The sequence below is a fragment of the Paenibacillus sp. FW101-FHT12H11 genome, from assembly GCF_058790355.1.
Map to the genome: position 1 here is coordinate 519,044 of NZ_JBYTCO010000002.1, position 57,671 is coordinate 576,714.

Annotated in this window: 42 protein-coding genes (2 of these 42 running past the window's edge); 11 read left to right on the forward strand and 31 right to left on the reverse strand. The window is 45.9% G+C overall.

Features of this window, described 5'->3' with window-relative positions; genetic code table 11:
* The 3 genes in view from AC3WTJ_RS08035 to AC3WTJ_RS08045 are tightly spaced (each overlapping or abutting the next) and all read right to left on the reverse strand, a layout consistent with a single transcriptional unit that may run on beyond the window.
* Positions 1–760: the 5' portion of a sensor histidine kinase gene (locus tag AC3WTJ_RS08035; RefSeq protein WP_157324652.1), read on the reverse strand. Its footprint begins 695 nt before the window's first position; 760 of the gene's 1,455 nt are visible here — the first part of the coding sequence; its start codon is at positions 758–760; its stop codon lies off the left edge, out of view.
* A complete protein-coding gene (locus tag AC3WTJ_RS08040) occupies positions 753–1,481 on the reverse strand; it encodes a response regulator transcription factor (protein WP_127451600.1) in 729 nt (242 codons plus the stop codon). Before AC3WTJ_RS08040 ends, AC3WTJ_RS08035 begins: the two co-directional genes overlap by 8 nt.
* Positions 1,478–2,011, reverse strand: coding sequence for a DUF309 domain-containing protein (locus tag AC3WTJ_RS08045; protein ID WP_492521385.1), 534 nt, complete (start codon positions 2,009–2,011; stop codon positions 1,478–1,480). Before AC3WTJ_RS08045 ends, AC3WTJ_RS08040 begins: the two co-directional genes overlap by 4 nt.
* A 181-nt stretch (positions 2,012–2,192) precedes the next feature.
* Here AC3WTJ_RS08045 and AC3WTJ_RS08050 point away from each other — a divergent pair, with 181 nt between their 5' ends.
* Positions 2,193–4,115, forward strand: coding sequence for a glycosyl hydrolase family 18 protein (locus AC3WTJ_RS08050; protein WP_492521386.1), 1,923 nt, complete (start codon positions 2,193–2,195; stop codon positions 4,113–4,115).
* A 189-nt stretch (positions 4,116–4,304) separates the two neighbouring features.
* Here the strand turns inward: AC3WTJ_RS08050 and AC3WTJ_RS08055 are convergent, their stop codons facing one another.
* On the reverse strand, positions 4,305–4,520 hold the full coding sequence (locus tag AC3WTJ_RS08055; RefSeq protein WP_379174481.1) for a double zinc ribbon domain-containing protein: 216 nt from the start codon (positions 4,518–4,520) through the stop codon (positions 4,305–4,307).
* A gap of 160 nt (positions 4,521–4,680) precedes the next feature.
* Between AC3WTJ_RS08055 and AC3WTJ_RS08060 the strand changes: the two genes are divergently transcribed.
* Positions 4,681–4,839 (forward strand): DUF1540 domain-containing protein, encoded by a 159-nt coding sequence (locus AC3WTJ_RS08060; protein WP_492521387.1) that lies wholly within the window; start codon positions 4,681–4,683, stop codon positions 4,837–4,839.
* 92 nt (positions 4,840–4,931) lie between these two features.
* Here the strand turns inward: AC3WTJ_RS08060 and AC3WTJ_RS08065 are convergent, their stop codons facing one another.
* Positions 4,932–7,007 (reverse strand): thioredoxin domain-containing protein, encoded by a 2,076-nt coding sequence (locus AC3WTJ_RS08065; RefSeq protein WP_492521663.1) that lies wholly within the window; start codon positions 7,005–7,007, stop codon positions 4,932–4,934.
* 321 nt (positions 7,008–7,328) lie between these two features.
* Here AC3WTJ_RS08065 and AC3WTJ_RS08070 point away from each other — a divergent pair, with 321 nt between their 5' ends.
* The 3 genes from AC3WTJ_RS08070 (at position 7,329) to AC3WTJ_RS08080 (ending at position 9,545) form a co-directional block, all read left to right on the forward strand.
* A complete protein-coding gene (locus tag AC3WTJ_RS08070; protein WP_492521388.1) occupies positions 7,329–7,787 on the forward strand; it encodes a CBO0543 family protein in 459 nt (152 codons plus the stop codon).
* A gap of 90 nt (positions 7,788–7,877) precedes the next feature.
* Entirely contained in the window at positions 7,878–8,414 is a 537-nt protein-coding gene (locus AC3WTJ_RS08075) for a CBO0543 family protein (RefSeq protein ID WP_492521389.1), read from the forward strand.
* Positions 8,415–8,552: 138 nt separating this feature from the next.
* On the forward strand, positions 8,553–9,545 hold the full coding sequence (locus tag AC3WTJ_RS08080) for a DUF3231 family protein (RefSeq protein ID WP_492521390.1): 993 nt from the start codon (positions 8,553–8,555) through the stop codon (positions 9,543–9,545).
* A gap of 267 nt (positions 9,546–9,812) precedes the next feature.
* On the opposite strand, the gene AC3WTJ_RS08085 is transcribed toward AC3WTJ_RS08080, so the two are convergent.
* The 3 genes from AC3WTJ_RS08085 to AC3WTJ_RS08095 all read right to left on the reverse strand — a co-directional run bounded on the left by AC3WTJ_RS08085 (position 9,813) and on the right by AC3WTJ_RS08095 (position 13,527).
* On the reverse strand, positions 9,813–11,225 hold the full coding sequence (locus tag AC3WTJ_RS08085; protein ID WP_492521391.1) for a YfcC family protein: 1,413 nt from the start codon (positions 11,223–11,225) through the stop codon (positions 9,813–9,815).
* A complete protein-coding gene (locus tag AC3WTJ_RS08090; protein WP_492521392.1) occupies positions 11,218–12,432 on the reverse strand; it encodes a M20 family metallopeptidase in 1,215 nt (404 codons plus the stop codon). Before AC3WTJ_RS08090 ends, AC3WTJ_RS08085 begins: the two co-directional genes overlap by 8 nt.
* Positions 12,433–12,639: 207 nt before the next feature.
* Positions 12,640–13,527 (reverse strand): LysR family transcriptional regulator, encoded by an 888-nt coding sequence (locus tag AC3WTJ_RS08095; RefSeq protein WP_492521393.1) that lies wholly within the window; start codon positions 13,525–13,527, stop codon positions 12,640–12,642.
* A gap of 204 nt (positions 13,528–13,731) precedes the next feature.
* Between AC3WTJ_RS08095 and AC3WTJ_RS08100 the strand changes: the two genes are divergently transcribed.
* A complete protein-coding gene (locus tag AC3WTJ_RS08100) occupies positions 13,732–14,919 on the forward strand; it encodes an MFS transporter (RefSeq protein WP_492521394.1) in 1,188 nt (395 codons plus the stop codon).
* 60 nt (positions 14,920–14,979) lie between these two features.
* Here AC3WTJ_RS08100 and speD read toward each other — a convergent pair whose 3' ends face one another.
* The 17 genes from speD to uidA all read right to left on the reverse strand — a co-directional run bounded on the left by speD (position 14,980) and on the right by uidA (position 45,479).
* Entirely contained in the window at positions 14,980–15,792 is an 813-nt protein-coding gene (speD, locus tag AC3WTJ_RS08105; protein WP_127451576.1) for an adenosylmethionine decarboxylase, read from the reverse strand.
* Positions 15,793–15,915: 123 nt separating this feature from the next.
* Entirely contained in the window at positions 15,916–19,554 is a 3,639-nt protein-coding gene (locus tag AC3WTJ_RS08110) for an immunoglobulin-like domain-containing protein (RefSeq protein ID WP_492521395.1), read from the reverse strand.
* Entirely contained in the window at positions 19,551–22,718 is a 3,168-nt protein-coding gene (locus AC3WTJ_RS08115; protein ID WP_492521396.1) for a GH92 family glycosyl hydrolase, read from the reverse strand. The genes AC3WTJ_RS08110 and AC3WTJ_RS08115 overlap by 4 nt, the downstream gene beginning before the upstream one ends.
* 77 nt (positions 22,719–22,795) lie before the next feature.
* Entirely contained in the window at positions 22,796–28,702 is a 5,907-nt protein-coding gene (locus tag AC3WTJ_RS08120) for a GH92 family glycosyl hydrolase (RefSeq protein WP_492521397.1), read from the reverse strand.
* 237 nt (positions 28,703–28,939) lie between these two features.
* Positions 28,940–30,517, reverse strand: coding sequence for a cohesin domain-containing protein (locus AC3WTJ_RS08125; protein ID WP_492521398.1), 1,578 nt, complete (start codon positions 30,515–30,517; stop codon positions 28,940–28,942).
* Positions 30,518–30,563: 46 nt separating this feature from the next.
* Complete coding sequence (locus tag AC3WTJ_RS08130) at positions 30,564–31,592, reverse strand: S-layer homology domain-containing protein (RefSeq protein WP_492521399.1); 1,029 nt, start codon at positions 31,590–31,592, stop codon at positions 30,564–30,566.
* Positions 31,593–31,619: 27 nt separating this feature from the next.
* Complete coding sequence (locus tag AC3WTJ_RS08135; RefSeq protein ID WP_407872224.1) at positions 31,620–32,441, reverse strand: carbohydrate ABC transporter permease; 822 nt, start codon at positions 32,439–32,441, stop codon at positions 31,620–31,622.
* Between the two features lies 1 nt (position 32,442).
* A complete protein-coding gene (locus AC3WTJ_RS08140) occupies positions 32,443–33,369 on the reverse strand; it encodes a carbohydrate ABC transporter permease (protein WP_157324608.1) in 927 nt (308 codons plus the stop codon).
* 69 nt (positions 33,370–33,438) lie between these two features.
* Positions 33,439–34,797, reverse strand: coding sequence for an ABC transporter substrate-binding protein (locus AC3WTJ_RS08145; RefSeq protein ID WP_492521400.1), 1,359 nt, complete (start codon positions 34,795–34,797; stop codon positions 33,439–33,441).
* Positions 34,798–34,930: 133 nt separating this feature from the next.
* Positions 34,931–35,707 carry a response regulator transcription factor gene (locus AC3WTJ_RS08150; RefSeq protein ID WP_492521401.1) on the reverse strand — a complete coding sequence of 259 codons (777 nt, stop codon included), beginning with the start codon at positions 35,705–35,707 and terminating at the stop codon, positions 34,931–34,933.
* Between the two features lie 16 nt (positions 35,708–35,723).
* Positions 35,724–37,052: an ABC transporter substrate-binding protein gene (locus tag AC3WTJ_RS08155; RefSeq protein WP_407873046.1), complete on the reverse strand. Its 1,329-nt coding sequence runs from the start codon at positions 37,050–37,052 to the stop codon at positions 35,724–35,726.
* Positions 37,053–37,061: 9 nt separating this feature from the next.
* The gene (locus tag AC3WTJ_RS08160; protein WP_492521402.1) at positions 37,062–38,864 is read right to left on the reverse strand and encodes a sensor histidine kinase; all 1,803 of its coding nucleotides are present in this window, start codon (positions 38,862–38,864) and stop codon (positions 37,062–37,064) included.
* Between the two features lie 157 nt (positions 38,865–39,021).
* A complete protein-coding gene (locus tag AC3WTJ_RS08165) occupies positions 39,022–39,888 on the reverse strand; it encodes an AraC family transcriptional regulator (RefSeq protein ID WP_492521403.1) in 867 nt (288 codons plus the stop codon).
* Positions 39,889–40,054: 166 nt separating this feature from the next.
* Positions 40,055–41,254, reverse strand: coding sequence for an MFS transporter (locus tag AC3WTJ_RS08170; protein ID WP_492521404.1), 1,200 nt, complete (start codon positions 41,252–41,254; stop codon positions 40,055–40,057).
* Between the two features lies 1 nt (position 41,255).
* On the reverse strand, positions 41,256–41,738 hold the full coding sequence (locus AC3WTJ_RS08175) for a DUF6530 family protein (protein WP_492521405.1): 483 nt from the start codon (positions 41,736–41,738) through the stop codon (positions 41,256–41,258).
* Positions 41,739–42,219: 481 nt separating this feature from the next.
* Positions 42,220–43,632 (reverse strand): MFS transporter, encoded by a 1,413-nt coding sequence (locus AC3WTJ_RS08180; protein ID WP_492521406.1) that lies wholly within the window; start codon positions 43,630–43,632, stop codon positions 42,220–42,222.
* Positions 43,633–43,679: 47 nt separating this feature from the next.
* Entirely contained in the window at positions 43,680–45,479 is a 1,800-nt protein-coding gene (gene uidA, locus AC3WTJ_RS08185; protein WP_492521407.1) for a beta-glucuronidase, read from the reverse strand.
* 133 nt (positions 45,480–45,612) lie between these two features.
* On the opposite strand from uidA, the gene AC3WTJ_RS08190 reads away from it, so the two are divergent.
* Together AC3WTJ_RS08190 and AC3WTJ_RS08195 are read left to right on the forward strand one after the other, a co-directional pair.
* Entirely contained in the window at positions 45,613–46,833 is a 1,221-nt protein-coding gene (locus tag AC3WTJ_RS08190) for a helix-turn-helix domain-containing protein (RefSeq protein WP_492521408.1), read from the forward strand.
* Positions 46,834–46,932: 99 nt separating this feature from the next.
* Positions 46,933–47,361: a VOC family protein gene (locus AC3WTJ_RS08195; RefSeq protein ID WP_157324590.1), complete on the forward strand. Its 429-nt coding sequence runs from the start codon at positions 46,933–46,935 to the stop codon at positions 47,359–47,361.
* Between the two features lie 58 nt (positions 47,362–47,419).
* Here AC3WTJ_RS08195 and cls read toward each other — a convergent pair whose 3' ends face one another.
* The 6 genes from cls to glgB all read right to left on the reverse strand — a co-directional run bounded on the left by cls (position 47,420) and on the right by glgB (position 55,041).
* Positions 47,420–48,874, reverse strand: a complete 1,455-nt coding sequence (cls, locus tag AC3WTJ_RS08200) for a cardiolipin synthase (protein ID WP_492521409.1) — start codon at positions 48,872–48,874, stop codon at positions 47,420–47,422.
* Positions 48,875–48,985: 111 nt separating this feature from the next.
* Positions 48,986–49,180 (reverse strand): hypothetical protein, encoded by a 195-nt coding sequence (locus AC3WTJ_RS08205; RefSeq protein ID WP_127451541.1) that lies wholly within the window; start codon positions 49,178–49,180, stop codon positions 48,986–48,988.
* Between the two features lie 127 nt (positions 49,181–49,307).
* The gene (glgA, locus tag AC3WTJ_RS08210; protein ID WP_492521410.1) at positions 49,308–50,738 is read right to left on the reverse strand and encodes a glycogen synthase GlgA; all 1,431 of its coding nucleotides are present in this window, start codon (positions 50,736–50,738) and stop codon (positions 49,308–49,310) included.
* 90 nt (positions 50,739–50,828) lie between these two features.
* The gene (glgD, locus tag AC3WTJ_RS08215) at positions 50,829–51,938 is read right to left on the reverse strand and encodes a glucose-1-phosphate adenylyltransferase subunit GlgD (RefSeq protein WP_315949384.1); all 1,110 of its coding nucleotides are present in this window, start codon (positions 51,936–51,938) and stop codon (positions 50,829–50,831) included.
* Between the two features lie 6 nt (positions 51,939–51,944).
* On the reverse strand, positions 51,945–53,093 hold the full coding sequence (locus AC3WTJ_RS08220) for a glucose-1-phosphate adenylyltransferase (RefSeq protein ID WP_492521411.1): 1,149 nt from the start codon (positions 53,091–53,093) through the stop codon (positions 51,945–51,947).
* Positions 53,083–55,041, reverse strand: a complete 1,959-nt coding sequence (gene glgB / locus AC3WTJ_RS08225) for a 1,4-alpha-glucan branching protein GlgB (RefSeq protein ID WP_492521412.1) — start codon at positions 55,039–55,041, stop codon at positions 53,083–53,085. Before glgB ends, AC3WTJ_RS08220 begins: the two co-directional genes overlap by 11 nt.
* A gap of 180 nt (positions 55,042–55,221) precedes the next feature.
* On the opposite strand from glgB, the gene AC3WTJ_RS08230 reads away from it, so the two are divergent.
* The 3 genes in view from AC3WTJ_RS08230 to AC3WTJ_RS08240 are tightly spaced (at most 54 nt apart) and all read left to right on the forward strand, a layout consistent with a single transcriptional unit that may run on beyond the window.
* Positions 55,222–56,343: a peptidylprolyl isomerase gene (locus AC3WTJ_RS08230; protein ID WP_492521413.1), complete on the forward strand. Its 1,122-nt coding sequence runs from the start codon at positions 55,222–55,224 to the stop codon at positions 56,341–56,343.
* A gap of 54 nt (positions 56,344–56,397) precedes the next feature.
* Positions 56,398–57,264, forward strand: a complete 867-nt coding sequence (locus AC3WTJ_RS08235; RefSeq protein ID WP_127451529.1) for a class I SAM-dependent methyltransferase — start codon at positions 56,398–56,400, stop codon at positions 57,262–57,264.
* A gap of 1 nt (position 57,265) precedes the next feature.
* Positions 57,266–57,671, forward strand: the 5' portion of a protein-coding gene (locus AC3WTJ_RS08240) for an RluA family pseudouridine synthase (RefSeq protein ID WP_492521414.1). The gene runs 308 nt beyond the window's last position; 406 of the gene's 714 nt are visible here — the first part of the coding sequence; it begins with the start codon at positions 57,266–57,268; its stop codon lies off the right edge, out of view.

Here is a 57,671-nt window from a genome sequence, read left to right on the forward strand (position 1 = left end):
TCCCTTCCCATTCTTCCAATTGCTCCACCATGAAATTGAAGCTTGCAGCAAGCTGCCCGACCTCATCGTGTGAAGTGACCGGAACACGTGTCGTGAAATCACCATGCGCAAGTTCGAGTGCCGCACGGTTCATCTGCTGAAGGGGGCCGGCGAGTTTTCGTGAAATAATGTAGAGAATGAACCCTACAGCCAAAAGAGAAAACAAGAGCGGAACCAGAATATTTACCCTTACAGCGGAAATAGCTTCACCAATGTCCTCCGCCGGGAAATGCAAAATGAAAACCATTGGCTGATCATTTAATTGATAAGGGGCGTGATATGTAAATACATTAATCGTTCTTCCCTGCGGCGACGTTAAAGTGACCATCCCGTAACCGCTGTGGCCGTGCAAACCGTCGATAAACTGAGTATCCATCTGCTTGGGGATCGTTCTACCTTCACTGTCTGAGGAGCCGTTCAGAATATTCCCTTTATCGTCAACGAGCCATACCTGCCCATTAATGCTTCTCGCTAAAATGCGTACGGTGTATTTCAATTCTCTCGTAGAAATGGTGCCGTCTTGAACAGAGTTCATAAGCCGGGTCACTTCGACAACCCGTTTCTCCAGCAGTTCAACTTTGTCCTTATAAAACAAATCCGTAAAATAATAGTTCCAGAACAAAAACAATCCCGCAAAGAAAAGCACACATGTCGCCAGGAAAGACAAGAAGATTTTCAGATAAAGGCTGTTATATTTGCCCTTTAGCCAAAGCTTAAACATGCTGGACCACCTCAAACGAATAGCCAATTCCCCATAGCGTTTGAATGTTCCACGTATCATGTTGCCCCAGCTTTTTACGCAAATTCTTTACATGAGCGTCAACTGTACGCGTGCCACCGGTAAAATCAAAATTCCACACATAACCAAGCAAATCCTCACGAGTGAAAACACGGCTTGGGTGGCTGGTCAGGAAATGCAGAAGTTCAATCTCCTTCGGCGTGAGATCAATTCGTTTCCCACCTACGGTCACCCGATACTGATCCAAATCAATCACAATATTTCCGATCTCCAGTAATTTACGAGACGAATTCTGCGAAGCTGACACATCTGTCGGCACTTGAACCGTACGTCGCAGTACAGCCTTAATGCGGGCAATAAGCTCGTTAGGATCAAATGGCTTAACTAAGTAATCGTCGACTCCTAAGTTAAATCCTCTTAATTTATCAATGGATTCGCCTTTCGCCGTTAGAAAAATGATCGGTGTCTGATGATATGGAGCATCCATTTTACGAATCATCTCACATAGCTCATAGCCTGAAATATCCGGAAGCATAATGTCGAGTAAAACTAAGCTCGGTCTCTCTTCTACAATTGTGCGAAGAACCTCCTGCCCTCGCGGCAGCAGAATCGGTTCATAATTGGAATGCTCCAGATACAATCTGACCACTTCCGCAATATTCGGCTCATCATCTACGACAAGTACTTTACCTTCCGAGTTCACTTGGCGCCACCCTTTTCCTTACGAATTTGCTTTTGTCTTGCTCTTTCTTCAATGACCTCTGTCCGGTCTCTTCGCGTATGTTTTTGAATGAGTTCGATATCGGCCAATCGGCTTGGTGCATGCCAAATCAACCCTCTTTGCTCGCATTCGGCCTGGCATAACGCAATTAACTCCAAATCTGCGATCGGCAAATTAATATCTTGATACAAATAACCATCCCGCTCGATTTGAGCCCAAGTGTGTCCAATTAACTCTCCAAGCTGCTCAGGATCAAGCCCCAAAGAAGCCACATGCTCAGCCTGCGCATTACGCTCTGCGCTTTGCAGCATTTTAACGGCACCTGTGCGATTCCCGCGCCTGATATGATACATGCCAACCGCTATTTGAATCAACGCGACATACGTTCTGCTGCGTTCGTCCCCTGGATGCTCTTTCCAAAATTCTTCCATAACCTCATGGCATTCAAAATAATCCCGCTCCGCATGAAAATGCAGTAAATATTCAATATAAGCTTCCGGATACAGCTTCATAAATCGTTCCTCCACCTTGTTCTGATCACGAAAATGACTATGTATACCTCATGTTACTCGAAAGTTGTTCTATCGTCCAACATCACCTTGTATTTCGCTTACATTTCTAGCTATTTCCAACGCAACCAATCTATCATTTCGTACGTCTTATTAAATAGATTAAGAGAAAGAGGCGTGATCTATGAAAGTTGGAAAATGGCTGCTGACGAGTACCCTTTTGTTATCCATAACGATACCGCAGGCTGTACAAGCAGCAGGAACCGCAGGCGGCACTACCGATAAAACAACGAAATACCGCGTTTATCAGTATAATCAAGTACTCATGGAATTTGCTACATATAAACAAGCAGAAACTTTTGCCAAAGGTTTTTCCAATAGTTACGTGGAAGAGATTGGCACACGCAAGTGGTTGTGGAACAACTTTCCTCGCTATCAGGTTTATCAAATGGACGCTACACTCCCAGAATGGCAATTCTCTACATTAGATGCTGCTATTGCTGAAGCGAAAAAATGGTCCAATGCCAGCGTACGTGATCTAACATCCACCGGCTGGGTGTGGGACAACTATCCTCATTATCAAGTATATCAAAATGAAGTTACTCTAGACTCTTGGAGATTTCAAACGTTGAATGAGGCCATCGCTGAAGCGAAGAAATGGGGCAGCGCCCATATCATTGATTTAAACAGCCGAGCTTGGGTCTGGGACAACATTTCTAATGAGGATAAAACCTCGCTTCGTGCTGGAGATCCTGTCTATAAGGTCTATCAAGGTACTTTTTCAGCCGATAACTGGGAATTTGCTTCCTTGGAGGATGCGGTAAAAGAAGCCTTGAACTGGGGCAACTCGACCGTCGTTAATAAAAACACGAATAAAACCGTATACAGCAATCTTAAATCCTATAAAGTATACCAAAATGATACCTTTCTTCAGGACTTCACTTCATTAGATCTTGCCATTGACTATGCAAAATTATGGGGACATGCCACCATATTCAAGGATGGCCACAAAATTTGGAACAATTTTGCCGCTTATCAAGTGTTCCAGAACGCCTCACTAATCGGCGAGTATACAAACCTTCCTGATGCGCTGAACTATGGCGTACAGTACAACAACAGCTCCATTCAAACGCTTGAACACCGAATACTATGGGATAATTTCAAGAAATTGCAAGTATGGGGATGGAACGGCCAATCCGGTGGCGATGCGATAAAAGCTCAAGTTTCCAACACAGTTGGACTGGATGTCGATGCACCAAGCTATTTCGAGCTTGCGGACGCTGCAGGTAATCTCAAAGACAGCTCGAATCCCGATACTGTCAAATGGCTGCAAAACAGCGGTTATACCGTTTACCCTCTCGTCAGCAATCAGTTCAATGCCAGCTTAACGACGCAATTCCTTGCCGATAGCAAGGCCCAGGATAAATTCATTAAAACTTTGGTTGATCGTTCCGCGCAGCTTGGTGTTCCTGGCATCAACGTCGACTTCGAAAGCCTTGCAGGGTCAGACCGCAATGCATTCACTGCTTTTATTACCAAATTGACAACTTACGCGCACTCCAACGGCTTGGCAATTTCCATCGATCTACCGCGCGGCAGTGTCAAATGGAATCATCTTTCCGCTTTTGATCATGAGAAGCTCGGCGGCATTGTTGATTACGTCGTTATCATGGCTTATGACCAATTTTATAAGGGAAGTACCTCCGCCGGTTCGGTTGCAGGTCTCCCTTGGACAGACGGCGGGATTCAAGAATTTCTATCCTATGGCATCCCGCGGGACAAAATCATCCTTGGCATCCCTTACTATGTGCGGGAATGGAAACTAGATTCAGCCGGCGCCCTGCAAAGTAATCGGACTGTGCTGATGAAGGATATTCCAGCTTTGCTCGCTTCCAAAACGGTCAAACAGACATGGGATGCGACATACGGCCAGTATCGCGTGGAGTACCAGGAAGACGGCTTTACTTATGTATTCTGGTTAGAAGATGCCGCAACTGTCAAGGCTCGATTGGATGTGGCGAAAAAGTATGACATCGCCGGTGTCGCAGCTTGGCGGCTTGGCTATGATTCTTCGGATTTGTGGACGATGATTTTGCAGAACAAGTAATTTATTTGAAGCAGAAAAGCACTGTCAGGATGCTCCTGGCAGTGCTTTTACGTTTACTTTGGAAATATAGTTCCACTGTACATCCACGGTTAACACCATTTTGGGGTAAGACAGAAACAATTTCGCAAAAATACTAACTGGACTTATTTGGATGGAACTGGAGTCCGCTATTTGGAGGAAAACCGACTTTTACAGTAGATTCCATTCGTTAAATATCGTTGCCGTCCCACAGTCTGAACAGTACTTAGCGTCCGGTTTATTCACCTTCGAACAGCCCTTGTGGAGCAACGTTTTTTCCCGCGTACAGCGGTTTTTGAGTGGGGCTCCGCATTTGATACAATATCTTTCCTCTTTGTCCGCAACATATTTGCATCTAACACATTGCTGAAATTCCTTTTCAGCCATAACTTCACCTTCTTGAAGTAGGTTCTCTACTCCAAGTATATGAAGTCATTCGGACAAATGGTGAATGCTAATCTTATACATTTTTCCATTTTCGTGTCTGACCATGTATAAAAACATGCCTTTTTACCCCAACCTATGAGGTAAAGGAGGTGAATAACCAATGGCAAAAGATGTGCTTTGCGAAGTTAATTCCTGCAAACACTGGGCAAATGGCAATAAATGCAACGCGTCCTCGATTTATGTCGTGAGCCACCACGGCAGCAATCAAGCACGCAATTCCGAAGAAACAGACTGCAAAACGTTTGAACCTAAAGTTTAGTTTAAGAGTTATTTAACTTAAAGAGTGAGGAGGCCCTTTCGGGCCTCTTTTTTTCTTTCTATTGCTATTGTAACCAATAATGATAATTATTATCATCGAAATTGGGAAAGATTTTCGAGGTCTTCGAGATCCTGTGTCGGCGCTTGGCAGGCAAAGTTCTGGCATACATAGGCTGTCGCGCGCCCTCCCAAGGGCAGCTTGTCCTGCACAAGCGGAATCAGCTTGCGCACTTCTTCTCCCGCTGCCCCTGGCGGGTGAAGAATGAGCAGCGCATTCGGCAGAAACTGCCGCTGTACAGTGCGCAGCATGTGCTGCGTCTCCGGCTTCGCCGGGTCGCCGGCGATGACGATTTCGCTAGCTTCGCTGTAAGCGAAATCGAGCGCCGCCAGCATGAGCGCATGGCCCGGCGGGTAAGAAGCGACAGCTCCGGCAAAAGCCAGGAGCTGTTCATCCGCGGCCTGCGACAGCTTCGCGTCGTAGGTCAGCTTAGCCAGCCGCTGCATATTCAGCGCGGCTGCGGCGTTGCCCGACGGCATTGCGCCGTCGTAGATCTCTTTGGGGCGGGTGAGCAGCTGCTCGGCATCGCTGCCGTAGAAGAAGAGCCCGCCCTTCTCTTCGTCTCCGAAGAGACGAAGCATCTCTGCGTTCAGCTGGACCGCTTCACGGAGATAGCGCAGCTCGAACGTGGTCTCGTACAGCTCGATCAGTCCCCAAACGAGGAACGCGTAGTCGTCCACGTAGCCTGGAAAAGCGGCCTCGCCGTCGCGATAGCGGGCGAGCAAGCGCCCATCTTCGCGGCGCAGCTCGCGAAGCAGGAAGTCCGCGGCTTTCGCGGCCGCCTCCGCGTAAGCCGGCTTGTCCAAGGCGCGGGCCGCCTTGGACAGCGCAGCGATCATCAGACCGTTCCACGCGGTCAGAATCTTGTCGTCTTTGCCCGGATGGATGCGCTTCTCGCGGTGCTCGAACAGCTTGGCGCGGGCTTCCTCCATCCGATGCTTCAGCTGATCCAAGGGGATCTGCTTCCGCTTGGCAAAAGAAGCTGGCGTCGTCTGGATCAGATTCGGAATGTTGTGCCCTTCGAAATTACCAGACTCCGTAATGTCAAACAACTCGGAGAAGAGGTCTCCTTCCTCTATGCCAAGCACAAGTTCTACCTCGTCAGGTGTCCATACGTAGAACTTCCCCTCTTCGCCTTCGGAATCCGCATCCTCCGCCGAATAGAATGCGCCACCAACATCCGTCATATCCCTTAATACATAGGTAATGATCTGCTCGGCTACTTCAGCGTACTTGGCTTTGTCAGTAACTTGATAAGCTTCAACATAAGTCATAAGCAAAAGTGCATTGTCATACAACATCTTCTCAAAGTGCGGAACCAGCCACTGGGAATCAACCGAATACCTGGAAAAACCAAATCCTATATGATCGTACATGCCCCCGCGATGCATGGCATCCAGCGTCTTTTCGACCATTTCAAGGGCGTGTTCGTTCCCCGTTTTCTTATAGTACCTGAGCAAAAACGATAAATTGTGCGAGGTTGGAAATTTTGGCGCACTTCCAAATCCCCCGAACTCAGTATCGAACGAGCTCTCATATAAACGGAACGCTTCATGCAGCGTCTCTTCCGTTAATTCACTGCCCGAATGATGCTCCAGCAACCGAGCCGTTGTCTCTTGGATGATTTGTTCCCCGACTTCACGAACGCGCTCGTCGTCTTCCCTCCACTTCCCCGCAAGTTGCGCGAGTATTTCCACCATCCCGGCACGATTGTATTTTCGGTTGCGTGGGAAGTACGTTCCAGCGAAGAAAGGCTTCTTCTCCGGCGTCAGGAACACCGTGAGCGGCCAGCCGCCTTGTCCCGTCATCGCTTGACACACCGCCATGTAGATGTGATCGATGTCTGGGCGTTCTTCACGATCTACTTTGATTGAGATGAAATCTTTATTCAGCATGTCGGCTATGGTCTGGTCTTCGAAGGATTCGTGTGCCATGACGTGGCACCAATGGCAAGTTGAATACCCAATAGATAGGAAAATTGGCTTATTCTCTTGCTTCGCCTTTTCAAAAGCTTCTTCGGACCAAGCGAACCAGTCGACCGGATTGTATGCGTGTTGGAGCAAATAGGGGGATTTTTCGTTAATAAGTGCGTTTGGTTTTCGCTCAGACATTTTACATTCCCTCCTTGGATCTGGATTATTATATGATACTACATCCACATTCACATTCTAAAACAGATACTTTCCCCTCATAATCATACCATTGATGTGGATTATCTAAAAAATGCCTTGAAGGAAGGAAAACTGTTTTTTCCATTTGAAACAGGATAATTATACAACAAAAATTCCAGTTTTTTGGCTGGAATTTCATATATTGATTATTGCACGGTATATATTGAAAACGTGGCACCGGTTTCACGAATTTCTGAAAAAGAATAATTCACGGTTATATGGGAAACTTATATCACTAACAATTTATGTGGGGAGCATTTTATGGAATATATAATACTTTGGTCAGTTACAATCCTATGCTTTGGTTCAATGTTCTACTGGATGCTAAGAAGGCCTCTGAAAGATTGGCTTATTATTTTCTTTATGAAATCAGTTGTTACTACGATTACTGATTGTTTTATAATCTCAGCAGGCCTATTAGAGTATCCGATTCGCTTCTTCCCTAAAGCTTTCCAAACAAGCATTGTTTTTGACTTCCTCGTTTTTCCTACACTCTGTGTTTTTTATAATATAACTACCCAGCACTCGAAATTAAAAAGTATCTTTATACAAGCACTCTTGTATAATATTCCGGTGACATTGCTGGAATTTTGGGCTGAAAAGAATACGAAATTGATTCATTACATACACTGGAACGCCTTTGTATCCTTCATTACCTTAACTGCATCTTTTTTGATTGTTCGTGGAGCTATGGCTATAATCCGTAAAGCTGATGCCTAATCTGCCCGTCTAAGGGGCTTTATTAGGGTATGGCATTTACGATATATAGAAATAATTAGAGATGGGACAATCTTATTATTAGGAGGATAAATGACAAAAGATCAATTACATAATATGCAGGAATCGCATTCACTTTTTGAATATCAGTTATGGCTAAATGAAAGTCTCTTTACTTGGACTTGGTGGTTTTTACTAGGAATGATCATAGTCCCTTGGATAGTTCTCATTAAACTTATTGACCGCAAACGGGCACCAATCATTTGGTTTTTTGGACTAACCGTGCTGATTATTTCAGTTATTACAGACGAATTTGGTGCAGACTTTGGTATCTGGATCTATCCTACAAAATTAATACCGTACTCTGTTTTCGAGTTACCCTTTGATTTTTCGATAGTACCCGTAGCTCAAATGCTGATTTTTCAATATTTTTCAACTTGGAAATCATTCTCTCTAGCTTTATTCTTACAAGCTCTTATTTTTGCCTTTATTGGCGAACCGTTTTCTATCTGGATTGATGCTGTTGCTTATTATGGCTGGAACTACTTTTATTCGTTCATTTTCTATATAGTGACCGGAACTCTCACTAGAGCATTCGTTCTAAGGTGGGTTCCAAATAGAGATGAATAAATTATTAGAAATTGTATACTATAAAGCTAATAATTTTAAGGAGTGCAATCTTTTGAAAGAAACGAATAACACTGAAAATGATGAGCATTAATACTAGCTTTTTACACCATTTAACTCTAGAAAAGAGGACTATGTATTATGAAATTAGTGCTCACAGGAACTGAGATGGGGAAACTTTGGGCAACTTATATTGGAAATACAATGGGAAAGTGCATGCTCGGTTATTATCTAAAGAATATTGATGATCCCGAGATTAAAGTGGCTTTAGAATATGCATTTGGGTTAAGCGATACTATTATCCAAACAATTGAACGTTTCTTTAATCAAGCAGACTTTCCTATACCTGTTGGGTTTACTGATAGTGACGTGAACTTGAAAGCGCCTCGTTTATTTATTGATGAGTTTTATCTTCATTATATGAAATATGCGAGCAAAGCCGGTATGAGTCTCTACTCTATCGCCGTTCCATTAGTTACTAGAAGGGATATTCGGGATTTTTTTATCAAATGCGTTGAAGATACAATGAAATTGCAGTCCGTGATTGCGGTGATTTCAGAATCTAAAAATGAGCTTATGAATTCGCCTGTTATTCAGCCCCCAGAAAAAGTTGATTTTGTACATAGTCAAAAGTTTCTGGGCTCTTTTTTCGGAAAAAGCAGACCCCTACAAGGATTGGAAATTGCGCATATCTTCGGAAATCTGAATAACGATATTACAAGTAAAGCACTTATTATTGGATTTGCTCAAGTAGCAAACGACAACAAGGTAAGAGCGTTTCTAGAACGCGGAAAAGATATTAATCAAAAGCACATTGAATTGTTATCAGAAAAGTTGTCTCAGGATGGACTGCCCTCCCCGACACTCATCGATCATTTGGTGACTTCATCGACAGACTCACCATTTTCTGACAAAATCATGATTTTTCATAAAGTTGACATGTTTAATGTGAAAATAAGGGAGTATGCCAATGGTATCTCGCTTGACGGTAGAAAAGATATTGGTGCTTTATTTTTGAAATGCCAAGCGGAAGTAATGTTATATGTGGAAGATGGTGCAGATCTCTTGATTGAAAATGGTTGGTTAGAAAAACCACCAGAGGCAGTTGACCGTAGTAAATTCATAAATAAATAAGGTCTTAACCAAGAAGCAGCTGCCGCGTGGCAAATTATTCTCAGGTTATTGCGTATTGTTTCCGATAGTTTAAAATGTTCTTGAATATTCATACCTATACCTCGCTCGCTCGTTCATTGATAATAATTCTCATTATACTAGCTGAATGGTCGATTGAAAATAAGCCAACGCAGGAAAAATAAGACATAAGGATAGCAACCGAGTATAGAAAAAAAAGCATGCTCCTCCCCATTTAAATAGGAAGAGCATACTTTGCATCAACGTCACTTACGCATACTTAATTACATTCGCCACGATGATAAAAATGGCACCGATAATCAGCCACATGCACATCAACGGCCAGAAAAACTTTACCCATTTCTGATAAGCAATCCCCGATACAGCCAGACTGCCCATCAAAGCGGACGAGGTAGGAAGAATCATGTTCGTAATGCCATCACCCAGTTGGAAGGCCAACACGGAGGTTTGTCTTGTAACGCCTAATAAATCGGACAATGGTGTCATAATCGGCATCGTTGTAACCGCCATACCTGTACCAGAGGTGATGAATACGTTCATAATATTTTGAAAAGCGTACATACCTAGCACTTGAATTGAACTTGGCAAGTCGCCTACAAGAATGGACAGGCCATTCACGATGCTGTCGATGACATTTCCTTGCTCTAGCACGACCATGATGCCTCTTGCAATACCAATGATGAACGCGCCATAAGTAATGCTGCTTGCACCTTTGACGAATTCGCTGGCGATACGGCTTGGACCATAACCTGCGCTGAAGCCGGACACGATCCCCATAGTCAAGAATAACGCACCGAGCTCCTCCATCCACCAGCCTTTTTTCGAAACACCCCAAATAACGAGACCGAAACCGATGATCACCGCAGCAATTGTAAGATAATGCTTAAGCTGAAGAGTAGGCAGTTTAGAGAAATCGACTTTCTCGCTTGTAACTGACTGCTCTAAATCATAAACAAGCCCTTGCTTTGGATCTTTTCTTACTTTACCTGCATATCGAATCAAATATAGACTTGTCACGGTGATGAGGCAAATCAATAAAATAACGCGCAGCCAAGCCCCTGAGAACATCGGAACTTGCGCAATAGCTTGAGCCAAACCGACATTGAACGGGTTCAATATCCCCGCCGTAAAGCCGCAGGATGCCCCCAAGGATATCATCGCTGTACCCGTCAAAGCATCAAAACCGAGCGCACGGGCAATCGCGATCCCGATGGGGACGAAGACCATGACTTCGGTGGACATTCCCATTGTAAAACCGCCGACCGAGAACAGGGTAATGAAGATGGGTATCACCCACCTGCCTTTATTGGCAAATGTTTTTGCCACCCTGGAGGTTACCGCCTCAATCGTGCCCGTCGACGAAATGATTTGGAAAGCCCCGCCAATAATGAAAATAAAGAAGACGACATCCGCCGAAGAAACTAGTCCGTGGACGATCGCTTTCGGAATTTCAACTAAATTAACCGGACTCGCATCTACTTGATGATACGACCCTGTCACGAGTAAGGATTTTCCAGTCACTTTATCTTTGACACGCTCGAATTTTCCTGCAGGGATTGTATACGTTAATGCCGCTGCAACGAAAACAAGGATAAATAAAATAACAAAGGTATGAGGCATTTTAAACCATTTGCGAGGACTATCTTTTGCTATACTATTCAATGCCCGTTCCCCCCTCTCTCTTCTGCTTCCACGCTGTAAACTCACTGCGAACGTTCTGCATCGCCGACTTGTCCGTACATAAATCATACGCGGTAAGGGCTAACGCTTTGGCCGCTCGATTCAATTCGATCATACCCTCTTCCGAACCCGCCATCTGAGCAAATTCCGGCGTATGCGTAGTGGCATCTCCTAGTCGGATATACGGGTGGATCGTCGCCGTCATCTGGCTGACATTCCCGATATCGGAGGAGCCGACACCTCCCTTTTGCGGCGGCGCGGATACTTCTATGCCCATCTGTTCCAAATTGGATTGAAACAATTGAGCCAAAGCCTTATTGTTGTTCCGCTCCGCATAAATTAACCCTTCCGCAATATCAACGGTAGCTCCAACACCTTCTGCCGAGCTGCGAACGGCCCGATATACTTTTTCTCTGACAATTTCCAGTTCTTCCACCGTCGACGCTCTCAATATAAATACAGCTTCGCACAGCTCCGGTACAACATTCGGCGCATCTCCGCCCTTGGTAATAATGCCGTGAATCCTCACATCCTCTTTCACAAACTGGCGGATGGCGTTGATGGCAACGAAGGCATTAATTAAGGCATCCAGCGCAGAGATTCCTTTCTCTGGAGAGGAAGATGCGTGTGCCTGCTTCCCGTGAAAGGTAAACGTTGCGTCGACACAAGCAAGTGCACCGCGCAGAACCATCGTTTTATTTTGCGGATGGACCATCATCACGGCGTCGATGTCATCGAAGATTCCTTCGTTGCACATGATGATTTTACCGCCGCCTTCTTCTTCGGCAGGCGTACCTAAAACAACGATTTTGCCTGGCAGATCAGGATGTGCTTCCTTCAACGCCAGCGCGGCGCCTACGGATGCAGTCCCAATCAAGTTATGGCCGCAAGCATGGCCAATCACAGGTAGCGCATCATACTCGGCCAGCAGCGCAATCGTCGGCCCTCCCGGTTGACCTTCCCAAGTAGCGCGAAACGAGGTCTCTAAACCCGCAATCCCTTGCTCTACCTCAAATCCCGCTTCAAGTAAGGGTTCAACCAACCACATTTTCGCTTTATGCTCATGGAAGCTGAGTTCCGGATTCGCATGAATTTGCTTAGAAATACGTCTCAGTTGCTCGTCGAGCGAATCTACAGCTTGCTCAATCTGTTGTTTGCTCTTACTGGCATCTAAATTCTCTTGGATCATTGTATAAGCCCCCCTGTCAAAACCTCGTGATGATTGACTATTTGCATGGATAAAGCCAGTGATGAAATGAATAATTATGTAACATAATGAATATTATTTTATCGACTTCAAATCTATAAGTACAATTGATTGTTTTTTGGCCAACCCCTAAAATTTTTTTATAGCGGAGCAAAAAAAATACACTGCCAAATGGCACTGTACATTTTATTAAACATATTGGGATTTCATAAATTCCACAAATCTATCCACAAACGCAAGCTCTAAAGTTGATTCCCGATAAATCATCCATGTGTTTCGTTTGATTGGCTCTCCGTTCTTTCGGATCAGCTCTGTGGTTTTCAATCCATCTTGCGGCGAAACAAAAACACCAGGAACAATCGAGTAGCCCAGCCCCTGCTTTACCATCTCTTTGCAAGTTTCATAGGCGTCTACCCACATTGTAATCGTAGGCGGCGTGTTATACCGCTCATGCCACCAGGCTTGAATCGTTTCACTGAAGGGAGATTTCATGGAGCTCATGGTTTTGATTCTTGGTTCTTTATAGTAGATATGAGGCAAGTTCGGGAGGTTATCTAAATCAATATCATCTTTGGATATCAAATAAATATGCTCGTCGTGTAAAAGACATCGGGCATCATACCACGGGTAGTCACCTCTAATAACACCTACATGGATTTCTTCCTCTTGGAGCAATTCAAGAATCTCCGGGCTTAAAGCGGATGTAACATTAAACTGAACGTCTGGGCAAAACTCTTTGAACCTTTTGAGGATCGGCGGAAGTTTGTATAGACCATAGTAACTGGCAACGCCCAGTCTTAGTGTCCCTTTGACCTCATTACGCAAGCTCATCATGTGATCCTTCATTTTATTCATTTCGATCAGTGTTTTTTTCGCATAGGCAACCAGATATTTTCCTTCCGGGGTAAGTCTTGTCCCCTTAGAGGATTTAACGATGATTGGCACCCCGAAGTCTTTTTCTAACTGCTGAATCCTGTAAGATAGCGCGGGTTGCGTAATGTATAAGCGTTCCGCCGCTTTTGTCAGACTCTGTTCCTCTGCAAGATACTGCAGCATGATGCAATCCTTCTCGTTCAAAGACCACCCTCCTCTGGGATTTTGATGTCCCCGATTAGCTTAGCATATTCTATCGCATAATCACAAAAAGCTGACCCGAAAATCAATTCAATTCACACATATTGCACTTTGCATAAATGCATAATAGGGAGACAGTCTTTGACGATACTCCCATATATTAGACTAAGCTGATAAATCTTGAATGAATCATGGAGATGACCGATCATGCGCTTTGCTTTTCTGATTACCGCCCTTTTTCTCGCTTCACTTAATTTGCGTCCTGTCATAACGTCCGTCTCTCCTTTGCTCGGAACGATTCAGGAAGCGCTTGGCATGAGCGGTTCCAGCGCCAGTCTATTGACCTCCCTGCCTGTGCTCTGCATGGGCTTTTTCGCTCCTGCTGCAGTGAAACTAGGCATTCGGTGGGGGATTGAAAGAGCGATTGCCTATTGTCTATTGCTCATCGGAGTTGCTACTGCGGCGAGATACTTTGTTACCTCTGAATGGTTGATGCTAATTACCGCTTTCCTTGCCGGAATCGGAATTGCCATCATTGGGCCTTTGTTGTCCGGATTTATCAAAGGAAATTTTTCTAACCCTTCAGCGATCGTCGGCGTTTATTCCATGGCGATGGTTCTTGGCGCCGCCCTTGGGTCGGCTTTTTCCGTACCTCTGCAAAATGTCTTTAACCACTCCTGGCAAGCGTCCGTCGCTTCTTGGTCCGTCCTGGCTTTCCTTGCGCTTTGCTTTTGGTGGAGACCGCAACGGAAAAGTCTGAAATCACTTGAATCTGCCGTGCCAGGCACTTTGCCCAAATCAAACAGCAGCAGCTTAAAGCTTCCCTTATCTAATAAACGTTCTTGGTTGCTGACTTGCTTTTTCGGGTTGATGGCTTTCATCTTTTACTCACTTACCGCCTGGCTGGCCCCCATGGTGCAGGCAATGGGCTATGGGAAACAAACGGCAGGCATGATTTTGACCTTATTTACTGCCGTACAAATGCCTGTCAGCCTGGTCATTCCTATTCTCGTCAGCCGTTTTCAAAGCAGAATGCTCTGGCTGATTGGTTGTTCAGCTATGGAGTTAATCGGACTCATTCTGCTCCAGCTCCCCGTGACGCCTTGGCTCACCTGCATCTTCTTGGGAATCGGTGCAGGAGGACTGTTCCCCATGGCTTTAATGCTGCCTATCGATGAAACATCGAATACGGAGGAAGCCAGCGCATTATCGGCAATGACGCAATCCGGCGGTTACATTTTTGCTGCCTTGGGTCCTTTTTTTGTAGGCTTTATCCATGATTATGCAGGCAGTTTTTCTCCTGCTCTTATCGGCATTTCGATACTCGTAGCCATAATGATTTTAATCCAGTTGAAAATCGGCAATAAAAAGCCGAAACTTGTTCAGTCGGACTAGTCAAAAAAAGAACCGCTCATATCGGGATCTTTTCCCAGTGAGCGGTTTTTCGTCTTTCCATCAAGTAAAGACCATATTTTTCCCGTAAAAAATCTCATCCATTTCCCATTTCACGCTCTTCTCAATCTCCAGCTGCTCTTCCTTACTCAGGGAATCCTTGGTGTAACCGAACAAATAATTGTTCAAATCAAATTCTCGCAGCTTACATTTCGTATGAAATATATTTTCCTGATATACGTTCACATCGATCATTTGGTACATGTCTTTGATTTCACTTGGAATATAGTTCTGAATGGAGCTGATTTCATGGTCAATGAACAACTTGTGCCCCGTGATATCGCGTGTGAAACCTCTTACCCGGTAATCCATTGTCATAATGTCCGTATCGAAAGAGCGAATCAAGTAGTTCAGTGCTTTCAGCGGCGATATTTCTCCGCAAGTGGATACGTCAATGTCAGCCCGGAATGTGCTGATCCCTTCGTCCGGGTGATACTCTGGATACGTATGTACAGTGATATGACTGGTATTCAAATGTGCAACAACGGCTTCCGGAAGCGGGCCCGGCGATTCTTCAAACGATTCATTCGGTTCTTTCTCAATCGGACCCTCGGACACCAACATGGTGACACTGGATCCCTGCGGATCGTAATCCTGCTTGGAAATGTTCAACACATGAGCGCCGATAATGTCGGCAACGGACTTCAAGATCGCGGTCAATCGGTCTGCATTGTACTGCTGGTCTATATAAGCAATATAGGCTTCGCGCTCTTCCTTGGTTTTTGTAAAACAAATATCATACATATTAAAACTTAGTGATTTGGTCAAATTATTAAAACCATGCAAGGTAATGCGCTGCTCGGACGTTAATTTCACCTAGGCTCCCCCTTTTCTTGATAAAGCTAAGCTTAGGATGTGATCACCGGGCAGCTTCTATTCCATTTTTAGACATGTAAAAAAGAGATGATGTCACAATGTACACCACCTCTAGCCTACCTTCTAGCCAAGAATCATTTTTGCTGCAATCGCTATGTCACCGATATCAATTACTCCATCATTGTTGAGATCCGCTTTCTTATACAATGCCCAGTTTGGATCATCAGAATTTTTACCATAGTAAGATGCCATCATTGCCAAATCACCGATACTGAAGTGGTTATCTCCGTTCAAGTCACCTGGCGTTTGCGTGTTGATAGATGCCAGGAATGATTGGAGCGCCGCATTCAACTCGGCGGAAGCTTGATCCACTTGGGTTTGGCTTGCTGCCGCGTTATCGGCCACATCTTTGGCTTGGGCGATAGTGGCTTGTAACACAGCTTTCGAACCAACCGGATATTGTCCGACACTTGGGCCTTCTGCCGCCGCGTCATGCGCTGCCTGAGCTTGCGCAATAAGTTCATGGAGACCGGCTTTGTTTACGCTGTTGATTAGAATTGGATGTACAACGCCAGCTACATTGGTTTCGACCCCATCACCGTCTGAAATAATGGCGCTGGACAGCGATATCGCTGTGGATATAGGCAACGCAGAAGATCTGGCTTTCCATTGCAGGTTAATCAAACCGGTCGCCAGAAGATCTTTGACCGCAGCTATCCTTGCAGCAAGGACACGGACTTGACCTGGTGTTTCCTTCGTACTTACGAAGAAGACATCCTCTTGTCGCGATTTTGCAGAGATAAACTCCACAGCTGCCGCGTCATACGTGAAGATCAAGTCATGCGCGTAGACGTTTTGACTCACGCTGTGCAAATCATAAGTAAGATCGAAAGTGCCACCGGAGCTGACTTGATCAACACCGATTAAATACGCGATGTTTCCGGCAGGACTTTCTTTTATTTTAAAATCAATCGTATACGTCTTCTGTGTGGAGCGGTCTTCTGCCGTAACTACAATTGTCGCTTGGCCCGGCAGTTTGTCAGCCTGAGTAACTACCAACGTTGCATTCGAATCTGCCGTTGTTGCTGCAACTGTCGGTACTTGGACTTCGCCTTCCGGCAGTTCCACGGTGTAGGCTGCTTTGTTTGGATCAAAACCGGACATCCGCTCCCCATTTATTGTGATGCTGCTTAAGGCTGCATCGTCATTCAATGGCTCTTCGACCTCACCAAGCGCAGCAACCGTGATGTTAAAGGTTTTCGTGAGGCTTGTCGTACCTCTGCTAATCCTGGCTGTCAGCACAGCCGTTACATTCGGATCACCGTAACAAGGCCGCACGATGTTGCCATGGAAATCGATCACTCCCGGATCTGAACTTGACCACGTAATCACCACTTCAGGCGAACCGTTTATGCTGATCGGCAAGAACAAATTGTTCACGACGGATCTCGTATTCCCCAAATCAAGCGACGCTGCAGCCGATATCACACTTTGCTCGTTTGCACTCATTGCTTTAACGGTTAAGGAAAATGTTTTCATATCAGTATCGGCACCTTTGGTCAACGTAGCTGTTAACATAACACTCGCATCCGGCTGCCCGACACCTGGACGATGAACTTGCCCAGTTTCACTAATAGCATCTGGATTAGAGCTATTCCAGTTTATCGTGGAGCCAAATCGGCCATGACTCGGTAAATACACATTGCCGGTCACCGTATTGCTGCTGCCAAGCTCAAGCTCGGCTTTGTCTGCGGCCAGATCTCCCTTATCTCCTTGGGCAACCACCGTCAGAATAAAAGGTTTATTTGCCGCTACCCCTCCGCTTGTGATCGTTGCCGTTAAGGTCACTACCGCGTTCGGTTGACCCGCTTCTGGCCGGGACACATGCCCGGCATCGTCAATCACAGCAGGATTCGATGAATGCCATGCAATCGCCGATCGATATTTACCTTTTGTCACCAGCGTTAAATGGTCAGCAACCGCGCTCGTATTTCCCAATTGCAGTGCGGCTTTATCCAAATCAACCGCTTCAGCGTCGTCCATGGGAAGTACTTCGATTTGAAAAGCCTTCGTCGCGATCGAATCACCTTTGATAATCGTAGCCGTCAGCTTTAACTCCGCGCTTGGCTCCCCTTGAATGGGTCTGGTCACGATATGCCCGGAATCGCTCATGACCAGCGGATTTGAGCTCTCCCATGTGATTCTTGTTTGCTGTTCGCCTGCTACAGGCAAATTCAAATCATGGGAGACTCCGGATGTATCGCCTAAGCTAAGTGCAGCTTTCGCGGCATTAACGGCGAGGGTATCCTTTTCTCCAACCGTCGAACTGTGATCGATAGTGATATCATCGACGGAGCCGCGAAAGAAGCCTGATACCGTACCGCTGGAATCGAATGCGAACAAAATTTTATCGATGACTTTTCCATTCGCCACTTCTCCGAGGTTCGTCGTAATGAAATTCCATTGATCTTCGACAACGAAACCGCCTTTCCCCTGCGAATTCGGATGAAGGAAGACACCATTCTGATCTTTGGCGCCCAAGTCATGCAGATAAGTACCATCTGTAAACAAAATATCAAGCGCCACGTACTTACTTGTCGTTCTTGTCAAAGTCGACAGAACATCGGACTCTTTCTCAGGAAACAGCCAATAAGACAAGGTTGTCGAGGCCTTAACCGGAATCTCCGTATCAAAGATTTGGTTGTAAGCGTAGGATTGATTAGCATCTAGAGCATTTCCGGAAAATTGGAGAGCAGCCGCGCCATTGTGCGCCCCGGTACCTTTTTTGGACTCCATCCCGCCGATCCCGCAGCAAAATTCCCCGACATTTTTCGTCAACGACAAGATCCTGTACGTATTAGCCGGCCCCGTCGTATCTGTAGGAGCGAGATCCTCCGCTTCAAAACCTGAGTCGAAATCAATTCCCGCCTCATATTGGTAATCGGCCTCCCGCATCGCCAATACAGTTACGGCAAACTTTTTGATCTGAGATGCAGAGCCTTTCTTCACCGTTGCTGTCAAGGTGAGCTGTGCATTCGGCTGGCCGAGATCCGGACGTTTCACGATTTTGCCCGTGTTGCTGAGTACGCCAGGATTCGAACTTTCCCACGTGATGGTTGTGCCTTTCCTGAACGTTGATGGAAGGATGACTCCTTTCGTTAAAGCCGTCGTATCTCCTAAATCAAGTGCTGCGACTGCTGACGCTACAGAAGTATTGTCATCAAGTTCCGTTGCATACAATTTCCAGTCCGCTAATTGCGTATTCGTTGACTCCCCGTTGTTATTCAAAATGAACAACCGGTAATAGCCGTACTCCTTCACTTTGTCGACAGCAATCGTATATTCTTTCGTTTGGAAACGTGCGCTGAATGATTGATTGCTTTGCTCATCCAGCACGTTCCAGCTCAACCCATCATTCGAACCCTCAATTCGCCAATTTTTGGGGTCCCTTGTCGCTGCATCGTTGGCCGATACCATGGCATATTTACTAACGGCTTGGGTATCCCCATAATTGAATTGGACCTGCACCCAAACATTCGTTGTTTGAGCCCCCAGCCACTTCGTGTTGGCATTATTATCGAACAATTTCACAGCGGTTTCATTAGGCTGGTTTTCTTTGCTGAACTTAACGGTCATATTGCTTGCAAGAGCGACATTGACTAAATCCCCAGGAGCCGCTTGAGCGATCAGGTTCGGAAGCAGGCAGAACATCAGCAGGCTGCAAATCAGAACATGCCAACGACTTAAGAGCTGTCTCATCATCTTCCAGTTACCTCCTTGTACCTGGCGTTCACATTAGGCAACTGGACAAGCCTCCACGGCTTCGCCTCGCTGCTGAATCCAGCCGGAGCTTCGGTAGCTGCTGCCTCTTTTGTATTCAAAACGGCAACTAATGGCTGTGCAGCATCCGAATTGTTCGCGTCGGGCGCCTTTTGTGCGCTATCCTGCATTGGCGTGTAGTTGCTGCAGGCAATGGCGACTTGAGAAGCAAACTGCCCCTTGGAAGGCGGCGCCAACGGATCTGGTGGATTCGTTGCCCAGCTTGTATTAGGCGTTGTGCCCAGCGTAAAATCAAGAACCGCTCCATCCTTGAAGTACTCGTATGGCAGCCAGGTACTGTCATAGCTGTGGCCATTGAGCTTTAAGTCCTGAATATACTTCGCTTCTTCCGAAGCATGATTGCCGATTATCCTGATTTGTTTGCAATCGTTTAATTGAATAATCGTTTCCTCGAAAAGTGGCGCGTGCATCGAAAAGCCACCGATACCCGGAATCGACGGGTACAGCCCAAGTGCAGCCAGAACGAACCACGCAGAGCCCGCTCCCAAATCATTGTTGCCGATCAGACCGGCAGGTCCATCGTGGAACAGCTCCGTCATGCCTTTGCGCACGATTTCCTGGGTTTTCCAAGGCTGCCCGGCAAAGTTGTAAGCCCACGGAATACCGTAACTCGGTTGATTACCCAAGAATGAATACGGCTCTGTCGATCCTGCATTCAATTTTTGGAAGAAGAAATCGAGCCTTGTTCTTGCTGCCTCCAAACCGCCCATTTTCTCGAATAATCCCTTGTAGTCAAAAGGAAGCACCCATGTGTACTGAGCGGAGTTTGCTTCCTGGAAACCATGCTCGCTAGCTGGATCAAAGGTGCTCTCGAAATTCCCGTTCGCCAGTCGCGGTTGAATATAGCCATCTTTGAACGAAAGCCTCCAGCTCTGTGAGCGGGTCAAATACGTATTATATTTCCCCTCGTCTCCAAGCGCTTTAGCAAATTGAGCAATCGCAAAGTCCGCATTGTTATATTCCGGGATATAACCGGTTACCCAGCCGCCTCTTTCAATCGGAATATAGCCCAGCTGCAGATAATCGGCCAAATTAAAGCGACCATTCAAGCTGGATGGTGTCGATGCATGAAAGTCCATCACTTTCAAAGCTTCTTGCAAATCAAAGTTTCTGGCTCCAAAAGCGTACATGTTGGAAATCGTTATCGAAGCGGGATCGCCGTTCATCACGTTTGTTTCGGAATTGGCAATACTCCATTTCGGTAAAAACCCGCTTCTGCTTTTGGCATCATCAACGAAGGATTGCGCGATATCTGAGCCTATTTCCGGGAATAGAAGCCCTATGAGCTGCATCTGTGTGCGGTATACGTCCCATCCGGAAAAAGTCGAATAATGGGTGTATTTGCCCCCGGTATTATAGATCTTTTGATCGAAGCCTCTATAATCGCCATTCACATCGCTGAACACATTCGGATGTATCAAGGAATGATACAAGAAAGAGTAAAGCATCCGCTTATGCTTCTCGGTCCCGCCTGTGACTTGAATTTTACTGAGCGCCGTTTTCCATTTGGCCTGCGCCGTTTGTTTGACGGATTCGAAGTTCCAGCCAGGGTTCTCCGTTTTCAAATTCAGCTTCGCATGCTCCATATCGGTATAGGAGATCGCAACCTTAACATAAACCTCTTTCTGGCTAGATGTATCAAACCTGACATAACCGCCAACCTTCCGGTTGTTCGGAATTTCCGATTGTGCAGATTGGCTGTCTTTCGTAATTTGAGAGCCTTTATACGTGCCGACCTCTGTGAACGGCTGACTGAACTCTGCTGCGAAATAAACGGTGTAGTTGTTCGTATTTTCAGCTAATGTACCGCTCCCTTTGGTCCCGCAGAATCCGCCGGCATTCACATACCCGGTCACCATGCTGCTATCCTTGTCAATTTGGATGTTGGCATCCCTAACGCCTGTGGCGTTAATGCCCGTATTAATCAGCATCATTGCCTGTGTGGAAGCAGGGTAGGTAAATCTGCCGATACTTGTTCTCTCCGTTGATGTAAATTCCGTTTTAATGTTGTATTTATCCAACAAGACACTATAATAGCCGGGGATTGCAATTTCATTTTCGCGTTGAAAAGGTGAAGCATAGTCTTCGAAATGTGTTGCCGGGGATTTTCCCATTTTGCCTACGACTGGTAGAAAGGGAATGTTCTGCGCAATATCGCAGCCAGGACCGTCAATATGCGTCAAACTGAATCCGGCAATAGATTTACGATCATAATCATACCCTGAGCCCAAAGGTGATTTACCGGATCCAAGGTCGTTGTAACCGGTATCCGGACTCCATTGGATCATACCGAAAGGTACAACTGCACCCGGGAACGTATTCCCCCTATTGCCGCCGAAACCGACAATATCAAGCTTATTGTTCTGTGAGCCTAACAACGGATTGGCGTAGGCCGACGGATCGAATTCAGAGTTTCTAATTTGAATGTCATCGACAAATCCTCGGTAGGTCCCTGCGTTTCCGCCGCTTTGTTCGTATGAAATGAGGATCCGTTTAATCGTTTTCCCCGCTGCAGCCGAACCCACAGTCGAAGTAATAAAATTCCATGTGTCTATAGCCAATTGATTGCCTTTGCCTTGTTCTTCGGGACTCATGACAATACCGTGCTGGTCAACAGCTTGATAATTGTGCAGATAGCTTCCATCTTCAAAAGCAAGATCTACAGCGACATACGTGCTGTTTTTCCCATGATTCAAGTCAGTCCCGCCTAGTGTTGTATGGCTTTGCGGATAAATCCAATAAGATAAAGTGGTATTGGGTTTAACAGGAATGTTCACTTCGAACACTTTATTGTAAGCATAGGCTGCGCTTGTATCGGAAATTTTTCCCGCATAAAGCAATGCTTTTTTACCGGATTGGCGCATTTCGCTGGAAATTTTGGATTCCGCCTGGCTCACATGATTGCTCGCTTCGGTTTCATCTTCCCAGTTTGGCTGAACAGCCTCAGCGCTTTCGAACCCTGCATTGAAGCTTGGTGCCGCAGCTTCTGCTGAATGCTCGAATGCCGGTGTGATGAACAACATACTCCACAACAGCACAAAACTAAGTAAAAGACTGCACGATTTCTTGAAGGTCTTTCTATTCATCGCGTTCACCTCCACTTTTTTTCCATGAGAAAAATCGGGAGGAAGACGTTACCGCCTGCCATCCTCCCGATAGCTTGTTATTGATTCAAAATTTTACTTGCAATGATCGCAAGGTCAGCGACATCGATCTGGCCATCGCCACTCAGATCCGCTTTTTTGTACAGGTTCCAATTAGCATCCTGATCATTTTTACCATAATAAGCAGCCACAATAGCCAAGTCACCGATAGTAAACTTATCGTCACCATTCATATCCTCAGGTACGCGTGTATTCACCGATGCTAGGAAGCCTTGCAGAGCCGAGTTCAGTTCGGTCACAGCTTGATCTACTTGAGATTGCGTAGCCGCTGCGTCACTGGCGATCTGGCTGGCTGCGTTAATGGCCGCTTGCAGAAGTGCTTTAGCCCCTGCCGGATATTCGCCGGTTTTGGTGCCTTCTACGGCTGCATCATGCGTCGATTGTGCTTCTGCAATCAAGGCATTAAGTGCTGCTTTATCCACTGTGCTGTTGATTGCATTTTTGAACGTTTGTAAAGCTGCATTCAGCTGCGTTCTTGCCAGGTCTACTTCATCCTGTACAGCTTGCAAGTTCGCTGCCACTGCTTTAGCCGTATCGATAGCTACTTGCAGAATTGCTTTGGAACCTACCGGATATTGACCGTATTTGGTTCCTTCCACAGCTGCGTCGTGTACTGCTTGCGCCTCTGTAATCAGGTTGTTCAGCGCTGTTTTGTCCACCGCTTTAATGCTGATCGTTTTCGAAACGCCTGACATTTCTGTCTCTTTTCCTTCTCCATCAGCAATCACAAGTTGGGAGACCGCGATTGTGCCGGCTGCGCCAAGCTCCGATGTCTTCGCTTTGAATTGAAGCGACAGCAGGGCACCGTTTGGCTGGGAAGCACTCGGCCCAACATGAACGGCGAGGTATCGGCTTTGACCAGGCGCTTTTTTCTCGTCCACGATCACGAAATCTTTTTCCTTCGCCGATTTAGCGGAAAGCAATTCAAAAATATCCGAATTATACGTAATCGTAAAATCTTGACCATATACGCTTTGTGTCACTCCGCCTAATCCATACGTCAAATTAAACGTTTGGCCAGCCGAAACGACGGAACTGCCGCTTAAGAACGCCGTTGCTTCGCTCTTGCCGTGTTCAATGGAAATATCATCGAAATATCCGCGTGAATATCCGGTTTTCCCTGTAGCATTAAAGGAAATGAGAATTTTATCTACCCTTTTCCCGGCAGCTACTGCTCCGATATTGGATGTCACAAAATTCCATTGATCAGAAATAAGTTTACCTCCATTTCCTTGTGCCAGCGGATTAAGACCAACACCGTTTTGATCGACGGCACTCAGATTATGCAGATACGTGCCATCGGTGAACAGCAAGTCAACGGCATAATTCTGGCTTGTTGTTCTAGCATTACCAGGCAGTACGGTTCCTTCGCTGCCTTCTGGATTTATCCAGTAAGAAAGCACTGTAGATGGTTTAATGTCGAAATCAGCGTCAAACATTTGATTATAAGCATAGTTCTCTACAGCACTTGTCGCATTACCGGAATACAGGATCGCACTTGTGCTGTTATTTCGTCCTGGTGTACCAACCTTTGTTTCAACGCCGCCGATTCCGCAGCAGAATTCGCCGATGTTCTTTGATTCGATGGTACGGTTTTCCCAAGTCGGCATGACATCGCCAGCTTCAAGTCCTGTTTTGAAATCAACGCCGGCCTCGTAGCTTAGATCCGTTTCATTGAGAGCAAGCACCGTGATCGTAATAACCTTCGTAGCGCTTACGCTGCCTTTATTCACCGTTGCGGTCAACGTTAAGATCTCATCCGGCTGCCCAAAATCAGGACGTTTTATAATTTTACCTTCGTTGGAAACAATCGCAGGATTAGAACTTACCCATGTAATCGTTGTACCAAATTCAAAGTTGCCGGTAGGTAGCGTCAGCTTCTTTGTCACAGCGCTGGTATTGCCTAAATCCAGGCCTTTAACGGTTTCAGCTACCGCTGTTTCATCGTTTACAAGAGGTGTTGGGTAACCAAGGAGCTCAATTTCGGCAAATGAAGTAGTAGCGGTTCCCGAATTCTCTGTAACCTCTAATCGGTAGAATTCATATTTACCCGGAGTTTGAATCGTGAATGGTCGGGTATACAAACGCCATGCGAAAGTTTCATTCGTTCTTTGATCCAATAACGTCCAATTCTGACCGTCATTGGAGCCCTTCAGCATCCAGCTTTTCGCATCGCCGTCAGTATTCCCCGAAGTCAGTGTATACATGGCCGCCTGCTTTTTCGAGCCGAGGAATTGATACTGAATCCATGGCTTCGCGCTGTTTAACGTAACTCGGGTATTCGAGCTGTTATCGAACAAGTTGCCGATTGTGGAGCTGTTCGTACTGTCAGTTACTTTGGCAAACCCTTGAGCAACCAATTTATCTGTCATGTCTTTTAATGGAGCAGGAACAGCAGACCCTTGGGTAATGGAGGACGGCACGTCATTTTCTCCGCTTCCCCATGTAGAAGGCGTAGGCCCCATATCAAAGTCCAGCGTAGCTCCTGCTGCAAGCACAGCATGCGGCAGCGATGTTTGCGTATAAGCTTCGCCATTCACTTTCAAGCTTTGCACGTATTTATTCTCTTTGCTGTTATTCGGTGCATTAACGACGAGTTTTTTGCCATTTTCAAGTTGGATCGTCGCTTTTTTGAACAATGGTGCGCCTACCGCATATTCCGGGCTGCCCATTTTGAGCGGATAGAAGCCTAATGCTCCGAAAATATACCAAGCTGACATTTCACCGTTATCCTCGTCACCTGCATAACCTTGGCCAATTTGGCTTCCAAGATATAACCGGTCTAAAGCTTCACGAACTTTCTCCTGTGTCTTCCAAGGTTGCCCAGCATAATCATACATGTAGATAATATGGTGAGACGGCTGATTGCTGTGGCCGTATTGTCCCATTCTTACGTCTCTGGCTTCTGTCATCTCATGGATGACACCGCCGTATGAACCGGCATTAGAGCTGGAAGCAGGTTCCGGTATGCTGAAGAATGAATCCAGTTTCTCTGCCAACTTCGCTCTGCCACCATACAGATTAGCCAATCCTTGGCCATCCTGCGGAGCATGGAAAGCCATGTTCCACGCATTCGTTTCCGTGTAATCGTTGCCCCAATTTCTAGGATCGAAATTCGCCGCCGAGGATCTCCAAGCACCACTGGCTGTTCTACCATTGAAGAATCCTAAATCAGGGTTAAACATGTTGACATAATTTTGTGCCCGGTTGATGTAGTATTGTTGGTCATCTTTGTAGTGAGCGTTATACGCATCGTTGGTATCATTTTTCTTAGCGAGCGCATCGGCCAGGTTGGCAATACCAAAATCATTGATGTAGCCATCTACAGCCCATGCCAAGCCTTCACCTGTATCCGTATTCGTATAGCCGTCGAAAACGGAGGTCGCCATCCCTTTTCTGCCTACATTGGCATTTGGCGGAGTGACGGCAGCGTCTTTCAACGCGGATTGATAGAAGCTTTGAACATCAAAGTTCGTAACACCTTTCAAGTATGCATCCGCAAAAGCAACATTCGCGCTTGTTCCTACCATCAAGTTGGCATAACCAGGAGAGGACCATCTGGAAATCCAACCGCCATCCCGATAGTGCTGAACGAAACCGTCAATAAATTCGCCAGCCTTAGACGGCGTTAACAAGGAATAGGCCGGCCATGCCGTACGGTACGTATCCCAGAAACCGTTGTTAACATAAATTTTGCCGTCATTAATTTTGGCGCATGATGTCGTTGCCGTACTTGTGGAACATGATGTAATCGGCGTTTGATCCGCATGCTTGTAGACCGGCGCTTCATTCGTGCCCACATTCTCAAAAGCGGAGTTCGGATACAAGAATAAACGGTACATGTTGGAGTATAAAGTAATCAGTTGATCTTCTGAGGCACCTTCAACCTGAATGATGCCCATTTGTTGATCCCACTGTGTTTGAGCTTTCTCTTTTATCGTTTCAAAAGTGTCTGCAGGACTGATTTCCAACTCCAGGTTTTTCTTGGCCTGATCTAAACTGATCAAGGAAGTTGCGATCTTCATCGTGACCACTTTATTCGTCGTTGTGTCGAATTTGTAGTAGGCCTGCACATTGGTTCCACCGCCGCCACTGCCCGTCAACTTGCCGCTTGCAGTAACCGGCTTATCGAAGGTTGCATAGATGAAAATGCGCGTTGCGCCTGTGGAAAGGCCGCTTTTTTGGTCCGAGTAGCCTGAGATAGCATTGTTAGCTGCATCCAGCGTAATACCGCCACTATTGCTTTGGTTGTCAAAAAGCAGATTGGACGAATCTCCGGCAAATGTGAATCGGAACATCGCTGCATGATCGGTTGGCGTATACTCCGTTTTGAGACCGTTCTCAAAAGTTACGCCATAATAATACGGCTTGGCGATTTCGTTCTCGTGCTTGAAAGGTAACGCCCTTGTCGTACGGCTAATATTTGGCGTTCCCACCGTGTCGGAAGGCATCACATGGAAGGTTTGCCGATCCCCCATCCAAGGGCTTGGCTCATGGCTTAATGCGAACGCTTGAATCGTAGGTAAGTTGTTCGCGTTATTGCTTTGATTGTAATAATAAGCCCAGTCGGAGCTTGCATTTGTTTTCGGTATCCAGAAGTTAAATCCGTGAGGAACAGCAACGGCTGGAATATTATTTCCTCTGGAGAAAGTTCCATTGGACTGCGTGCCTCTGAGGATGTTGGCATAATCGGAGAGCCGGCTGTAATTTACAGGAGCAGGACTCCCTACAATTTTAATATCATCGATCGTACCTTTAAATCCCGTACCGGTTTTCGCAGCTGGATTATCGTACCCAACTAGAATCCGTTTAATTGTTTTTCCGGCGGCTACCGCCCCGATATTGGATTTTTTGAAGTTCCATTGATTGTTGTAAAGTGTTTTGGAGTTTCCTTGTTCTTGAGGATTAAGTTTAACGCCGTGTTGATCGAGCGCACCAAGATTATGTAGATAAGTGCCATCTGAAAATGCGAGATCTACCGCTGCGTAAGTGCTGGAGTAATCCATTTGCGCTTTATCCGTGAATTCAGGAGCAATGTAATAGGAGAGTTCGGTACTTGGCGTCACGGCGATATCGGCATCATACACTTTGTTATAGGAATAAGCTCTGCCGTCAACCAGGTGAGTTCCGGAGTAGGTAAACCCTTTCAAACCGGTCCACCCTGCATTTGATTTGGCATTATATAGTCCTGATGGACCGTTCGAGACATAGGACTTCATATCTGCTGGCGGAGGAGGAGGGAGAACAATACCGTTGGAAAGTTGGAACTCGGACATCTGAATGTAAGAATCTCCGCTGTTCGCCGTAATGTTTAACCGGTAATAGACATACGGTGTTTCATTCGCGAAGTCATAGACTTTCGTCTGAAAACGCTCGCTAAAGGTCTGGTTGGTTCTCGTATCCAGCGTCGTCCAGGTGCTGCCATCATTGGAGCCTTCAAACTGCCAGTTTTTAGGGTCTCTTCCAGCCGAATCGTTCGCAGAGGTCAAGGCATATCTCATGACGGCCGATGCTTCACTAAGCTTGAATCTGACCCAGCTCGTCGAGTTCGTATCCAACCATTTGGAATTCGTGTTTGAATCGATCAAATTGACGGCGACTTCACCTGAAGATGCGTACTCTCCTCTTGCGGTTACTTCAACGACTTTATTCGTAATGCTGCCCGGAATGCCTGCAAACGGCGTATTGCCGTCGATCCCCGAAGTTAGAGGATTCCCGTCGATGTCTGACTCGACTTTATTTTCCCAAGTCACTATCGGGTCACTTGCCTCGAATGACGAGTAGAAGTCAGCACCTTCTGCAGCAGCAGCGGATGCCCGCTGATTCGTAGGCAGATAAAATGATCCTGCCAGAAGTGTAAAACTCGTTGCCATAGCCAGAAATTTCCTAGCTTTCCGGTTACCCATTCCAGAAAACCTCCCATTATTGTTTTCAAAGCGATCGTGATCGTTAAGAGTCAAGCAGCCTCCTTTCGAAGCACACCTGTAAGCGCTTCCCCATACATATCTTACTGAAAGAGCCTGGCTTTAACTATGCGGTAAATCTATCTTTTCTTCCGATAAAATAATCACATTTCCATTCCATCGGCATTTAGGAATACAAAAAGTGAGGTCGCTTACCGCCTATCCCCTCACTTTGTGCCTTTAACGAAAAATCCATTTGGCTACCATTGCCAGATCGTCGATATCCACCTTGCCGTTCTGATTGAGATCAGCTTGTTCATACTTCGCCCAATCCTGATCTTCTGACGTACGTCCGTAAGCCGCCGCAACCACAGCCAAATCTCCCACAGAAATTTTGTTATCACTATTGAGATCAACCAAACTAATGCGAACGCTGTGTGATACACCGTTAATGGTTATTTCCAAACCGTCTGTATGGGTCAGCACGATGTCTTGAATCGCCATTGTTGTTGTTACTGGCTGAGAAATGGATTTAGCCTTCCAGCGCAGCACTAATAAATCAACGTCCTCTTTTATTGGATGTTCCCCTGCATGGAGTATGACATGAACTTGTCCATTCATTTCGGAATCGATGACAGCGGACATGTCTTCACGAATCGTATCCACTCCGAGGAATTCCAAATGTTCCGCCTCATAAGTCAGTGTGAAATCCTGAGCATAGATGCTCTCAGTTACACTTTTAAGTCCATAAGTTAGTGTAAATAGACCTTCGGAATAAACGGATTCCTGACCGGTTAATTGGGCCGATGGCAGCTGGTTTGCCTGTGTGGTGACAGTTACGCTGGGACCATTCGTACTCCAAAGCCCGGATGCGTTACCCGCTTCCACTTTAAAGGTATACGCCTTATTCGGCATCAATGACGTAATTGCGTATTGATAGACATTGCCCGTCACAGTGGCTAAAGCCTGCCCATCCTGGTAAATCCTATAGCCGGTTATCCCGTCTGGATCGGTCGCACCGGACCATGATAACTTCACGCCTGAACTCGACACGCCGGATACGTCAAGGCGCTTTGCTGCCGTCCATTCGGGAGGTTTCGGCGCATCCGGCAAACCACTCATGATCGCTTTGGCTATGATCGCCAAATCCGCAATATCAATCCTGCCATCGGGATGGACATCCGCCTTCACATGTTTGGCCCAATCGGAGTCAGCCGATGTTTTACCATAGGAAGCTGCCGCAATCGCTAAATCCCCGATCGTGTATTTGTTGTCTCCATTCAAATCCCCAGGCTGCGAGTTATCTGCAGAAAGTTGGACCGTATGTGTCGTGCCGCTTACGTTGGTTTCCACGCCATCACCGTTTGAAACAATGAGATTGCTAATTGTTACATCGGATGAGGCAGAATGAGTAAGCTTCTTTGAGCTCCAATGAAGCGTTAACAATTCGCTATCTTCGTGAATCGCATACTGCGCCCCATGGCTCACCGCAATGATTCGAACTTGTCCAGGTGTGTCAGACAGTCCGACAATCGAGAACTGATCCTTTAATTCCTTTACTGTTTCCGCACCATGAAAACTCAACTGCTCAGCATCATAAGTAACTGTGAGATCCTGAGCGTAGACCGCTTGCGTAACTCCCTTCAATCCATAGGTCAAATCAAATGCATCGCCAACCAACACCTTGTCCTGACCGGACAAGGTGGCATGGATGGCTTCGTCGGCTTTGGCAAGTGAGAGATCAGCAAACCAGTTCGCCGATAAAAGCATGAGAAGCGCATATACAAGGTATGTTCTATACCTTTTTCTTTTTCTCATCGTCTAATATCCTCTCTGGCTTTATGTATAGACAAATGGCGGCCTATCATTTCTTATAATCAAGCAAAGATAGAAGGAGTGTGACCGCCTCAGCCCGGGTCGCGTTGTCATTCGGCATGAACAGATGATCTCCCTTGCCTTGAACCAGCCCGGCTTCTGCTGCAGCCGCTACGAAAGAGTGCGCCCAGGCAGGAATTTGGTCTTTATCGGCAAAAGTCGATATTGGTTGCTCAGCTGTCTGGATACCTGAAGCCCGCACAATCATCGTGGTGATTTCGGCTCGGGAAATCATTTGGTCTGGACGGAACGTGTTGTCTTCATACCCTGATACGATGCCGGCGTTTACGGCTGAAGCGATGCTTGATTTCGCCCATTCCGGTATCGTAGACTCGTCTGCAAAGGTAAGCTGATCTTGGCCGTTCAACGGTAACTGAATGGCACGAGCTAGCATGGTCGCAAACTCTGCGCGTGTGATAAGTCCTTGCGGCCTAAAACTGCCATCCTCATAACCGTTGACAAAGCCCAGTTTCGCCGCTCTTTCAATCGCCTCTTTCGCCCAGTGCCCTGCAATATCACGAAACATAGCTGCATTATCGTTCGTTATATCCATAGCAATCTGCGTGCCCGCATTTTGTTTACTGGAAACCATTTTGCTGGTGACCAGCTTCACGTCCGTAAGTTCTACCTCTGCTTGGCCTTTCCCAATCGGTTCAAAAGCAAGCGTGCATAAGGGAACCTTCCCGCTTTCCCCGGCCTTATTGCCAATTTTGGTACTCGCAAATTGAATTTGATTATTTTTCACGATAGCAGGAATGGAGAAGCCATCTAGCGCGCTTTTCGCCTCCTTAAATCGTAATTGGTTGGGGTCATAAACAAAATTCACTTCATAAGCGTATACATCCTGAAGGTTATCCCCTGTCACTGTCACGTTAATTTCCTTGTCTTTCCCTACTTCAGGTTTATCGTTACTGATTGTTAGCGTGTAAGTGAAGGAATCTGCAGCCCAAGTGGAGATTGGAACTAGCAATATACAGAACATGAGAACCAGGTACATTCCGGAAATTTTACGTTTCATGCAGATCGTTCCTTTCTGAGCGTCCTTCTATCCTTTAATCGAACCTGCCAGGAGCCCCCGAATAAAATACTTGCTCAAGAAAATATAAACGAGCAGCGTAGGTAAAGCGGCCAAAATCGCTCCGGCCATCTGTACGTTCCACTGTACGATTTGACTGCCTGACAGGTTTTGCAGAGCCACCATGATCGGTTGTTGTTTCTGGGTGGTCAAGGTAACGGCAAACAAAAATTCGTTCCATACACTCGTGAATTGCCAGATGCCTACTACAACAAATCCTGTTAATGAAAGTGGAATCATAATATACCGATAAATACCGAAAAATCCGGTTCCGTCAATTTTGGCCGATTCCAACACTTCCGTTGGGATTCCCACATAAAAGTTGCGAAACATCAGGGTGCAAATGGGCAGACCGTACACGACATGAACGAGAATCAGCCCAGGAATCGAGTTGTAAAGTTTAATCGTTTGCAGAAATTGAATTAAGGGAATTAGTATACTTTGGTAGGGAATAAACATCCCGAATAACATCAGGGAGAACAAAAAGTTCGATCCTCTAAACTTCCATTTTGATAAAATGTAGCCGTTTAAAGATCCAAGCAGTGAAGACAACAACGTAGCCGGAATGGCAAGCAAAAAGCTGTTCGTCAAATTGGGAATCAGCTTCTTAAACGCTTCTTGATAACCTTTCAAGTTAAAATACTGAGGCAGCGCCCACATTTTATCGAGTGTGATTTCGTTAAGTCCCTTGACGCTCGTGATGAGCATGACATATACCGGAACCAGATAAACAATCGCCAAAACGATCAGCGCCACATACAACAGCGTACGATTCACGCGCTCCAGCGACATATTATTCCTCTCCTTTGCGCAAGTTGGAAATTAAGTAAGGAATGATGAGTAAGGAAACTAGCAGCAGCATAATCATCGCGATTCCTGCTCCTTGGGCATAGTGATTTCCGCGGAATGTCGTTTCAAACATGTATACACCCGGCACATCTGTAACGAACATCGCACCAGGTCCTGTCATGGCATAGACCAAGTCAAAAATCTTTAGAGAAATATGCGCCAAAATAATGATCAAACTCATCGTGATGGGCTTCAACTGCGGCAAAATCACCTTTCGAAGCACCTGCCATTCCGTTGCGCCGTCCACACGTGCCGCTTCCCGGAGTTCTTCGGAGATGTTCCGCAATCCGGCCAAATACATCGCCATGGCGAATCCCGACATTTGCCAGATGGCCGCAATTGCAACAGCAATAATGGCGACCGGAAGGCCGACATCAATCTGGCCTACTGGAATTTTGGGAATAATTTGCGTGCTTACAAACCAGCTGGGCACATTCGTAACCCCAAGCGACTTCAGCAATAAGTTAACCCCAGTCGTTGGATTCAAAATCCATTGCCACACAACCCCGGTTACAACAAAAGAAAGCGCCATCGGAAATACGAATATATTTCGAAAAAATGCTTCCCCTCGAATCTTCCGATCGACCATCACTGCCAGAAATAAGCCAACAAACATCCCGCCGGCGATGAATAGAGCCGTAAACATCACCGTATTTCTTAAATCCGCTTGAAACCGGAAATCATTAAATAAAAAAGCATAGTTGCTGAATCCTGCAAAGGTCAGGTTTTTTACGAGTGTATTCCACTCTGATAGCGATACGTAGCCGGTCCAGGCTATAAAACCATACACGAATATGGCGATTGCCACTAAAGACGGCATCAGCATGGCGATAGGCACAAGCTTCTCCGACTTCCAACGAAAAGCGTTCATCGATTCACACTCCAGAAAAACAAGGCCAGATGCCTAAATCCAACATCTGGCCCTGACGATTTTTCAAGCCTATTTCTTCATGCCATTGGCAGTTTGTGCTTGTTTAAGCGCTTTTGCCGCTTGCTCTACATCGCCTTGCGTTACAAAAATATTAATCGCTTGGTTCGCTTGTGTCGTAAAGCCTTCAGGCGCTGCCGAGCCGTGAGCCATACTTGGCGTCAGTTTGCTCTTTTTAAAATCTTCGATTGTCGTTTTGCCATAGATGTCGTATTTGGAAACGTCCGCATCCACCCTTGCCGGAATGGACCCCTTCAACGGGTTAAACACGTCTTGACCTTCTACCGAGCCAAGAACCTTCAGGAATTCTTTCGCTGTCGCTTGGTCTTTGGAATCCTTCGGTAAAGCGAATGTATCCGTTACGACCATGAAGCTGCCGTCCGTATTCGGGGAAGCCACCCATCCAAAATCCTCGTTTACTTTCAGTTTCAAATCCGTCGTGAAATATCCTTTTGCCCAATCTCCCATGTTGTTCATTGCCGCTTCACCGTTGGCTACCAGCTGTGCGGCATCCTGCCAGTTACGTGCAGCATGATCTTTATTTGTATAAGAAAGCATCTTTTTAAAAGTTTCGAGCGATTTTTTCACGCGTGCATCGTCGAACGGAATTTCACCGGTCCATAATTTTTTGTAATCGTCAGCGCCAAATTCGCCGAGCAAGACATTTTCGAACAACATGGTCGCTGTCCACGGTTCTTTGTCACCCAGTGCCAGAGGCGTAATGCCTTTCGCTTTCAATGCATCCGCTACTTTAACGAATTCATCAAATGTCGTAGGCGCTTTCAAACCATTCTGGTCAAAAATTTTCTTATTGTAGAAAATCACGTTCCCCCGGTGAATATTAACCGGTACCGAGTAGATATTGCCGTCCTTGCTAACCATCTCAATCAGGTCTTTCGGAAACTTATCCTTCCAACCTTCCTTGTCGTACAGGTCGTTCAATGGGCTGACTTTAGCAGCTGCCACCCAGCCTGTATTCAGTTCTGCCCCACCATGAACTTGGAAGGCCGAAGGCGGGTCTCCGCCTTGCATGCGGCTGGCGAGAACAGCTTTGGCATTGGTTCCGGCACCGCCGGCAACAGCCGCATTAATGACTTCAATGTCCGGATATTTATTTTTGAACAGTTTAATAAGTCCTTGAAGGCCCGCTTCTTCACCGGCACCCGTCCACCAGCTGAAGATTTCCACTTGTTTCTTGCCAGCAGCCGGAGCCGGCGTAGCTGGCGCTGCCGATGCGGCAGGCGTGTTTGCGGCCGCAGCCGGAGTTGGAGCCGGACTGTTCGTCGCCTCGTTGGTCGTGGTGCCGCATGCCGTAAGAAGCGAACCCGTTAATGTTACAGTCGAAAGAATCAAAGATAATTTACGTTTCACAGTACTTCCCCTTTCAGATCGCTTTTGTATGAAACCGCTTTACAAAATTATCTTACTCAATTGGGGAAATTCTTTTAATGAGGTAAATCTATCTTTTATTCCGTTTTTTTGCACAAAACGCAATCCTTGTTAGTTAAGCATGCTTTGACCTATAATCCCCAGGCGACATGCCCTTTTGCTTTTGAAACCATTCGCTGAAATAACGGGGATTCGGGTAGCCGACAGCCTCTCCAATTTGATAAATCTTCAGGTTGCTGCTGCCAAGAAGCTCACAGGCTTTCTCAATGCGCAGCTGTGATAAATAATCGCTGAACGATTTGCCCATTTCTTGGCGGAACAACCTGCTTAAATAGTTCGAAGTCACAAACAGCTCATCCGCAATCTGATTCAGATGCAGGTCTTCTGTGAACCTCGCGCTCATCATTTGAAGCGCTTTCTTAATCAAATAGGAGCTGGGCTCCTCAGCGACCTTCTGCTCCTGTATATCAGGCGCTGCTGCCTCGTTGGCGCACAGCGTCTTTGCTTTCTGCAAAGCCACCTCGATCTCTTCCACATCCGAAGGTTTAAGCAGATAATCTACAGCTCCTAAACGAAGCGCTTCTTGGGCGTATTTAAAATCACCATACCCGCTGAGGAAAATAACCTTGGTACTCAACAACAAACGACTTTCCTTTTCCAATTCGCGCAATCTTGCAACTAATTCAAGCCCCGTCATATTGGGCATGCGAATATCCGACAACAGAATGTCGACGGGATGCTCCTCCATATAGCGGATAGCTTCAAGCCCGTCTTGAAAGACTTGAACCAGTTCGATTCCGAGCGATTCCCAATTGATATGTTCGCTTAAGCCTTCCCGAATCCAGGTTTCGTCATCAATAATGACGGCACGGCAAACGGTCGTCGTAGTCATCGAGTCATCCTCCGTCCTATTTCAAATTTCCGTTCATTTTCATTGAGAGTTGGCGTAATTCATTCGCTGCATCTTTAAAAGATATTTCCGGCTTGGCAAAAGATGTAATGATTTTGGCCAATGCCCTTTCTTCAATTTCCACCATCGCCGGGTAATAACTAATTGAAGGTTCAATTTTGGCCATATCCATACTCTTCAAAATTAAGGCAAAATCTGGTCTCGTCTCTTCAAAAGACGGATCACCTAGAATGGAGCGCCTTGCCGGTATCCCCCCCTGCTGCGCATAAATCATTCCCCCGCGTTTCCCTGTTGCATATTCGAGAAATTTCCAGGCGTCCACAGCGTTTCTGGAACTTGCATTAATGGCAAGCGTCCAACCATGCTGAAATGGGACACGCTTAATATGGCCAAATTGATCTTTGGTGCCTGGAATTAGCGCAATTTTGATTGCCTCTTTATTGGGGTCGCTATTTTGCTTGATCATTGGATACGCTGCATTCCAGTATGGTGCCGCCATGGCGATCTCACCTGCGATTAAAGCATCACGGGTTCTAGCGAAATCCCAACTTAGCAAATCCTGCGGGACCACTTTCTCCTGAACCAGTTTCTCCATATATTTGCCGGCTTGAACCGATTCCTCGCGATCCAACAAGACGTTCCCGTCTTCCTCATTCAGCACGTCGCCTCCATACGACCACAACAGGGATGCGAAGATCTTGGATCTTTCTTCCGGCACAACAGCGGGCATCGCAAGCCCCCATCTCGTAGGAGAAGTAGGGTTTTTACTTCTGGTATACGTTTGGGCTAACTCGAATAATTCGTCCCAGGTTTCCGGTGGATGGGGAATTAAGTCGCTTCGATAATACAAAAAGTGCGTGCTAATATCCGTCGGCAATGCATAAGTTGTATCTTGATATTTGTAAGTGGCCAAAAAATCGCTCACATCAAACGACTGGATATCCGTCAAATTTTTATCATTCATAAACGAATCTAACGGAAGAATGGCATGCACGGCCGCAAATTGCGCGATGGATGTATTCGGAATCGAGACAATATCGAATGACTCTGTCCCAGCCAGCAGCTGCGTGCCGACAGAAGTGAAATAGACATCTCTTCCCAATTCGATATACTCCACCTGAATCCCCGTATCCGCTTCAAACGTCTTCGAAATTTGACGCATCGCCGTCGATTCCGTACCGGTGCGAATCAACACTTTTATCTTTTTGGGGCTCGCTAATGCTTTAGGAGAATCCACGGTCACCCGATCCAATAAGAGCAAGCTGCTTAACGCCCAGACGAGAAGTAAAACGAACGAAACCAACATTAATCGATTGAAATGCAGCATTTTCAAATGCTATGCCCCCTCTTGATCCTCTTGCAACGCAGCCAATCGATAAGGGATTGTAACCGTTACCAACGCGCCTTGATCTTCACCTGCCGCTACCTCAATGCCATACTCTGTCCCGAAGGCCGTCTGAATTCTCTGCTGCACATTTCGCAGTCCCACATGGTTATTTGAAGTTGCATTCTGCAGCAAAAGCCGGACATGTTCCAGATCGACCTGCCTCCCCGTATTCGAAATGACGATCAGCACGTTATCTTCGCTTCGAAACGCTTTGATCAAGACTTTTCCGCCATCCTGACTCTTGGATATCCCATGTTCTAAAGCGTTTTCAATTAACGGCTGCAAAATAAGCGGCATCACATTGACATAAGCAACTTCGGGTTCCAGCTCAATTTCATAATACAGCTTGTCTCTATACCGGAAGGATTGAATTTGCAAATAGTTCTCCACATGCTCAAGTTCTTTCCCCAGTGTTGTCCATTCCTGACCGGCATTAAGGGTGAACCGGAAGAACCTTCCTAAAGCCGTCACCAGCTTGCTGATGGATTCCGCTTTATGCTTCTTGGCCATCCAATAAATCATATCCAGCGTATTATATAAAAAATGAGGATGGATCTGCATTTGCAGCGCTTGAAGAAGAGCCTCGCGTTTTTCCTTCTGCTGCTTTTCATTTTCATGAATGAGCCTTTGAATACGGTCCATCAACCGATTAAAGCTAAATTGCAAGATGCTGATCTCTTGAATGGGTCCTTGCGTATCCCGAACATGGAGATTGTCTTTCGCCGCAAATGCCATTAACCTGGCAAGATTAATAACCGGCTTCGAAATAGCGGTAGCCAAAAGAAACGAGACAATCACGGCGACAAGCGCGCCAATGGCCGACATCATTAACAAATACCGCAATATTTTTTGATTGGGCCCGATTAGTTCATTGATGGGGACGACCGCCGTCATCTTCCACCCGCTAATTTGGGAAGTATCGAAGGCGAGCAGCCATTTGCCATCCACAATCTGCAGCCCTTGGCCTTGAGAAGGCAAATCTTGTATGGCTTGGCTTATTTTATTATTTTGAGACAGCTGAGCGTCCTGCTGATAAATCACATCGCCGGAAGCATCCGTGACTAATAATGAGCCTGTTGAACCAATTTGAACGTTTCGCAAATGCTCGCTTATAAAACGATCGTTAAATTGCACAAATAAATAACCCCTAAGCTTAGCGGTGTTACTGTCAATGAGACGCCGAGCAGCCGTTACGGACGCGCGAACCGGAGTTTCGAAACCGTCTTTTAGACGATAAATCGACCTTTTATCGCTGAACCAATTCATCTTTAAGGGCTGCCGCTCAATCTGATCCATAACGAACTGAATATTGACGCGATCAACTTGCTCATACGTATAAAATAAATTTTCTGTCGAAAGAACCTCATGTCCAGCTGTTATAAAATAGATGGCTCGAATATGCTCAAGCCTGCCACGAAACAGGTTGGAATAGACCATATTTTTAAATTTCTGATTGGCTTCGAACAGTGGATAGGAGGAGTCTAAGGGGCCGTTTAAAAAATCAAGCGACTGTTCATACAACAAAGTCCAAGTGAGCCGATCAATTTCGGAAAGATTGGCATCCAAAGCACGCTGAGTTTGCCCAACGGTCTGCAGCAAATACTGGCTAACCTGCTTTTGAAACAATTCATTTTCCTTCTTATAGGTAATATACGTGATTACGACTAGCGGAAGAATCATGAGCAGTAGAAAAACGGACAGCAAGATCGTGCGAATAGAGATTAGTTTGCTGACATTATTGAAAGCGCTCACCCTTTCCACCGATTAAATACACGAATAATCTATCATGTTCAATTTGAAATGTTTGTCGAAATAAGTGAAAGATCCCATAAAAAATAATAAATTGTTGCAAAAAAAGAGAGGATGCTTCGGAAGCACCCTCTCAACATGATTGTTTATGAAGTCTCACTTATTTTTTCGAAACAGGAATCCAAATTTCGCTTCGAAAGTTGGGGGATGTTACCTCTTTGCTTTCATTCCATAGGATCTCCGGACCATCCACTTGTTCATAGCTCGACGATGGAAACCACTCGGCATAGATGCGGCCCCATACTTGTTGCAGCGTTTCCGGGAAAGGACCCACAGCTTCAAATACGGCCCATGAGGAGGCGGGAACTTCAAGTGCAGCCAGATGATCCGGGCACTCTTTCGTAGTAGCCGCTCCTATATAATGATCGAGCTCCCCTTTCTCTTCCATCCTCCCTTCTGAAAAGTTGGCTGACCCGCTAATGAGCCCGCTTGGCGTCACATTCGAAAGCGATTTAAGCTCTTGAATAAGCTCTGCGTTTAAGCTTCCCCACATAGCGGCGATTTCCGGATTTACTCCCTCAAAAATAATCGGTACCCTCTTCTTCAGTCCCACGATGCGAAATGCTTCTTTCTCTTCAATCCGGTAGTTCATGACATCTCCTCCTTTAATGGTGAGCTGGAAGGTCAGTCTTGGGTAAGCTTTTAACGTTTGCCCCGTCTCTCTTGCCTCCGTTGGCGTTATCCCATGCATGCTTTGAAAAGCTCTGGTAAAAGAATCCGGCGAATAATAGCCGTATTTGACCGCCAAATCAATAATCTTGATTGCGCTATGGTTCAGCTCAAATGCAGCAAGCGTAAGCCTTCTGCGACGGATATATTCCGACAGAGAGACACCGGCCAGGAACGAGAACATTCTTTTAAAATGAAACTCCGAACACATCGCTATTCTGGCAGCTTCTTTGAAATCAATCTCTTCCGTCAAATTTTCTTCGATATAAGATAAAGCCCCATTCATGTTCTCAAGCATCTTCAAGCTCACCTCCCTCGCTTATCTATACAATAGCAATTGTACAAAGACGCCATCCGACTTTTCGTGCACAATCTCGCAGGGTCCTTGGTTTTAAAAAGAAGAAGAAAAAGAGACTGTCTTGAGGTTTATTAACCTGTGGGACAGCCTCTTGTTGTCATGAAAATCAAAAACTTTGCACCCGCGCTTGCTTTTCCTTCATGATCGGCATCAACAGCCATGCTCCAACCAGGAGCAAACAGCCGCTGAGCACATAGACCGAAAGCAGTGAGGACATATCTTTTAAATATCCGGAAATCGACATGCCTACCACCATCATGCCCATAAAAATGGGAGTTATCGCGCCTCCCACCCTACCCATATAAGCGGCTTCTGTATTTTTCATGAGAAGAGTTTGAATGCCGACTTGAATGCAAGGGTAAAATAACCCGCTAAGGGCTTGGAGCGCAAAGGACAGCAGCAATATCTTCGAAGCTCCGACTGCAATGGTACATATGGCGCTGACCAGCAAGCCCACAGCAAGCAAAACTTGTGGTTTCACTCTCTTGGCTACCGTCATGATGAAAGCTCCGCCAATCAGCATGGCCGCGCCGTTCGTCATTAGAAACCACTGCATAAATGATTTATCCTGTCCTAAATTTTCAATCGTGATAAAAATCATTAGGGGCTGAATCATCCCCGCGGCAAGCCCTGAAGCGGCAAAAGTTGCACCCAGGGTTCGTAATGAACGGTTAGACCATACATAACTGATCCCAGCTTTCATCTCGGTCATAAAACTACCTGTATGATGCGCGTTCGCTTCCTCGGTGTCACGAGGCAAAAACGACAAGATGATGGCGGAGGTCAGGAAAAATAAAAACGTCAACAAAAGGGAAACCTGAATCCCAAACTGCATGAAAATAAAAACACCAATGATGGGACCGACAACGGTAAAGATGCCGATTAACGATTGCGATAAAGCCATGACACTTTGCAGTTTGTCAGCGGCTACGTGTTTCTTATAGAGCTTCATGGCGGATGGTTGCGAAAATTGAGATAAACTCGCTGAGATCAGTGTTCCAATTAATAGCGCATACCATTCACCCATCACTAGAGCGAGCAACACGGCTAACACGGAAACAGCTGATAAAAAGTCACTCCAAACCATGGTGCGCTTTGGTTTCCAGCGGTCCGCGAATGTCCCTCCGATGATGGCGAATAAAAATATCGGAGCAAATTCAACGACGGAAATAAGTGAAACAAACTTAGGATCATTATTTGTAATATCGGTCACATATAAAAGCACGGCAAAATTTCTTATCCATACGCCTAACTGCAGGAACACCCGCGACAGGATAATCGTTCGCACATATCGATTCGTAAACACTTTAATACCCCATATCTTTTAAAATTCTAGACAGCATACGCAGACGTTCGCCATTGAGCTCATCATCTTCGCTAAGCGCTTGGCTGAATAGTTTAATGTCTTCGTTAATTCGATCGTTATCCGTACAGACGGCCACGGTCATGGCATCTCCTTGCAAGCCTAAACGGTCAATCACCGGATTCTCGGGATCGTATAGGTTCTTATTTCGGTACGCCTCTTCACGGAAATACAGCATGCTTCTTGTTACGAGAATGGCAAGATCAAGAACGCGGTGCAGCGGCAGCTCTTCTGATTGCCTCGACCACTTCTCCCCTGTGTATCTCCAGACTTTGGCCGAAATGTCGACCTTCCCTCTGTCGTTCCATTGAGCCAGTCCCAGCGAAAGTCCTTTCGCATCGGACGTTTCAGCGTATCTGCCGTCAACTTGCTCATAATTTTCGGAAACAATGACGGGCTTATGTTTTAAAGATGTTGGTATTTTCATTTGGTTAGCTCCTTTGATTTGGTTTCGCAATTTAGTAATTTAGTAAATTAGTAATTTAGTAATTCACTAACCCGATTCTATCTTGATGTTCTGCAAAAGTCAATATTATTCATGCTTAGCCATCTTCCATGTCGGTAGCACCTAGCAGATGTGCCACTGCGAGCAGGCTCGCAAGTCAGCGACAAGGCTAAGCCGAGTCTTTGACTCGGCTTAGGGAAACTACAGGGCGCTATTTCTGCGAAATAGGCCCATCTATATGCCGAAGGGGAACTGGGGTCACTTATTTCTAAATATTTCCTGGTTATCCGCCAAATATTTAGAAATAAAGCCCTGTAGTTCCCCCGAAAGCTCTAGACCAGCCCTGAGGGCATAAATAACACCCTCAGGGTCCTCTGTCCGCGGCTTCATGCAGCCCGGCAAACCAAAAAACCTGATCACCAAGCAGATCAGGTTCATCGGTTCCTATACAGTTATCCTACCCTCAGGCGTCCCCTAGTCTCTTTTCGTTCAAATGACTCGCCAACTGACTCGTCCGCCGTTTATTCAGCGGGTATAAAAATACAATGATCAGAAAAATGACCAGATAGACGATGCCTGGCACTAAAGTGGCTAACGTGTATATGCCATCTAACGCTTCTTTGGTCTGAACGGATCGAGCCGCATCATAGCCAACTGAGCCGATAGCCACGCCGCCGATCCCGCCTGCAAGCGCTTGCCCGACCTTGCGGGCAAAGGAATAAACGGAATACACCGTACCGTCTTCCCTCACGCCAGTCACATACTCTTGATAGTCAATTACATCGGTGACAAATGCCCATACAACTAAGTTGAAAAATGCAAAGCCAAACATACCAACAGCGGAAATAAGGACGAATTGCCAAGCTGTCAAATGCGGCAGGAAATAGAGGGTAAGGTAGACTACGGAGGAAAGCAGCATACCTGCTGCGGCTATTTCCTTTTTGCCAAATTTGTGTACCAACGATTTAACGAAAGGAATCGCGATAAATACCGCAGCTGTCTGAATTAATCCAGCCATACTCAACATCGAAGCGCTTCCAAAATAATTTTTAAACAAATACACATTCACTGCGCCTACCAGCATCGAAAGCATCATAAACGTGAGCGATGCAATCAAAATAGAGATCAGCGGTCTATTTTTTAACATGCCTTTTAAAGTTGTAGCTAGCTGGATCTTATTCTTCTGCGTTTCCGGTATTGTAATGCGTTCCGTTGATAGTTTATAACAAGCCATGTAGCAGGCAATCGACAATATGCCAAAAATAATAGCGGCCAGCATGAACCTGTTGGAATCTGCTTTATTGTTCACAAACAGAATCAACGGCCCGATCACATTGATAATTAGGCTCGCGAGCATAGCCCCCATCGTTCTGAACGTCGATAATGTCGTGCGCTCCACCGAATCGCTTGTAATCACAGACGCCATGGACCCGTATGGAATATTAACCGTGCTGTACAACGTTCCCCAAATCAGATAAGTGACAAAGGCATAAGCCATGTAGAACCCGTCGGACATCCCCGGGATTTTCACAAACATCAGAATACCGGATATGACGAGCGGAAAAGACATTCGGAAGATCCAAGGCCGAAATTTGCCTTGAATCCCCGCTTTTCTAGTGTCGATGAAACGCCCCCACACGATATCTGCAACTGCATCCCAAAGTCTTGCAATGATAAATACAAGCCCAATCGTCGCCGCATGAATGTTGAAAATATCCGTATAGTAGACCATCAGGAACGAGCTCACGAGGATAAAAAAGAAATCATTCCCAAAGTCGCCGAACAAATACCCCAGCTTATCCCGCATCCCAAAAGGACGGCTTGCCTTGATGTTACCCGTTGTTTCAGACACATTGTGAATAACCAAATTACTCATCGTATCCCCCCGCTACATGTGCAACTCAGATTGCTCAGATCCTATTTCTAAGGTTTCTTATATCCGAAATCTGGAATAGCCAGCCATCTTTTACGCAGCTCATGTGCCGCATATTTCGGCTTCCGATCCCGTGTGAAGATGCCCTTTTTGTTTCCTTGAACCCGTATAACGCCTTGGGATGTATTAAAATCCGCAAAATTCCAAACCTGTTCGCCAACAAAGGTGCTGAATTCATCAAACACTTCGTGATTCGCCCGCAGGTACTCGACCTGGAACTCTTCGGTAAACATCACAGGGTCTACATCATGCAAGCCGGCAATCGTGTCCGCCCCATACTCGGTCATGATGATTGGTTTGCCCGGACAGCGTTTGCCCCAGCCATCCAGTTCCTCGCGCAGCTTGATTTTGGCTGCTTCCATATCGCCGCTTTGCACATACCAGCCGTAATACCTATTCAGTGCAAGCACATCAACAAGCTCCGCCACTTTGCACGTTTCAGGCGTTGACATCAGGTGTGTGACAATGGTCACAGGCCTTTTTTGCGGATCAAGTTCCTTGGCAAGCTCGACAAGCGGCTTGAAGTAAGCATCCGCTCCTTCTTCTTCTGAAGCCGGCTCGTTAGCAATAGACCACATCACGACACAAGCGTGATTTTTGTCACGCGCAATGAGTTCCCGAATGACATCCTGATGATGCTCTTGCGTTCGAAGCTCCTCCCAAGTTTTCCGCTTCGCCCCGCCTCCGAACATCGCCATGAAATTCAAGTGCAGCCCGACGGCAGGCGTCTCGTCAATGACAACAAGACCTTCAAGATCGGCCAGCCTCATTAACTCCTCCGAATAAGGATAGTGAGCTGTGCGGAACGAATTGGCACCGATCCATTTCATCAAGCGGAAATCGAGAACATTCGCCGCTTCATTAAACCCTCTTCCATGAATTGCCGAATCCTCATGTTTGCCGAACCCTTTAAAATAAAAAGGTTTATCATTAATCAGGAATTTCCCGTCTTTGACTTCAACGGTTCGTACACCAAATGGCTGTTCGTAAACGTCTACAAGCTGTCCATTATCGCTAATCTCAACTTTAAGCGTATACAAATAAGCTTTCAAAGGTTCCCACAGCTTCACCCCTTCGATCTCGATCAACCCCTGAAGTCCGCTGCTTTCCCCCACGACAAGGCCCGACTGATCAACAACCGTTGCCTTGACTTGTCCTTTTCCCGCTATCTCGACCTCATACTGAACAAGCCCTTTTTGCTGGTTCAAATTGGTTAAAATAGTCACATCTTTCACATACACGTGTGGTGTCGTATAAATTTTCACCGGACGATGGATGCCGGCATAATTGAAAAAATCAAAATTCGGGCTGTTTTTTGCAACAAGGCCACGCCCCGGAACTTCCTGTTCACTGTAGATTCCTACAGGCAGCGTCGTTTCATCCACGATATTGTTCACGGCAACTGTCAATCGATTATGGCCTGTAGTTAAAAAGGAATTGATTTCCGCTTCAAACGGTGTAAATCCCCCCTTATGCTCCATAACCGCTTGCCCATTCACATAAACGACAGCTCGATGAGTAGCCGAACCAAATCGCAAGACAATACGCTCCGACATTAGCAAATTTAATACCGTGAAATCTCGCTCATACCAGACCCAACCAACGTGGTTTCGAATATCCGCCGTAACGCCTACATCGTTGAAGGAGGACGGCACTGACATCGGGATGGTCTCAGTAAGCGCTGAAGCGAACCATTTCTCTTGAAAGCCCTTTCCAAAATCCAATTTAAAATTCCAAATCCCGCTAAGATCTATGATTCCCCGTGACTCTGATACGATTGGATATAACATAATAGCCGCTCCTTTTATTCTCATTTGCAAACTCAACAATTAAGATTATACTAAGTTAACCAACTACTAAGTAGGACGTGAAATGCATTTAAGGGATTATTTTAACATTCTGATTTATAAAAAGGAGTTTCTTATGAGCGAGCTGCAGCTTCATCTATCCGCAATTAGCACAACATTGTTTCACTTAACGGACATCAACACCGTCGTTCTGACGAGCAGCGGAACTGTTTTGTTGAATCATGAACATGATAATATCCCTGAATTTCTAAACAGCTGGCAGAAGGAAGATATCGCGTTCCTTGCCGCGGAAGCTCAACTCTCTCCTGACCAATGCTGCAAATACACGAATATATGGGGATTTACCTACTTAGCCAAAGCTTTTCGATTACAAGAGCAACGTACTAAAATCATAGTCACAGGGCCTTTCTTACTGCAGGTTCCAGACGTCAATAAACTGTACACGAAGTTTAAACTGGATCAAGGAAAGCGAATCGAATTAGAAGGGTTTTACCGAGGAATGAAATTAATCGGCGCCGCGAGGGTCCAAAGCATGGCCAATGTATTCGAGCAAATCGAAGGCATTTCGCAAACGGATATTCGGGAATTGGAACTCCAAACGCAGCCTGCCCGGTCCCCCCGTCAGAGCAAAATCGAGCTTATGCTGCAGCAGCCCGATGAGGCCTTTATCGACCTGATTGAATTGCGTTATCAAATTGAGCAGGAAATGATGCAAGCCGTCCAGCATGGGGATCATGAAACTTTGCAGAAAGTGCGCTCCAAAATGAAGAATCTGTATGACTTCTCCGAAAGATTTCCGAACCAACCGGTAAGAGCCTTAAGAAATGCGCTTATTATTTTAAATACTTTGCTGCGTATCGCTGCCAAAAATGCCAATGTTCAGCCCTTTTTCTTGCATCAAATTTCTGAGAAATTCGCAAAGCAAATCGAAAGGACCGAAACGATCGATTTTCTTAATAAATTAATGACGCTCATGTTCGACGAATATTGCCGGCTCGTGCGCGAACATGCTGTAAAGGGCTATTCCCCGCTCGTTCAAAAGGTCGTTCAATTTATTTCCCTGCATTATAATAAACCATTAAGCTTAGAGGAGCTTTCACAGGAGTGCCACGCACATCCAGCCCATATTTCAAGGCAATTCAAAAAAGAGACAGGGATGACCTTGACCGACTACCAGCAGAAACAGCGGATTGAGGAAGCAAAACCGTTGCTGCGCAATGGCGATTTAGCCATCAAATGGATTGCCGAATCCATCGGTTTCGATGATGCCGGCTACTTCACACGTATTTTCAAGAAACTCGAGGGCATGACGCCAACGCAATTTCAAAAGAGCTAGATGCAGTCCCCTTAGCCTTCTTCATATTGGAATATGGACAAGTTAAATGATACAATATGGGAATAATATGAAAAAAAACAAATCTGAGGAGTGACACAAATGGCATTAGATTTTTACTTGAATTTTAATGGAAATTGTCGTGAAGCGGTGGAGTATTATGCAGAAGTATTCGGCGCTGAACAACCGAAAATCATGACCTTTGGCGATACGCCGTCAGACCCGGCTTACCCGCTCCCAGAAGAAGCAAAATCCATGGTTATGCACGCCAGACTGACAATAAGCGGCAGCACGGTGATGTTCTCTGATGTCTTTCCAGGTATGCCTTTTGTAGCCGGAAATAATATTTCCTTATCCATGGTCAGCAAGGATATCGAAGAAATCAAATCCGCTTTCCATAAACTGAAAGAAGGCGGCAAAGTAGGCATGGAATTACAGGAAACTTTCTGGAGCAAATGCTACGGCAGCTTGGAAGACAAGTTCGGCATCCAATGGCAGTTTAACTACGATAACGGCGAAGTCGTCTATTAATTCCACGGGTGAAACAAAAAACACGTCTTCTCTTTCAGAGAGTTGACGTGTTTTTTGTTTACAAAATAGGAGAGATCAGCTTCGAGATGGACTCCAGGAATCGTATGCGAAGAGAGCGCTTCTCATATTCCTCCAATGTTAGTTCCATACAACCTTCCATGTCCTTCCAAAATGTAGCTTCCAGCTTTTTCGCAGTTTCCTCATGATACATAAGCGCATTCGTCTCAAAATTAAGCCGCAGGCTTCGAATATCGAAGTTAGCCGTCCCTACCGATGCCATTTTCCCATCGATAACGATCGTCTTCGCGTGCAAGAACCCATAATCGTAGAGATAACATTTCACGCCCGCCCGAAGCAATTCCCCCACATAATAAAGGGAAGCCCAATGCACAAACAAGTGATCCGCTTTTTCCGGAATCATGATACGAACGTCAATGCCGGACAAGGCTGCTATGCGCAGAGCATTGAGCATACTCTCTTCTGGAATAAAATACGGCGTCTGCAGCAGGATCCGTTTTTTGGCCATATGAATCATTTTGAGAAATGTGTATACGAAATGCGGCCATTCTTCGTTGGGCCCACTCGCCACGATCTGCATCGGTACCTGCTGTGAAGTCCCTCCTTCTTCACGTTCTGGAAAATAACACGAATCCACTTCGACTGGTGTCGAAGAAGCTAAATTCCAGTCCAAGATGAAACGGGACTGAAGCGCACGAACCACACTTCCCGTTAAACGAAGGTGCGTATCCCGCCAAAATCCGAAACGAGGATCCATGCCGAGATATTCATTCCCCACATTGAAACCGCCCATATAGCCGATTTTGCCATCAACAATGACTAACTTCCGGTGATTCCGATAGTTAACCCGATAGTTCAAATAAGGGATTCGCGAAGGGAAAAAAGCTGCTTTCTGCCCGCCTGCTTTCAGAAAATCACGGAAGAAAGAATCCTTTAACGAACGTGAACCAATGTCATCATACAAAAATCGAACGATGACCCCTTGCTCCGCTTTTTTCGTTAAGGCCTGCATAATCCGCTTCCCCAATGCGTCATTCTTGACGATGTAATACTGCATATGAATATGCGTTTTCGCGGCTTCGATTTTCAGCATCAAATCACTGAATTTGCTTATCCCATCCGTAAAAATATCGACGCTGTTATCCTGGGTTAGAAATGCGTCATTCGAGGACACGTTCAAATAAATCAAATCACGGTATTCGCTGACCATCGGATTCAGATAGGTCATCGTCCCGTTCATCAGCTGTTCCCGCTGTTCCGAGATGACCGTCTGCATTCTTTCCTGCATGCGCTGATTCCATTTGTACAGCTTTCTGCGGCTTAAATTTTGCCCTAACATCACATAGAGCAGAAAACCGAGAATTGGAATAAATAGAAGCACCATCAACCATGACCAGGTAGCCGCCACGTTCCGGCGTTCCAAGAATACGACCGTAAGAGCAAGTAAAATATTAACAATAAAAAGTACAGTAAGTGCGTGCGATATCCAATCCATGTTGCCACTCCTAACCGTTGTTGTCAGTGGATCAGGAATATTATACCTTATTTTCGGCAATTTCGAAAAAAACCTCGTATTCTGGCTTAAGAACACGAGGCTGATCTTGTATTAGGCTATTTTTTTAATTAGGCATAACTTCCGTAAATAGTAAACGCCGCCTACTTTAATGACATCATCCGAATACGCTTCTATGAGTGTTCCTGAGTCTTCTAATTCGCCGTCAAACCACACCTCTACAGGTGTTTGAAATAGCATGCAAAGATACATATCCGCATCGGTTAAACAATCTGTCGTCCTGCTCATCTGAACAACTGCCTCCCTCACCATTTTTCACGTGACAACATACTTATCGTCATTTGTAAATGATAAATGAAGAGGAAGTAGGTAAAAAAGACTGGAAGCTATGAGCCTCCAGTCCTGATTTTTCCCGTTATTTGACCATTTCCTTATAAAGTCCGATATACTGCTGCGCGGACTTCTTCCAGCTAAAGTCGCCTTTTTTCATGTTCATCTGAATTTTCAACCAGGCGTCACGGTCATTTTTGTAGAAAAAGACCGCACGGCGGATCGTATGCAGCATATCATGCGCATTGTAATCTCTAAAGGAGAAGCCTGTCCCCTCGCCTGTAAACTCATTATATGGCAGAACCGTATCCTTCAGTCCACCGGTTTCTCGGACGATCGGCACAGAGCGATACCGAAGTGCAATCAACTGACCAATACCGCATGGTTCGAATTGTGAGGGCATTAGGAACAAGTCTGAAGACGCATAGATTTGATGTGCCAATGCCTCGTCAAAGCAGATCTGAGCGGATACTTTGCCAGGATGCTTCAATGCCGCTTGCTTGAACATCTCCTCATAGTCGTATTCGCCTGTCCCGAGCACAACGAGCTGGATGTCTAGCGACAAAATTTCTGGCAGGACATGCTGGATGAGATCTAGCCCTTTTTGCTGCACCAAACGCGTTACAAGGGCAATCATCGGGACATCTTCTCTCACTTCCAATCCTAGCCGCTCCTGAAGTGCTGTCTTGTTCAACTGCTTTTTAGGCAGCGAATCCCGGTATGTAGAAACCAGATGCGGATCATTCATCGGATCAAACACTTCATAATCAATCCCGTTCACGATCCCCGTCAGCTGGTCTCTGCGGTGGCGCAGCAGGCTATCCAAATGTTCGCCAAAGTACGGAGTTTGAATCTCTTCGGCATAGGTCTGGCTCACCGTTGTAATACGGTCCGCGTACAGAAGCCCTCCTTTTAGGAAGCTCGCACCACCATGCAGTTCAAGCGCTGTTCCGGTAAAATGATCGTCGGATAAGCCAAACAGCTCCTTAAACAACGATTGGCTAAACACACCTTGATATTTCAAGTTATGAACGGTCGTTAACGTTTTGATCTCACTATAGAATGGCAGATGTTGATAATGAGCCTTCAACAGCACGGGAATCATGCTGGCTTGCCAATCGTGACAGTGAATAACATCCGGCTGGAAGTTCAGCAGCGGCAGCGTTTCGATAACGCCTTTGCAGAAGAAAGCAAAACGTTCTGCCTCATCGCCATACCCATAAACGCCGGAACGATTGAAATAAAATTCATTGTCCACAAAGTAAAAAGTAACCCCATCCTGCTGCAGAACTTGAATGCCGATATATTGCTTTCTCCAACCGACATAGATATCATGTGTCACAGCCGTAGTCATCGCATCGCGGTACTTGGCAGGAATCCCGCCATACTTAGGCAAGATAACCCGTACATCCAGCCCTTGCTGGATAAGTTCTTTCGGCAATGAACCGATCACATCGGCAAGACCTCCCGTTTTAATAAAAGGAACTGCCTCTGAAGCTGCAAAGAGTACTTTCATCTTTCCACTCCTCCTGATAGTCGAAAAGCCGCCTATGAGAAGGCAGGCTTTTCGGATTATATCTAGTTATGCGCTTAAGAACGATACCGATTAGATCACTTTCGTTTTTGCCGCGATGAACGGCGCTTTGTTATCACCTGTCAGGACGCGGCCGCGGGAGATGAAGACATCCTTATCGAGAATCGCATTCTCAATAATGACATTTTCCTCGATTTCGCAGTTTTGGAGGATAATACTGTTTTTCACGTAAGCTCCCTTACGGATTTTCACTCCGCGGAACAAAATGCTGTTCTCTACCTTACCCTCGATGGTGCAGCCATTTGCGATCAACGCGTTTTTGGCTGCGGCGGATTCCAGGTATTTCGCAGGCGGTTCATCCTTGACCTTTGTATAGATCAGGTTCTTCTGGAAGAACAATTCTCTCCAGATCACTGGATTCAACAGTTGCATGCTGTGCTTGTAGTAACCTTGAATCGAATTCACGATGCCTACATGCCCCTCAAATTTATAGCCATACACACTAAGCTTATCAATATTTTTCATGATACCGTCGCGAACCAGGTGATCATACCCTTGAGCCAGGCAAGATTCTACCATGTCCAGCAACAGCGCTTTGCTCATAATATACATTTCCATGGAAATGTTATTCGTCCGCAGTCTACCCGTGTGATCCTCCATAAGCGTTACTTGTCCGTTATCTTTGACGGCCAAGCGGCGGAATTTCCCTTGAATATCCTCATCCGTTTGTTTATAGATAACGGTAATGTCCGCTTGCGTATCCTCATGATGACGGATGACATCGCGTAAATCAAGATTACACACCATATGGCTGCGAGAAATAATAACCAGCTCTTCTTTACCACGATAGAAATAATCCCGATGGCTGTAGAATTGGTACAAATCCCCACGTGAAATGCCCGTCGGTTCATCCATGACGGATGGAAGGACGAACAAACCGCCGCGCTTTCTGTCCAAATCCCACTCTTTCCCAGACCCCAGGTGATCCATCAAGGAACGGTACTTGTGCTGCGTAAATACAGCCACATTATCAATCCCAGAATTCACCATGTTCGACAATGTAAAATCAATTAACCGATAGCGTCCGCCGAATGGTACCGATGCAGGGCAGCGGAAATAAGTCAGTTCTTCCAAATCGTCCGGTTCATTCACTAAATTAATGACACCCATTACATGTTTCATCTGAGATCATCCCTTCTGTTTGGCAGTCGCTAATACTCGTTCATTGCCGCCTATGAGTGTAATTTCACCGTGACCGTCTACAACAGCGCCATCTTCCACGATCGTGTTTTCACCAATAATCGCTTTGTTAATCGTTACATTATTACCGATTTTTGCATTCGGCATAATAACGGAGTCTTTAATTTGGCTGCCTTCCCCCACTTGTACACCATAGAACAAGACAGAATGATCGACATCTCCGAAAACCGCACAACCCTCATTCACGAGTGAACGCTTAATGTTCGCAGTAGGCGCCACATATTGAGCTGGTTGGTATGGATTTTGGGAGTATACACGCCAATCTTTATCATTCAGATTCAACTCGTTATGATCATCGAGCAAATCCATATTTGCTTCCCATAAGCTATCAATGGTACCAACGTCTTTCCAGTACCCCTCGAACGGATAAGCGTACATCCTTGCTTCATTTCGGAGCATCATCGGAATAATATCTTTCCCAAAGTCCTTACTGGAATCCGGATTCTCTTCATCCGCAATCAAATACGATTTCAGAACACTCCAGTTAAAAATATAAATACCCATGGAAGCCAAGTTGCTGTTCGCTTCTTTTGGTTTTTCGGCAAATTCAGTTATTTCCTGATTCTCATTTACGCTCATAATTCCGAAACGGCTGGTTTCTTCCCATTTCACTTCGATAACGGCGATACTTGCATCAGCTTTCTTCTCTTTGTGGTAGGAAAGCATCTTATCGTAATCCATTTTGTAAATGTGATCACCCGAGATGATCAAGACATACTCCGGATCATACTGTTCAATAAATCCAATGTTGCGGTAGATGGCATTGGCTGTACCTTTATACCAGTCTCCACCTTTTTGTTCCATGAACGGAGGCAATACAGTAACACCGCCATTTTTGCGGTCCAAATCCCACGAACTGCCGATTCCAATATACGTGTTGAGCACGAGTGGCTGATATTGCGTCAAGACACCAACCGTGTCGATGCCTGAATTCGTGCAATTGCTAAGGGTGAAATCAATGATACGGTACTTCCCGCCAAAATGAACAGCAGGTTTGGCCAAATTATTCGTTAGTACGCCTAGTCTTCGTCCTTCTCCACCAGCGAGGAGCATGGCAACACATTCTTTACTGCGCATCTCTGATTTCCCCCTTCGACTTCGTTTTCTCTAGTTGGAATTCTTTTACACATTTTATATAAACAGCCGCAAGCGGCGGAATACACAGAGACAAGCTATAAGGCAGTTCGTGATATTTTCTTTTTTCACTTGTGATCGGCAGCTTGTTCCCTTGGCCGGAACCTCCGAACTCAGGAGCATCGCTGTTGAAAACAACCTCGTACACGCCATTGCGCGGAACACCGATTCGATAATCGGGATGCACCACCGGTGTGAAATTACAGATGAGAATCAGATCATCCTCAGCCTTGTTTCCTTTGCGCATGAAAGTGACGACACTTTGGCTTTCATCATGCGGATTAATCCATTTAAAGCCGTCCGGACTATGATCCTTTTGCCACAAAGCCGGCTGGTCCAAATAAAATTGATTGAGCGCCTTCACGTAAACGTGCATTTGCTCGTGCTTCTCATAACCGTCCAGCAGGAACCAATCCACTTCCTCCTGGTCCTTCCATTCGTCGAATTGACCGAATTCGCTGCCCATGAACAGCAGCTTTTTGCCAGGATGACCTGACATATATCCGTATAAAACGCGCAGATTGGCGAATTTCTGCCAATAATCGCCTGGCATTTTATGCAGGAGTGAACGTTTCCCATGGACAACCTCATCGTGAGAAAAAGGTAAAACATAATTTTCACTAAAGGCGTACATAAAGGAGAACGTGATCAATTTATGGTGATATTTGCGATGAACGGGATCCAGCTTCATATAACGCAGCATATCGTTCATCCAGCCCATGTTCCATTTATAGTTAAATCCAAGCCCTCCATCATGCACGGGTGCTGTCACCAGTGGCCAATCCGTGGAATCCTCTGCCATCATAAGCGCATCCGGATAATATGAGAACACAACTTGATTCAATTTTCGCAAGAAAGCGACAGCTTCGGGATTGTCATCCCCGCCCCATTGATTCTTAAGGGGCTTCTCATTCCATCTGCCGAAATTCAAGTGCAGCATGGAAGCTACAGCATCAACCCGGATACCATCGATATGGTACATATCCATCCAGAAAATTGCGTTTGAAATGAGAAAGCTTTGCACTTCCGGCCTGCCAAAATCAAATGTAAGTGTCCCCCATTCCAACTTTTCGGCTTTGCGAGGGTCTTGGTATTCATACAGCGGCTTTCCGTCAAACTGCCTTAAGCCATGAGCATCCTTGCAGAAATGCCCAGGGACCCAGTCCATAATGACGCCAATCCCTTTTTGATGACAACGATCGACGAAATGCATGAACGCTTTCGGCGAACCATGCCTGCTTGTCACAGAGAAATAACCTGTCGCCTGATAACCCCATGAACGGTCAAACGGATGCTCGGCAAGCGGCATAACTTCAATATGTGTATAACCCATCTCCACGGCATAATCGACTAACTCGTCCGCAAGCTGGTCATAGGTATATAATTCTTCACTATGTCTGTCTTTTTTGCGCCACGTCCCTAGGTGCACTTCATAAATCGACAAAGGCTTGTTATAGGCGGGAGCCAACTTCTTCTGCTCTAACCAAGCCTCATCCTGCCATTCGTAGCCTTCCAAGTCGACAACACGAGAGGCTGTGCCTGGACGCACTTCCGAATAAAAGGCGTATGGGTCAGCTTTCAACAATATTTGACCTGTCTCGCTAAGGATTTCGTACTTGTAATGATCACCTTCACTGGCCTCAGGAACAAAAAGCATCCATACGCCCAGTGAACTGAACTTCTCCATACGGTGTTTACCGGATTGCCATTGGTTGAAATCGCCGAGCACGGCTACTTGTTTGGCATTAGGCGCCCATACAGCGAAACGAACTCCCTCATAACCCTTCCTTTTGCTAACATGCGCCCCTAGGATGCGATAGCTGTGATACAGGGATCCTTCATGAAGTAGAAACAAATCTTCTGAGCTGGGTGTACCAACATTTGCCCCCATGTTATCCCTCCCATAATCGACCTTTTTCTTCAAAATATGGATGTAATAATTAATCACATACAGTACAAATACAACAAGCAGGTGGAGAATTCCTTCAAACCCTCATATTAAAAAAAGGAAAATCCTTAATCCTGGGTGAATTACTAAAGTGACAGTCATTTGAAAGGTGGAAAACAGATTATGAAAGACAAGGTGAAAGGACTTATTGTAGGTTTAACGATCGGTTCGTTAATTAGCGGTACAGCTGCTTTTGCGGCTAGCAGTCAAATTGAAGTGGCATTCCGCAGCATCAAATATATGTTTGATGGTGTCGAAAAAGTGCCTGCAGATGGAAAAGGTTTTGTTTACGAAGGTTCTACTTACGTCCCTCTTCGCTTCGTGAGTGAAGCTCTGGGAAAAAAAGTCGAATGGGATGAAGCCAATGAAACCATTTGGATCGGAATCAACCCGAATAAAATCGTTGCTACCTATCAAGGCGGTACGGTGACAAGAGGCGAGTTCGATACTTTCTTTGCGATGCAGGGCATTTTCAATAACGGCCATGCAGCTTCAAAAGATAACCCTGAGTATCAAAAAAGCGTTTTGAACCAATTAATTCAATATAGAATTCTGTACGGTAAATCTTCTGAGGCTGATCAAAAAGCGGCGAAAGATACAGCGTCTGCACAAATGGCAACTTGGAAATCCCAAAATGGCGAAGCCAAGTTTCTGGAAGAATTGAAGAACTTCAAAGTAACTGAAACGGAGCTTCAATACTACCTCGTCGGACGATTAACAGCAGAAAACTATATCAAATCCAGCGTTACTGATGCACAAGTTAAAGCCAAATATGACGACAACCTCAAACTAGATAAAGATTTTTATACGATTGCTTCCGTCCGCCATATTTTGATTGGTTTAACAAACGAGGACAAGAGTGTGACGCGCACGAAAGAAGAAGCGCTTAAACTTGCTAAAGATGTCGAGCAAAAACTTAAGAATGGTGAAGACTTCGCGAAGCTGGCTAAAGAACTCACAGACGATCCTGGCTCCAAAGAAACCGGCGGTCTTTATGCAGATGCAGAAGTTAGCGGATGGGTACCTGAATTCAAGAAAGCAGCGATTGAGCAACCTGTCGGCGCTGTAGGCGACCCCGTTGAAACACAATTTGGTTACCATGTAATCAAAGTCGAGTCCAGATCTGTGAAATCTTTCGATTCCGTCAAGGATTCATTAAGACAATCACTGGAGCAAGCGCACTACCAACAATTTGTAGAAAAAGAATTACCCGGTTTGATTGAAAAGATCGATTTAAGTGAATAAATGGTGTACAATGAATGTTTGTTAAAGTATACAAGTTGAAGGATGGAATGCAACATGTTTTATGCAAAAGACTGGGTAGATTATGAACTTCTCGACACCGGCGGCGGCGAAAAGCTGGAACGCTGGGGCACGATCGTATTGAGAAGACCTGACCCGCAAATCATTTGGCCTTTGGAAAAAGAAACACCCGCATGGCGTCAAGCCGATGCACATTATCACCGCAGCTCCAGCGGCGGCGGACAATGGCAGCAGCATGCTGAACTGCCTGAACGCTGGACCATCACCTACGACCAGAAGCTGAGCTTTTATATTAAACCAACCAGCTTCAAGCATACGGGCCTCTTCCCTGAGCAAGCCGTCAACTGGAAATGGATGATTGATAAAATCCAAAACGCCGGAAGACCGATCAAGGTATTGAACCTATTCGCTTATACAGGTGGAGCTTCTCTGGCCTGCGCTTATGCAGGAGCAGAAGTTTGCCACGTTGATGCCTCCAAAGGTGTTGTACAATGGGCGAAGGAGAATCTGCATCTCAGCGGCATGGGCAGCCGTCCTGTACGTTTCATTACGGATGACGTATTCAAATTCGTGCAAAGAGAACAGCGCCGCGGCAGCAAATATGATGCGATCATCATGGATCCTCCCTCTTACGGGCGCGGACCTAATGGCGAGACTTGGAAGTTGGAAGATGATCTCTTCCCTTTCATTCAAACTTGCCAGACGATCTTGACCGATAATCCGTTGTTCCTGTTAATTAACTCTTATACAACAGGCATTTCGGCTACGGTCCTGCAAAACATCTTAACGATGGCGATGAAAAGCAAGCATGGAGGTACGATCTCAAGTGGAGAAATCGGCCTGCCGATCACGCACTCCGGCTTAATGCTCCCTTGCGGTATTCTGGGACGCTGGGAGTCCTAATATGACTGGAACTAAAGATGTTTCGGGAGCATCGCAAATTCCGATCCTTTTCGAAGACAACCACATTCTCGTGGTAGAGAAGCCCGTGAACATGCCAACACAAGAGGACGACTCGCGTGATCCTGATCTGCTGAACGTCCTGAAGGCGGATATCAAGCATCGGCACAACAAGCCCGGCAATGTCTACCTCGGGCTTGTCCACCGGCTTGACAGGCCTGTAGGCGGCGTGATGGTCTTCGCCAAAACGTCAAAAGCCGCATCACGGCTGTCGGACGCGGTAAGAACTAGGCATCTCGACAAAACGTATGTCGCTATTGTGCATGGCAAACCGTCACAGCCGACGGCAACGCTGCGTCACTGGCTCTGGAAGGACACGCGGACGAATACCGTCAGCGTTGTCAAACCAG

Bases quoted from the DNA above. Each gene is read 5' to 3' on its own strand.
- AC3WTJ_RS08150 (WP_492521401.1), bottom strand. From the start codon at position 35,707: ATGACTACGACGACCGTTTGCCGTGCCGTCATTATTGATGACGAAACC.
- AC3WTJ_RS08180 (WP_492521406.1), bottom strand. From the start codon at position 43,632: ATGAGTAATTTGGTTATTCACAATGTGTCTGAAACAACGGGTAACATC.
- uidA (WP_492521407.1), bottom strand. From the start codon at position 45,479: ATGTTATATCCAATCGTATCAGAGTCACGGGGAATCATAGATCTTAGC.
- AC3WTJ_RS08155 (WP_407873046.1), bottom strand. From the start codon at position 37,052: ATGCTGCATTTCAATCGATTAATGTTGGTTTCGTTCGTTTTACTTCTC.
- AC3WTJ_RS08195 (WP_157324590.1), top strand. From the start codon at position 46,933: ATGGCATTAGATTTTTACTTGAATTTTAATGGAAATTGTCGTGAAGCG.
- AC3WTJ_RS08070 (WP_492521388.1), top strand. From the start codon at position 7,329: ATGGAATATATAATACTTTGGTCAGTTACAATCCTATGCTTTGGTTCA.
- AC3WTJ_RS08205 (WP_127451541.1), bottom strand. From the start codon at position 49,180: ATGAGCAGGACGACAGATTGTTTAACCGATGCGGATATGTATCTTTGC.
- AC3WTJ_RS08110 (WP_492521395.1), bottom strand. From the start codon at position 19,554: ATGATGAGACAGCTCTTAAGTCGTTGGCATGTTCTGATTTGCAGCCTG.
- AC3WTJ_RS08230 (WP_492521413.1), top strand. From the start codon at position 55,222: ATGAAAGACAAGGTGAAAGGACTTATTGTAGGTTTAACGATCGGTTCG.
- AC3WTJ_RS08190 (WP_492521408.1), top strand. From the start codon at position 45,613: ATGAGCGAGCTGCAGCTTCATCTATCCGCAATTAGCACAACATTGTTT.
- AC3WTJ_RS08065 (WP_492521663.1), bottom strand. From the start codon at position 7,007: ATGTCTGAGCGAAAACCAAACGCACTTATTAACGAAAAATCCCCCTAT.
- AC3WTJ_RS08235 (WP_127451529.1), top strand. From the start codon at position 56,398: ATGTTTTATGCAAAAGACTGGGTAGATTATGAACTTCTCGACACCGGC.
- AC3WTJ_RS08140 (WP_157324608.1), bottom strand. From the start codon at position 33,369: ATGAACGCTTTTCGTTGGAAGTCGGAGAAGCTTGTGCCTATCGCCATG.
- AC3WTJ_RS08175 (WP_492521405.1), bottom strand. From the start codon at position 41,738: ATGAAAATACCAACATCTTTAAAACATAAGCCCGTCATTGTTTCCGAA.
- AC3WTJ_RS08130 (WP_492521399.1), bottom strand. From the start codon at position 31,592: ATGAAACGTAAAATTTCCGGAATGTACCTGGTTCTCATGTTCTGTATA.
- AC3WTJ_RS08220 (WP_492521411.1), bottom strand. From the start codon at position 53,093: ATGCGCAGTAAAGAATGTGTTGCCATGCTCCTCGCTGGTGGAGAAGGA.
- cls (WP_492521409.1), bottom strand. From the start codon at position 48,874: ATGGATTGGATATCGCACGCACTTACTGTACTTTTTATTGTTAATATT.
- glgA (WP_492521410.1), bottom strand. From the start codon at position 50,738: ATGAAAGTACTCTTTGCAGCTTCAGAGGCAGTTCCTTTTATTAAAACG.
- glgB (WP_492521412.1), bottom strand. From the start codon at position 55,041: ATGGGGGCAAATGTTGGTACACCCAGCTCAGAAGATTTGTTTCTACTT.
- AC3WTJ_RS08120 (WP_492521397.1), bottom strand. From the start codon at position 28,702: ATGGGTAACCGGAAAGCTAGGAAATTTCTGGCTATGGCAACGAGTTTT.
- glgD (WP_315949384.1), bottom strand. From the start codon at position 51,938: ATGAAACATGTAATGGGTGTCATTAATTTAGTGAATGAACCGGACGAT.
- AC3WTJ_RS08075 (WP_492521389.1), top strand. From the start codon at position 7,878: ATGACAAAAGATCAATTACATAATATGCAGGAATCGCATTCACTTTTT.
- AC3WTJ_RS08050 (WP_492521386.1), top strand. From the start codon at position 2,193: ATGAAAGTTGGAAAATGGCTGCTGACGAGTACCCTTTTGTTATCCATA.
- AC3WTJ_RS08100 (WP_492521394.1), top strand. From the start codon at position 13,732: ATGCGCTTTGCTTTTCTGATTACCGCCCTTTTTCTCGCTTCACTTAAT.
- AC3WTJ_RS08165 (WP_492521403.1), bottom strand. From the start codon at position 39,888: ATGCTTGAGAACATGAATGGGGCTTTATCTTATATCGAAGAAAATTTG.
- AC3WTJ_RS08135 (WP_407872224.1), bottom strand. From the start codon at position 32,441: ATGTCGCTGGAGCGCGTGAATCGTACGCTGTTGTATGTGGCGCTGATC.
- AC3WTJ_RS08060 (WP_492521387.1), top strand. From the start codon at position 4,681: ATGGCAAAAGATGTGCTTTGCGAAGTTAATTCCTGCAAACACTGGGCA.
- AC3WTJ_RS08045 (WP_492521385.1), bottom strand. From the start codon at position 2,011: ATGAAGCTGTATCCGGAAGCTTATATTGAATATTTACTGCATTTTCAT.
- AC3WTJ_RS08055 (WP_379174481.1), bottom strand. From the start codon at position 4,520: ATGGCTGAAAAGGAATTTCAGCAATGTGTTAGATGCAAATATGTTGCG.
- AC3WTJ_RS08125 (WP_492521398.1), bottom strand. From the start codon at position 30,517: ATGAGAAAAAGAAAAAGGTATAGAACATACCTTGTATATGCGCTTCTC.
- AC3WTJ_RS08115 (WP_492521396.1), bottom strand. From the start codon at position 22,718: ATGAATAGAAAGACCTTCAAGAAATCGTGCAGTCTTTTACTTAGTTTT.
- AC3WTJ_RS08090 (WP_492521392.1), bottom strand. From the start codon at position 12,432: ATGATCCAAGAGAATTTAGATGCCAGTAAGAGCAAACAACAGATTGAG.
- AC3WTJ_RS08080 (WP_492521390.1), top strand. From the start codon at position 8,553: ATGAAATTAGTGCTCACAGGAACTGAGATGGGGAAACTTTGGGCAACT.